Origin of the sequence: Humidesulfovibrio sp. (assembly GCF_035560995.1) — a bacterium.
In the GTDB taxonomy this organism is placed as follows: domain Bacteria; phylum Desulfobacterota; class Desulfovibrionia; order Desulfovibrionales; family Desulfovibrionaceae; genus Humidesulfovibrio.
In genome coordinates this window covers 1-57,671 of sequence record NZ_DATMYK010000186.1, presented here as the reverse complement: position 1 = coordinate 57,671, position 57,671 = coordinate 1, and the positions used below count along the sequence as shown (strand labels likewise).

42 protein-coding genes (1 of these 42 running past the window's edge) are annotated in these 57,671 nt (G+C 64.6%); 17 read left to right on the top strand and 25 right to left on the bottom strand.

Going from position 1 to position 57,671, the window contains the following annotated elements; translation table 11 throughout:
* Both VN419_RS07390 and VN419_RS07385 read right to left on the bottom strand, forming a co-directional pair.
* Positions 1 to 1,343, bottom strand: partial view of a glutamate synthase-related protein gene (locus VN419_RS07390; protein WP_325646031.1) — the 5' portion only. The gene continues 298 nt to the left of window position 1, outside the view; the window shows 1,343 of its 1,641 coding nt (coding positions 1-1,343); its start codon is at positions 1,341 to 1,343; the stop codon falls past the left edge of the window.
* An 83-nt stretch (positions 1,344 to 1,426) separates the two neighbouring features.
* Complete coding sequence (locus VN419_RS07385) at positions 1,427 to 1,621, bottom strand: hypothetical protein (RefSeq protein ID WP_325646029.1); 195 nt, start codon at positions 1,619 to 1,621, stop codon at positions 1,427 to 1,429.
* 365 nt (positions 1,622 to 1,986) lie between these two features.
* On the opposite strand from VN419_RS07385, the gene VN419_RS07380 reads away from it, so the two are divergent.
* The 8 genes from VN419_RS07380 to VN419_RS07345 all read left to right on the top strand — a co-directional run bounded on the left by VN419_RS07380 (position 1,987) and on the right by VN419_RS07345 (position 14,078).
* Positions 1,987 to 3,195, top strand: a complete 1,209-nt coding sequence (locus VN419_RS07380; protein ID WP_325646027.1) for an efflux RND transporter periplasmic adaptor subunit — start codon at positions 1,987 to 1,989, stop codon at positions 3,193 to 3,195.
* A gap of 103 nt (positions 3,196 to 3,298) precedes the next feature.
* Entirely contained in the window at positions 3,299 to 6,469 is a 3,171-nt protein-coding gene (locus VN419_RS07375) for a multidrug efflux RND transporter permease subunit (protein ID WP_325646024.1), read from the top strand.
* A gap of 37 nt (positions 6,470 to 6,506) precedes the next feature.
* Positions 6,507 to 7,910 carry an HD-GYP domain-containing protein gene (locus VN419_RS07370; protein WP_325646022.1) on the top strand — a complete coding sequence of 468 codons (1,404 nt, stop codon included), beginning with the start codon at positions 6,507 to 6,509 and terminating at the stop codon, positions 7,908 to 7,910.
* 199 nt (positions 7,911 to 8,109) lie between these two features.
* A complete protein-coding gene (locus tag VN419_RS07365) occupies positions 8,110 to 8,802 on the top strand; it encodes a CerR family C-terminal domain-containing protein (RefSeq protein WP_325646020.1) in 693 nt (230 codons plus the stop codon).
* Positions 8,799 to 9,905: a secretion protein HlyD gene (hlyD, locus tag VN419_RS07360; RefSeq protein WP_325646018.1), complete on the top strand. Its 1,107-nt coding sequence runs from the start codon at positions 8,799 to 8,801 to the stop codon at positions 9,903 to 9,905. Before VN419_RS07365 ends, hlyD begins: the two co-directional genes overlap by 4 nt.
* Positions 9,902 to 11,845, top strand: coding sequence for an ATP-binding cassette domain-containing protein (locus VN419_RS07355; protein ID WP_325646016.1), 1,944 nt, complete (start codon positions 9,902 to 9,904; stop codon positions 11,843 to 11,845). Before hlyD ends, VN419_RS07355 begins: the two co-directional genes overlap by 4 nt.
* On the top strand, positions 11,842 to 12,969 hold the full coding sequence (locus VN419_RS07350; protein WP_325646014.1) for an ABC transporter permease: 1,128 nt from the start codon (positions 11,842 to 11,844) through the stop codon (positions 12,967 to 12,969). The genes VN419_RS07355 and VN419_RS07350 overlap by 4 nt, the downstream gene beginning before the upstream one ends.
* Positions 12,966 to 14,078, top strand: a complete 1,113-nt coding sequence (locus VN419_RS07345; protein WP_325646012.1) for an ABC transporter permease — start codon at positions 12,966 to 12,968, stop codon at positions 14,076 to 14,078. The genes VN419_RS07350 and VN419_RS07345 overlap by 4 nt, the downstream gene beginning before the upstream one ends.
* Here VN419_RS07345 and VN419_RS07340 read toward each other — a convergent pair.
* The 4 genes from VN419_RS07340 to VN419_RS07325 are packed head-to-tail and all read right to left on the bottom strand — an operon-like array spanning position 14,075 to position 20,112.
* Complete coding sequence (locus VN419_RS07340; protein WP_325646010.1) at positions 14,075 to 15,253, bottom strand: HD domain-containing phosphohydrolase; 1,179 nt, start codon at positions 15,251 to 15,253, stop codon at positions 14,075 to 14,077. The two genes, VN419_RS07345 and VN419_RS07340, sit on opposite strands and share 4 nt — an antisense overlap.
* On the bottom strand, positions 15,250 to 16,464 hold the full coding sequence (locus tag VN419_RS07335; protein WP_325646008.1) for a response regulator: 1,215 nt from the start codon (positions 16,462 to 16,464) through the stop codon (positions 15,250 to 15,252). The genes VN419_RS07340 and VN419_RS07335 overlap by 4 nt, the downstream gene beginning before the upstream one ends.
* Before the next feature lie 18 nt (positions 16,465 to 16,482).
* The gene (locus VN419_RS07330; protein WP_325646006.1) at positions 16,483 to 19,179 is read right to left on the bottom strand and encodes a PAS domain-containing protein; all 2,697 of its coding nucleotides are present in this window, start codon (positions 19,177 to 19,179) and stop codon (positions 16,483 to 16,485) included.
* A 36-nt stretch (positions 19,180 to 19,215) separates the two neighbouring features.
* The gene (locus tag VN419_RS07325) at positions 19,216 to 20,112 is read right to left on the bottom strand and encodes an ABC transporter substrate-binding protein (protein ID WP_325646004.1); all 897 of its coding nucleotides are present in this window, start codon (positions 20,110 to 20,112) and stop codon (positions 19,216 to 19,218) included.
* A gap of 353 nt (positions 20,113 to 20,465) precedes the next feature.
* On the opposite strand from VN419_RS07325, the gene VN419_RS07320 reads away from it, so the two are divergent.
* The 6 genes from VN419_RS07320 (at position 20,466) to VN419_RS07295 (ending at position 29,545) form a co-directional block, all read left to right on the top strand.
* Positions 20,466 to 21,587, top strand: a complete 1,122-nt coding sequence (locus tag VN419_RS07320; RefSeq protein WP_325646002.1) for a BMP family ABC transporter substrate-binding protein — start codon at positions 20,466 to 20,468, stop codon at positions 21,585 to 21,587.
* A gap of 71 nt (positions 21,588 to 21,658) precedes the next feature.
* Complete coding sequence (locus tag VN419_RS07315; RefSeq protein WP_325646000.1) at positions 21,659 to 23,245, top strand: ABC transporter ATP-binding protein; 1,587 nt, start codon at positions 21,659 to 21,661, stop codon at positions 23,243 to 23,245.
* Positions 23,242 to 24,402 (top strand): ABC transporter permease, encoded by a 1,161-nt coding sequence (locus tag VN419_RS07310; protein WP_325645998.1) that lies wholly within the window; start codon positions 23,242 to 23,244, stop codon positions 24,400 to 24,402. The genes VN419_RS07315 and VN419_RS07310 overlap by 4 nt, the downstream gene beginning before the upstream one ends.
* A complete protein-coding gene (locus tag VN419_RS07305; protein ID WP_325645996.1) occupies positions 24,392 to 25,336 on the top strand; it encodes an ABC transporter permease subunit in 945 nt (314 codons plus the stop codon). The genes VN419_RS07310 and VN419_RS07305 overlap by 11 nt, the downstream gene beginning before the upstream one ends.
* Positions 25,337 to 25,404: 68 nt before the next feature.
* Positions 25,405 to 27,576: a Tex family protein gene (locus VN419_RS07300; RefSeq protein ID WP_414652922.1), complete on the top strand. Its 2,172-nt coding sequence runs from the start codon at positions 25,405 to 25,407 to the stop codon at positions 27,574 to 27,576.
* Between the two features lie 151 nt (positions 27,577 to 27,727).
* A complete protein-coding gene (locus VN419_RS07295; protein ID WP_325645994.1) occupies positions 27,728 to 29,545 on the top strand; it encodes an ABC transporter ATP-binding protein/permease in 1,818 nt (605 codons plus the stop codon).
* An 81-nt stretch (positions 29,546 to 29,626) separates the two neighbouring features.
* Here the strand turns inward: VN419_RS07295 and VN419_RS07290 are convergent, their stop codons facing one another.
* Positions 29,627 to 30,760 (bottom strand): glycoside hydrolase family 5 protein, encoded by a 1,134-nt coding sequence (locus VN419_RS07290; protein ID WP_325645992.1) that lies wholly within the window; start codon positions 30,758 to 30,760, stop codon positions 29,627 to 29,629.
* A gap of 232 nt (positions 30,761 to 30,992) precedes the next feature.
* Between VN419_RS07290 and VN419_RS07285 the strand changes: the two genes are divergently transcribed.
* Complete coding sequence (locus VN419_RS07285; protein ID WP_325645990.1) at positions 30,993 to 32,078, top strand: ADP-ribosylglycohydrolase family protein; 1,086 nt, start codon at positions 30,993 to 30,995, stop codon at positions 32,076 to 32,078.
* Positions 32,079 to 32,540: 462 nt separating this feature from the next.
* Positions 32,541 to 35,804 (top strand): PAS domain S-box protein, encoded by a 3,264-nt coding sequence (locus VN419_RS07280; protein ID WP_325645988.1) that lies wholly within the window; start codon positions 32,541 to 32,543, stop codon positions 35,802 to 35,804.
* A gap of 62 nt (positions 35,805 to 35,866) precedes the next feature.
* Here the strand turns inward: VN419_RS07280 and VN419_RS07275 are convergent, their stop codons facing one another.
* The 18 genes from VN419_RS07275 to VN419_RS07190 form a co-directional block, all read right to left on the bottom strand.
* Positions 35,867 to 37,636, bottom strand: a complete 1,770-nt coding sequence (locus VN419_RS07275) for a methyl-accepting chemotaxis protein (protein WP_325645986.1) — start codon at positions 37,634 to 37,636, stop codon at positions 35,867 to 35,869.
* 69 nt (positions 37,637 to 37,705) lie between these two features.
* Positions 37,706 to 38,212 carry a chemotaxis protein CheW gene (locus tag VN419_RS07270; RefSeq protein ID WP_325645984.1) on the bottom strand — a complete coding sequence of 169 codons (507 nt, stop codon included), beginning with the start codon at positions 38,210 to 38,212 and terminating at the stop codon, positions 37,706 to 37,708.
* A 232-nt stretch (positions 38,213 to 38,444) separates the two neighbouring features.
* Positions 38,445 to 39,488, bottom strand: a complete 1,044-nt coding sequence (locus VN419_RS07265) for an HD domain-containing phosphohydrolase (RefSeq protein WP_325645982.1) — start codon at positions 39,486 to 39,488, stop codon at positions 38,445 to 38,447.
* A 241-nt stretch (positions 39,489 to 39,729) separates the two neighbouring features.
* On the bottom strand, positions 39,730 to 41,118 hold the full coding sequence (locus VN419_RS07260) for a sigma-54 dependent transcriptional regulator (RefSeq protein ID WP_325645980.1): 1,389 nt from the start codon (positions 41,116 to 41,118) through the stop codon (positions 39,730 to 39,732).
* Complete coding sequence (locus VN419_RS07255; protein WP_325645979.1) at positions 41,115 to 41,489, bottom strand: response regulator; 375 nt, start codon at positions 41,487 to 41,489, stop codon at positions 41,115 to 41,117. Before VN419_RS07255 ends, VN419_RS07260 begins: the two co-directional genes overlap by 4 nt.
* Positions 41,490 to 42,576: 1,087 nt before the next feature.
* Positions 42,577 to 45,711, bottom strand: coding sequence for a type I restriction endonuclease subunit R (locus VN419_RS07250; protein WP_325645977.1), 3,135 nt, complete (start codon positions 45,709 to 45,711; stop codon positions 42,577 to 42,579).
* A gap of 29 nt (positions 45,712 to 45,740) precedes the next feature.
* Positions 45,741 to 46,229, bottom strand: a complete 489-nt coding sequence (locus VN419_RS07245; protein WP_325645975.1) for a HEPN family nuclease — start codon at positions 46,227 to 46,229, stop codon at positions 45,741 to 45,743.
* A 39-nt stretch (positions 46,230 to 46,268) separates the two neighbouring features.
* Positions 46,269 to 47,174, bottom strand: coding sequence for a DUF5655 domain-containing protein (locus tag VN419_RS07240; protein ID WP_325645973.1), 906 nt, complete (start codon positions 47,172 to 47,174; stop codon positions 46,269 to 46,271).
* A complete protein-coding gene (locus VN419_RS07235; protein ID WP_325645971.1) occupies positions 47,171 to 48,493 on the bottom strand; it encodes a hypothetical protein in 1,323 nt (440 codons plus the stop codon). The genes VN419_RS07240 and VN419_RS07235 overlap by 4 nt, the downstream gene beginning before the upstream one ends.
* The gene (locus VN419_RS07230; protein ID WP_325645969.1) at positions 48,490 to 50,325 is read right to left on the bottom strand and encodes a class I SAM-dependent DNA methyltransferase; all 1,836 of its coding nucleotides are present in this window, start codon (positions 50,323 to 50,325) and stop codon (positions 48,490 to 48,492) included. Before VN419_RS07230 ends, VN419_RS07235 begins: the two co-directional genes overlap by 4 nt.
* A 760-nt stretch (positions 50,326 to 51,085) precedes the next feature.
* Positions 51,086 to 51,292, bottom strand: a complete 207-nt coding sequence (locus VN419_RS07225; RefSeq protein ID WP_325645967.1) for a helix-turn-helix transcriptional regulator — start codon at positions 51,290 to 51,292, stop codon at positions 51,086 to 51,088.
* A gap of 216 nt (positions 51,293 to 51,508) precedes the next feature.
* The gene (locus tag VN419_RS07220) at positions 51,509 to 52,642 is read right to left on the bottom strand and encodes a site-specific integrase (RefSeq protein ID WP_325645965.1); all 1,134 of its coding nucleotides are present in this window, start codon (positions 52,640 to 52,642) and stop codon (positions 51,509 to 51,511) included.
* Positions 52,643 to 52,833: 191 nt separating this feature from the next.
* Positions 52,834 to 53,088 (bottom strand): hypothetical protein, encoded by a 255-nt coding sequence (locus VN419_RS07215; RefSeq protein ID WP_325645963.1) that lies wholly within the window; start codon positions 53,086 to 53,088, stop codon positions 52,834 to 52,836.
* 76 nt (positions 53,089 to 53,164) lie between these two features.
* Positions 53,165 to 53,365 (bottom strand): hypothetical protein, encoded by a 201-nt coding sequence (locus VN419_RS07210; protein ID WP_325645961.1) that lies wholly within the window; start codon positions 53,363 to 53,365, stop codon positions 53,165 to 53,167.
* Between the two features lie 197 nt (positions 53,366 to 53,562).
* Positions 53,563 to 54,558, bottom strand: a complete 996-nt coding sequence (locus VN419_RS07205; protein ID WP_325645959.1) for an AAA family ATPase — start codon at positions 54,556 to 54,558, stop codon at positions 53,563 to 53,565.
* The gene (locus VN419_RS07200; RefSeq protein ID WP_325645957.1) at positions 54,545 to 54,847 is read right to left on the bottom strand and encodes a hypothetical protein; all 303 of its coding nucleotides are present in this window, start codon (positions 54,845 to 54,847) and stop codon (positions 54,545 to 54,547) included. Before VN419_RS07200 ends, VN419_RS07205 begins: the two co-directional genes overlap by 14 nt.
* Positions 54,840 to 55,052, bottom strand: a complete 213-nt coding sequence (locus VN419_RS07195; protein ID WP_325645955.1) for a hypothetical protein — start codon at positions 55,050 to 55,052, stop codon at positions 54,840 to 54,842. The genes VN419_RS07200 and VN419_RS07195 overlap by 8 nt, the downstream gene beginning before the upstream one ends.
* Positions 55,053 to 55,971: 919 nt before the next feature.
* Positions 55,972 to 56,532 carry a recombinase family protein gene (locus VN419_RS07190; RefSeq protein ID WP_325645953.1) on the bottom strand — a complete coding sequence of 187 codons (561 nt, stop codon included), beginning with the start codon at positions 56,530 to 56,532 and terminating at the stop codon, positions 55,972 to 55,974.
* Positions 56,533 to 57,137: 605 nt separating this feature from the next.
* Here VN419_RS07190 and VN419_RS07185 point away from each other — a divergent pair.
* Positions 57,138 to 57,671: hypothetical protein (locus VN419_RS07185; RefSeq protein WP_325645950.1), on the top strand; the 534-nt coding region annotated here is incomplete at its 3' end.

Sequence of the window (57,671 nt, the reverse complement as noted above, 5' to 3'; positions counted from 1 at the left end):
GTCTTGGGCAGCTTGTCCCAGTTGCCGAAGACCTTTGCGCGGCGCTCCGGGTGCAGGGCCCCTTCGATGTTCGCGCCCAGGAAGCCGGGGATCATGATGGCGCGGCCCATGCAGATGAGCTTCACGAAGGGCGCGCCCAGGGCCATGGCCTTGAACACGTGGTCCTCCCGGGCGAAGCCGCCGGCGAAGGACATGTCCACCACCTTGGTGCCGCGCGCGGCCAGCAGCGCCGCGTACTCGCGCGCCTTGGCGTGCAGCAGGATGCTCGGCACGCCCCAGGTCTCCATCATGTTCCAGGGGCTCATGCCCGTGCCGCCGCCGGAGCCGTCGATGGTCAGGAGGTCGAGCCCGGCGTCGCTGGCGTACTTGATGCTCATGGCCAGCGCCTCCATGCCGTAGGAGCCGGTCTTGAGGGAGATGCGCTTGAAGCCCAGCTTGCGCAGGTAGGCCACGGAGTCCATGAAGCTCTCGCGCACCTGGGCCTCGGTGGAGAGGTCGGTATAGCCCAGGCGGCTGTGCCGGGCGAAGCCGTGGATGGCTCCGCTCTTGAAGGCCTCCTGGACCTTCTTGTCCTCCGGGTCCGGGTCCACCAGGTAGCCGCGCTTTTTCAGAAACAGCGCGTAATCCAGGCTGGTGACCTCGATTTCGCCGCCGATGTTCTTGGCGCCCTGGCCCCACTTGAGCTCCAGGCAGACCTTGTCGCCGTACTTGTCGATGACGTACTCGGCCACGCCGTTGCGCGTGTCCTCCACGTTCATCTGCACGATGATGGCGCCGTAGCCGTCGTTGTAGCGCAGGTAGGTCTCCACGCGGCGGTCCAGCTCCGGGGCCTTGGTGATTTTTTTGGCCGTGAGCTTGCTCTCGCGGTCCACGCCGACGACGTTTTCGCCCACCACAACGGGAATGCCCACGAGCGACCCGCCGATGGCGAAGGAGTCCCAGTACTTGGCGGCGATGAAGGTGGAGCCGAGCGCCCCGGTCATCAGCGGCAGGCGGCACTTCACGGGGTCGGCGTTGCCGAAGCTCGTCTCCAGGTCCACCTTGGTGAACAGGCAGTTGTCCGGCGAGGAGGACACGCCTTTGGCCAGGCCCTCGGCCCCGTAGTTGTAGCCCTGGATGCGCAGGGAATTGTAGCTGACGCCCACGTGGCAGGTGTTGGCGCTGCCGGCGGTGACGGCGCCGAAATCGCGCGGGTAGAGCAGGCTTCTGCCCTTGAGGCTGGAGGACCAGGTTTCGCACTTGCCGGAGCAGTCGGCCCGGCACAGGGTGCACAGGCCGGATTCGCACGGGTTGCCCCGGTTCATGGTGTTCAGGACGTCATTGCTTTTGGACCACTGAGACATGTTCCCTCCCGATCAAATGTTAGCCGAAATATCTTCCGCCCGCCCTTGGGCGCGGCCTGCCGCGGCCTCGCCCGGCCTGACGCCTAGGAGAAGCCGCGCGGGTTCTCCACCACGACCTTGCGCCGGGAAATCTCATGGGTAAGGCGGGCGACCTTGTCCTCAAGGGCCTTTACCTTCCTGCGCAACGCGCCGACTTCCTGCCGCAGCTGTTCCTTCTCCGCCTGCTCGTCCGCCTGGGCTCGAAACTGCCGCCGCGCGTATTCCGAGTTGCTTGGCATACCCCCTCCACAGTTCAGAAATTCGCCCCGGGGCGCTGCCTTGCACGGCCTGTGGCCGCCGGGAAAGACTCCTGTCCGCGAGTTTGATATCCTCCTGGGGTGGCAGGGGAAATAGGTGAATGCTCTATTTGCCGAAGGTGAAAAGCGGAGTTGTGGCAGGATTTTTTCCCATTGTCGGGACAGAGTCCCGCTTGGCCGGCCTTTGGCGGGCGGGGGCGCCGAACAATTTTCGGGGCAAGCCGGTCCAGGCGGCTCTATATCCCTTGCCCGCACACGCCCGCCGTGGCATATGCAAAATGCGCAAACACATCAGGCCGCTGGCTCGGCCCTGCCCGGGGGCTTGCGGCACATTCTGGAGGAATAGCATGACGAAGCGCCTCAGCTCCGCCTTCTTGTTTTCCCCGGTATTGACGCCTGCGCTCCAACTTCTGCTGGCCGTTTCGTTGGCCGCCGGATTCGCCATTGGGCTTGTCGGCTGCGGCAAAGGCGACGACAAGGCCGGGCAGGATTCCAAACCAGTGGCGGTCTCCACCGTGGTGCTCCAGGCCAAAACCGTGCCGCTTTCCGGAGAGTTCACCGGCCGCACGGATTCCGAGTCCACCGTGGAACTACGCGCGCGCATCAACGGCTTCCTCAAGAAAATCAACTTCAGGGAAGGCTCCCTGGTCAAGGCCGGGGATCTGCTCTTTGTCATCGACCCGGTGGAGCAGGAAAACACCCTGGCGCGCACCAGCGCCGACGTGGCCCAGGGCAAGGCCCAGCTGGAGTACGCCAAGAAGGAGCGCATGCGCTTCGAGGCCCTGGTGAAGCAGGGCGCGGTGAGCCAGCAGGAATACGACGCCAAGGTGACCAACGAGCGCCAGCTGGCCGCCAGCGTGGCCTCGGCCTCGGCCACGGCCAGCGAGGCCCGCACCAATCTGGGCTACACCAAGGTGCTGGCCCCCCAGGCCGGGCGCATCGGCAAAAGCAACTTCAAGGTGGGCGACCTGGTGGGCCCCGGCCAGAACAGCCTGCTGGCCACCATCTCCGCCACGGACACCTTCACCGTGACCTTCAACATCAGCGAGCGCGACTACCTGGCCGTGGCCAGGGAATATGTGGAGGCCAAGGCCAGGGGCGAGAGCCTGAAGCCCCTCATCTGCAACGTCATCCTGGCCGACGAGACCGTGTATCCCCAGCCGGGCCGCATCGACATGGCCGACCGCGCCGTGGACCCCTCCACCGGCACCCTGCCCGTGCGCGCGGTGTTCCCCAACCCTGACGGCGTCATCAAGCCCGGCCTGTTCGCCAAGGTGCGCGTGGAGTTCGGCGCCGTGGACAACGCCACCGTGGTGCCGGAGCAGGCCGTGAGCGACGTGCAGGGCGCGAAGTTCGTGTTCGTGGTGGACAAGGACGGCAAGGCCGAGAGCCGCCCGGTGACCCTGGGCGCGCGCACGGCCGGCGGCTACATCGTGCAGAAGGGCCTGAGCGCGGGCGATGCGGTCATCGTGGACGGCTGGCAGAAGGTGCGCACGGGAACGCCCGTGGCGCCCGCGCCTGCACCCGCGCCCGCCGCAGCGCCAGCCAAGCCCTAGAGCGCCAGAGCATTCCGGCCGGGGGAGGGCAGCGCCCCAAGCCCCCGGTCGTCGTTCCTCCCGCATTCACCGCGCGCACGCGCCGACGCAAGGGAGCCCAGGCATGGTCAATTTCTTCATCCAGCGTCCCATCTTCTCCGCCGTCATCTCCATCATCATCACCATCGTGGGCGCGCTGTGCATAGCGGTGCTGCCGGTTTCGCAGTTCCCCAGCCGCATCTCCCCCTCCACCGTGCAGGTGGTGGCCAGCTACAACGGCGCCAGCGCCCAGGTGGTGGAGGAGACCGTGGCCGCGCCCATCGAGCAGCAGGTGAACGGCGCCCAGGACATGCTGTACATGAACTCCGTCAGCAGCAACGACGGCCGCATGGTGCTGAACATCTCGTTCGCGGCCGACCGCGACCTGGAGCTGGCCACGGTGGACGTGCAGAACCGCGTGCAGCTGGCCGAGGCCACCCTGCCCGCCGACGTCACCCGCGCGGGCGTGTCGGTGATGAAGCAGTCGCCCGACATGGTGCTGGTGGTGAACCTGACCTCGCCCAAGGGCATGTACGACTCGCTGTTTTTGGAGAACTACGCGCGCATCAACATCGTCGACGCCATCAGCCGCATTCCCGGCGTGGGCAACGTGACGCTGGCCGCCAACCTGACCTACGGCATGCGCGTGTGGCTTGATCCGAACAAGCTTTCCCAGACCGGGCTTACGGCCGTGGACGTGGCCAACGCCCTGACCGAGCAGAACGTGCAGGCCCCCGGCGGCCAACTGGGCCAGCAGCCCGCGCCGGACAACGTGCCCTTCCAGATCACCGTGCAGGTGAAGGGACGCCTGGCCGACCCCGCGGAGTTCGGGAACATCATCCTGCGCGCGGGCCAGGGCGGCAACATCGTGCGCCTGCGGGACGTGGGCCGCGTGGAGCTGGGCAGCGAGAGCTACCGGGGCTACACGAGGCTGAACGCCCAGCCCACCTCCACCATCTGCATCTACCAGCTGCCCGGGGCCAACGCCATCGACCTGGCCAACAAGGTGCGCGCCGTCATGGCCGACCGCTCCAAGGCCTTTCCCGAGGGCATGGAGTACAAGATTCCCTTCGACACCACGCGCTTCGTGCGCGCCTCCATCGAAAGCGTGCTGCACACGCTGTTCGAGGCCGTCATCCTGGTGCTCATCGTGGTGTTCATCTTTTTGCAGGACTGGCGCGCCACGCTCATCCCCATGATCACCGTGCCCGTGGCGCTCATCGGCACCTTCGCGGCCTTTCCCCTGCTCGGCTTCTCCATCAACACCATCACGCTCTTCGCCATGGTGCTGGCCATCGGCATCGTGGTGGACGACGCCATCGTGGTGGTGGAGGCCGTGCAGCACAAGATCGACCACGACAAGCTGCCGCCGCTTGAGGCCACCAAGCGCGCCATGGCCGAGGTGGCCGGGCCCATCGTGGCCATTTCCCTCGTGCTCATGAGCGTGTTTCTGCCCTCGGCCTTCATGAGCGGCACCACGGGCCGCCTGTACCAGCAGTTCGCCGTCACCGTGGCGGTTTCGGTGGGCATTTCCGCCTTGAACGCCCTGACCCTGAGCCCGGCCCTGTGCTCCATTCTGCTGCGGCCCGCCACGGAAAAGACCGGCCTGCTGGCGCGCTTCTTTGCGGCCTTCAACCGCGGCTTCGAGGCCTTCACGCGCGGTTACGGGGCGCTGGTCAAGAAGGGCATCCGCATGTCGGCCATTGTGCTCCTGGGACTGGTCGGCCTGGTCATCGGCACCGGCGGCGTGCTCAAGGTGCTGCCCACGGGCTTCGTGCCCAGTGAGGACATGGGCTATTACATCGTTTCCGTGAACCTGCCCGAGGCGTCTTCCCTCACCCGCAACAACGCCCTGGTGAAGAAGATGGAGGACGTGCTGCTGAAGGACCCGGCCGTGTCCGACACCATCGTGCTGGGCGGCCTGAATATCCTCACCGGCGGGTACAGCTCGTACACCTCCTGCGTGTTCGTGGTGCTGAAGCCCTGGGACGAGCGCCAGACCAGGGAGCTTTCCTTGGCCGCGGCCATCCGCCGGGCCCAGGCCGCCTTCGCCCAGATGCCCGAGGGCCGCATCATCTGCATTCCGCCGCCCACGGTGCCCGGCATGGGCAGCACCGGCGGCTATCAGTTCGAAATGCAGGACCGCTCCAGCAAGTCCATAGCCGAGCTGGGCAAGAACATGGGCCTCTTGTGGAAGGCCACGGGCGAGAACAAGGCCGTGGCCGGCCTGTTCACGGATTTCAGCGTGGGCGTGCCGCAGTACTTCTTCGATGTGGACCGCGAAAAGGTGAAGAGCCAGGGCGTTGTGCTGAACGACGTGTTCAGCACCCTGCAGATCATGCTCGGCGGAAAGTATGTGAACGACTTCAACAAGTATGGCCGCACCTACAAGGTCATGCTCCAGGCCGATCCGCAATACCGCGCCACGGAGGAGGACATCGCGCGCTACTTCGTGCGCAACTCCGCCGGGGCCATGGTGCCCCTGAACACCCTGGGCACGGGCACGCACATCAAGGGACCGGAGTACATCCGCCGCTACAATCTGTACCGCTCGGTGGAGTTCACCTCCGGCGCGGCGCCGGGACACAGCACGGGCGAGCTCATGGCGGCGGTGGAGCAGAGCGTGCGGAAGACCCTGCCCCAGGGCTACGGCATGGAGTGGACGGGCATCGCCTTCCAGGAAAAGCAGGCGGGCTCCCAGGCCATGGTGGCCTTCGGCATGGGCCTCTTGATGGTCTTCCTGGTGCTGGCCGCGCAGTACGAGTCCTGGACCATCCCCTTCGCCGTCATCCTGTCCATTCCCACCAGCGTGTTCGGGGCCATGGCGGCCCAGATGCTGCGGGGCTTCGACAACAACGTGTATGCCCAGATCGGCCTGGTGGTGCTCATCGGCCTGGCGGCCAAGAACGCCATCCTCATCGTGGAGTTCGCCAAGATGCGCCGGGAGGCCGGGCTGCCCACGGCCGAGGCCGCGGTGGAAGGTGCCCTGGCGCGCTTCCGGCCCATCCTCATGACCAGCTTCGCCTTCATCCTGGGCGTTGTGCCCCTGGCCCTGGCCAGCGGGGCGGGCGCGGCCGCGCGCAACACCATGGGCACGGCGGTGTTCGGCGGCATGCTCTGCGCCGCGGCCATCGGCGTGCTGCTCATCCCGGTGCTGTACAGCTCCATCCAGGGCTTCACGGAGCGCCTCGGCAAGAAGGGGGCCGCTCCGGCGAATGCCGACGGCACGGGCGAAGAAGGGCCCCACGTTCAATAAGGGCGCAGCCGCCCCGGGGAAGAAGGAGATTCGCGGCATGACCGTTGTTCAACCCTCGCGCAAGAGGCTTGTGGCCTCGCTGCACCGCCTGCTCGTCTGGAGGCTTCTGGGCATGACGGCGTTGATCTGCGCGCTGTTCGCCGGGGCGACGTATGTTCAGCTCTACGCGAACTACGACGAGGCCATCCTTGAAAGCTCCATGAGCGGGGCGGAGGACTTCCGCGAGCTCATCCTGCCGCAGCTGGACGCGCCGGGAAGGCTGGACGCCAAGGCGGTGCAGGCCGCGCTGGACTCGCTCAGCGGCGGCTTGCGCCGGCCGTCGCTCGGCTTCACCGCGTCTGCGCGCATTCTGGACGCGGACTCCAAGGTGGTGGCCCAGCGCTCCGCCACCAGTTACGCCCTGGCCGCCCAGGTGGCCCAGTACCTGAGCGCGCACGGCTATGTCTTCCGTCCGGGGCAGGCCGTGCAAAGCCGGTCCCTGGTGCTCATCGGCGGCAAGCCCCACGTGCACCTGGCCGTTTCCCTGGTCAACAGCCGGGGCCAGGTGGCCGCCTACGGCGAGAGCGTGTACGCCGTGTCCCAGCTGGTGCAGGACAACATCCGCAAGAGCATGCTCGGCACCGTGGGCCTGGTGGTTCTGGTGGTGCTGGCCACCTCGCTTCTGCTCTATCCCGTCATCATCCGGCTTCTGCGGCGCGTCACGCGGCTTTCCGTGCATTTGCAGGAGGCCAACCTGGAGACCCTGCGCGTGCTGGGCAGCGCCATCGCCAAGCGCGACAGCGACACCGACCGCCACAACTACCGCGTCACCATCTACACCGTGCGGCTGGCCGAGGCCCTGGAACTGCCTGGCGCGGCCATCCGTTCCCTGGTCAAGGGCGGCATGCTGCACGACGTGGGCAAGATCGGCATCCGCGACGCGGTGCTGCTGAAGCCCGGCGGACTCACCGACGGCGAATACCGCGTGATGCAGACCCACGTGCAGCACGGCCGCGACATCGTGGCCCAGGCCAGTTGGCTGTCCGACGCGCTTCCGGTCATCAGCGGCCACCACGAGCGCTACGACGGCAACGGCTATGATCACGGCCTCGCCGGGACGGACATCCCCCTTGGGGCGCGCGTGTTCGCCTTGGCCGACGTGTTCGACGCCCTGACCTCGCGCAGGCCCTACAAGGAGCCCTACGCCTTTGAGGAGGCCATGCGCCTGCTGGAGCTGGAGCGCGGCACCCACTTCGATCCGGCGGTGTTCGACGTCTTCCGGCGCATCGCGCGCGGGCTGTACGACTCCGTGGCGGGCTGCGGGGACGACGAACTGCACGAGACCCTGCGCCAGATCTTTCAGACCTACTTCATCGGCGACATCGAGACCATGATGGAAGGCATGGAGGAACTGGTCTCCGGCCGCAAGGCAGGGGCGGAGACTCCGGCCAAGCCTTCCTGAGCATTCTGTCCGGTTCTTCCGGCCTGCTCGAAGCAGCTTGGGCCGCAGCGGCCACCCCTGGTTTCGGTGCACATTTTTCTGCCCGCGCGTACGGCAACGAATCTCCTTGCCGGGGCTTGACGTTCCTGTGTCTGCGTATTAATTCATTCGAACGAATGAATTGCAGTCTGGGGACGGCGCGCGCGCCAATGGAGGACTAATGAAGCGTCAACCACCCAAGAACGCGGACAAAGAAACGCGCAAGAAGCTCATCGAGGCCGGGACGAAGCTCTTCGGCCTGCATGGTTTCGACGCCACCAGCACCCGCGCCCTGGCCCAGGAGGCCGGGGTGAACCTGTCCGGCATCCTGTACCACTTCGGCGGCAAGGAAGGCCTGTACAGGGCCGTCATGGAGCAGGGCATAGAAGCCAAGCTCACGGAGATCGGGCCGGGCATGCTCTGCGTCGTGGCCACCTGCGGCAATCCCTCCTCCACGCGGGAGGAACTGCTGGAGTCCATGCGCTTCCTGGTGCGCACCCTGGTCTCGGTGATGCTCGGCAGCCCGGAATCGCGTTCCTTCAGCCAGATCATGATGCAGGAGCAGATAGCGCCCACGGCGGCCTTCACCCTGTTTCACGACGGCTTTTTCGCCAAGGTGCACGGGGTGTGGACCACCCTTCTGGGCAGGCTGCTGAACCGCCAGGATTCTTTGGAACTGCGGCTGCGCGCCCTGTCGGTAATGGGCCAGCTGGTGATTTTCCGGGTGGGCATGAGCGGAATTTTGCGGGTAGTGGGCGGCGACAGACTGACCGATGAGCATTTGGAGTGCATCACCAGGCTGTGCATAGAGCAGGTTGAGGCCATCGTGGCGGGCTGCGCGCCTGAAACGGGCCAGGCGGAGGGCGGCAGATGAACAGAAAGCGAATTGTGATCGGGCTGGCGGTGCTGGCGGCCGTCGGCATCGTCTTGGGCGTGCTGCGCCTGCGCGGCGGCGGGGACCGGGAGCTGAAGCTTTACGGCAACGTGGACATCCGCGAGGTGGAGCTTTCGTTCCGGGTGCCGGGGCGCCTGGCCGAGGTGCGCGTGGACGAGGGCGACGCGGTGAAGGCGGGCGACGTGCTGGCCGTGCTGGACGCCCAGCGCTACCGCGACGCCCTGGCCAAGGCCGCGGGCGACCGCGACGTGGCCGCCGCCAACATGGCCAAGTTCCACGCGGGCTACCGCTCGGAGGAAGTGGCCCAGGCCCGGGCCATGGTGGCGCAGATGGAGGCCCAGGTGGAGAACGCCGCGCGCGTGGCCCGCAGACGCGAGGAGCTGTTGAAGAGCGGAGCCATCTCCGCCCAGGAGCGCGACGACGCCGTGGCCAGCCGCGATTCCCTGCTGGCCCAGTTGCAGAGCGCCCGCAAGGGCCTGCAACTCCAGGCCTCCGGCTTCCGCAGCGAGGAAGTGGCCGGGGCCGAGGCAACCCTGCGCGCCGCAGAGGCCAGCATGGCCGCGGCCATGACCGATCTGGCGGACACGGAGATCATCGCCCCCAGCGACGGCCGCGTGCTGTCCCGCGTGCGTGAGCCCGGCGCCATGGCCTCGGCCGGGGCCGTGGTGCTCGTGGTCTCGCTCAACAAGCCCGTGTGGGTGCGAGCCTACGTGCCGGAGCCCGCGCTGGGCAAGATTCATCTCGGCATGCCGGTCAGGATCTACACCGACAGCCGCCCGGACAAGCCCTATTCCGGCACCATCGGCTTCATTTCCCCGGTGGCGGAGTTCACGCCCAAGAACGTGGAGACCGAGGCCCTGCGCACGGACTTGGTGTACCGCCTGCGCATCGTGGTGGACGACCCGGACGAGTGCATCCGCCAGGGTATGCCCGTGACGGTGAAGGCCGCGCCAGCCGGTGCGGCCAAGGCCCCGGCCCCTGCGGCGGCAAGCGCTCCCGACACTACTGTAAGCAATGCGGCGGGCAATGCCACAGCCAACGCAGCGGCCAATGCGGCAGCGGCAAAGGGCAGCGCCCAATGAACGCCGCTTCCGGCAGCGCCGGGCAGGCCGCTTCGGCGGGCCTGACTGCTTGGGCGGAAGTCCGGGCCCTCATCAAGGCCCAGGACCTCGTCATGCGCTACGCCGGGGCAAGCAAGGACGCCCCGCCAGCCCTGGACGGCGTCAGCGCCAGCGTGCGGCCGGGCTGCATCACCGGTCTTGTGGGGCCGGACGGCGCGGGCAAGACCACCTTCATCCGTCTCATGGCCGGGCTGCTCGACGCCACGCAGGGCGCACTCTCGGTGCTGGGCCTCGACCCGGCCGCGCAGGCGCGGGAGCTGCACGAGCGCATCGGCTACATGCCCCAGAAGTTCGGCCTGTACGAGGACCTCTCCGTGGCCGAGAACCTGCGCCTGTACGCCGAGGTGCGCGGCCTGCCCGGGGCGGAGCGCGCGGCGACCTTTGACCGCCTGCTGGGCTTCACCGGCCTGGCCCCCTTCACCAAGCGGCTGGCCGGGCGGCTTTCCGGCGGCATGAAACAGAAACTGGGCCTGGCCTGCGCTATGATCAAGCGGCCGGAGCTGCTGCTCCTCGACGAGCCCAGCGTGGGCGTGGACCCCATTTCCCGGCGCGAGCTGTGGCGCATGGTGCGCGAACTGGCCGACGACGGCATCGGCGTGGTCTGGAGCACCTCGTACCTGGACGAGGCCGAGGGCTGCGACGAGGTGCTGCTGCTGTCCGGCGGGCGGCTGCTGTTCTCCGGCAAGCCTGCGGAGCTGACGGGCCGCGTGGCCGGGCGCGTGGTGCAGGTGCGCGGGCTGAGCTTTGATGGGGCTTCGGGCACGGCGGACGGCGCGGCGCCGGGGGCAGTGAACGCGGCAGCCGGTGCGGGCGCCGAGCACGAGGGCCGGGGGCGGCGCGGCGTGCTGCGCCGGGCCCTGGGCCTGCCGGGAATCATCGACGGCGTGATCCAGGGCCGCTACGTGCGCCTGGTGCTGGGCCCGGGCGCGGCCCAGCCGGACCTTGCCGCCATGCGCGCCGGGGAGCAGGCCGAACTCGTCACCGTGCCGCCGCGCTTCGAAGACGCCTTTCTGGACATCCTGGGCGGCGGGCCGGGAGGCGTGTCCCCCCTGGCAGCGCGCATGCGGAACAAGCCGGCCAACGCGGGCAGCGTGGTGGAGGCGCGGGGCCTGACCAAGCGCTTCGGCGACTTCACCGCCGCGCAGGACATCACCTTCGCCATCCGCCAGGGCGAGATCTTCGGCCTGCTGGGCCCGAACGGCGCGGGCAAGTCCACCACCTTCAAGATGATGTGCGGGCTGCTGAAGCCCACGGCCGGGCAGGCCCTGGTGGACGGGCTGGTGCTGGGCAAGAGCCGTGGCGCCGCGCGCGAGCGCATCGGCTACATGGCGCAGAAGTTCTCCCTCTACGGCACCCTTTCCGTGCGGCAGAACCTGGATTTCTTCTCCGGCGTGTACGGGCTGGAAGGGGCCGTGCGCAAGAACGCCGTGGAGGGCATGATCGAGACCTTCGGGCTTTCGCCGCACCTGTCCGCCTCGGCCGACGAGCTGCCGCTGGGCTTCAAGCAGCGGCTGGCCCTGGCCTGCGCGGTGATGCACGAGCCCGCCGTGCTCTTCCTCGACGAGCCCACCAGCGGCGTGGACCCCATCACCCGGCGCGAGTTCTGGACGCACATCAACGGCATGGTGGAGCGCGGCGTGACGGTGATGGTGACCACGCACTTCATGGACGAGGCCGAGTACTGCGACCGCATCGCCCTTGTGTACCGGGGGCGCGTCATCGCCCTCGGCTCGCCCGACGACCTGAAGGACGGGGTGCGCACGGACGCGCTTGCCGATCCGACCCTGGAGGACGCCTTCGTGACCCTGGTGGAGAAGGACGACGAGGCCACTGCAGCGGCCAATGCGGCGATTTCGGGCGCGGCGATTTCGGGCGCGGCGGAAAAGGGGAGGGCGGCATGAGTTCCCCGGCGGCGCGGCGGCTTGTGGCCATCATGGTCAAGGAGGGCCTGCAGATCGTGCGCGATCCGTCCTCCATCCTCATCGGCTTCATCTTGCCGATTTTCCTGACGCTTCTTTCGGGCTACTCCACCAACCTGGACATCGACCACGTGCGCATCGGCCTGGTGCTGGAGGACGGCTCCCCGGAGGCCCAGGACCTGGCGGCCTCGTTCATGGCCACCAAGTATTTCGAGGTCCGCGTGGGCCACGACCGGCGCGAGTTCGCCGACGCCATGACCTCGGGCCGCGTGCGCGGCATCGTGGTCATTCCGCAGACCTTCAGCCGCGACCTGGCCCGCGCCAGCGAGAGCGTGCCCTTCCAGGTCATTGCCGACGGCTCCGAGCCCAACACCGCGCAGTTCCTGCAAAACTACGCGCAGGGCGTGTGGCTTTCCTGGATGGCCGTGCGCGCCGAAGGCAAGGGCGCGGAGTTCCAGCAGCCCGTAACGCTCATCCCCCGCACCTGGTTCAATCAGGAGCTGGTGAGCCTGAACAGCCTGCTGCCCGGCGGCATGGCCATCAACCTCACGCTCATCGGCGCGCTTTTGACCGCGCTGGTGGTGGCCCGCGAATGGGAGCGCGGCACCATGGAGGCCATGCTGGCCACGCCCGTCAGCCCCTTTGAGATGCTGCTCGGCAAGCTGGTGCCGTATTTTCTGCTGGGTATGGCGGCCATGTTCATCTGCCTGGGCATCACCCTCCTGCTCTTCGGCGTGCCCTTCCGGGGCAGCATCCTGGCCTTGGTGGCCGTGTCCGCTGTGTTCCTGCTCTCGGCCCTGGGCCTCGGACTGTTCATCTCGTCCATAGCCCGCAACCAGTTCGTGGCCTCCCAGGCCTCCATCCTGGCGGCCTTTTTGCCCGCGTATTTCCTGTCCGGCTACGTGTTCGAGCCCTCGGGCATGCCCTGGCCCATCCAGATTCTGTCCCGCGCCATCGCCGCGCGCTATTACGTGTCCTGCCTCAAGACTTTGTTCCTGGCGGGCGACGCCTGGGCGCTGCTTCTGCCGAACATGGCGGGCATGGCGGTCATCGCGGCCGTGCTGCTGGGCCTTACCCTCAAGAACGCGGCGAGGAAGGTGGCATGAACGGCGCACGGGTGAAGGCCCTTGTCATCAAGGAACTGCTGGCCGTGCTGCGCGACCGCAAGAGCCGCACGGTGCTCATCCTGCCGCCGCTGTTGCAGCTGACCATCTTTGCCTTCGCGGCCACGCTGGAGGTCAAGAACATCGAGCTGGCCCTGCTGGACAAGGACGGCGGCAAGGCGGCGGTGGAGCTGGCCCAGCGCTTCCGGGGCTCGCCCTCGTTCACCCGGGTGTTTCCCCTGCGTGGGCAGGAGGACGTGGCCCCGGTGCTGGAGGACGAGAAGGCCATGGCCGTGCTGGTCATCGACGAGAGCTTCTCCCGCAATGTGGCCGCGGGCCGCCCGGCCAGCGCGCAGCTGTTGCTCGACGGCCGCCGCAGCAACGCCGCGCAGATCGTGCAGGGCTATGCCCAGCGGATAGTTGAGCAGTACAACCGCGACCTGGTGGCGCACTACGGCATGGACCCGCCCCCGGCCACCCTGGTGGCGCGCAACTGGTTCAACCCGAACCTGGACTATCTGTGGTTCACGGTGCCGAATCTCATCGGCATGCTGACCATGGTGGTGGCGCTCATCGTCACCGCGCTTTCCGTGGCGCGGGAGCGGGAGCTGGGCACCTTCGACCAGCTGCTGGTCTCGCCCCTTTCGCCGGGGGAGATATTGGCGGGCAAGACGCTTCCGGCCATGATCCTTGGCGTGGTGGAGAGCGTGCTCATCGTCACCGTGGCCATCCTGGCCTTCGGCATTCCCTGCGTGGGCTCGCTGTGGGTGCTGGCCCTGACCATGGTGCTCTATCTGTTCTCCGTGGTGGGCTTCGGCCTGTTCATCTCGTCCCTGTGCAACACGCAGCAGCAGGCCATTCTGGGCACCTTCACCTTCATGATGCCCGCCACGCTCCTGTCCGGCTTCGCCACGCCCATCGAGACCATGCCGAAGCTGTTGCAGATCCTGTCCCTGGCCAATCCCCTGCGGCACTTTCTGGTGGCCGTGCGCGGCATCATGCTCAAGGGCATGCCGCTTTTGACGGTGCTCGACACCATCTGGCCGCTTCTGGCCATCGCCGTCGTGACCCTGGCCCTGGCGGGCTGGTTCTTCCGCAAGGGCCTGGGCTAGGGGGCCGTTTTCGCCGCAGGGGCCGCGCCCGCCGCGCCCGCCGCATTTGGCGCGTTGGGCAGGGGCACGCGTACGGTCACCGGCTCCACCACATGGAAGGACAGGGCCGACTGGCGCATGCGCTGGATGGCCGGGGCGGTGATCTCCGTGCCCTTGGCCAAAAGCAGCAGCCCCTGCTCGGACACGATGCCTTCCTCCAGCACCATGCCCTCGGCCAGTTCGTCGAGCATCACCCGGCGCAGGGCGTAGTCCGACTCCTGGCCCACCGACTGCGCCAGGGCCTGGAACAGCACCGGATCGTAGCAGCTGGCGTCGGCGGCCATGCTGTTCAGAATGTCCGCCGGAGCCATGCCCCGGCTCTCCAAAAGGTCGTAGTCCGTGGCCAGCTTGAGCATGCGCGCCGCGCGGTGCTTGCCCGGGCAGGCGCAGTCGTCGTGGCGCTCGTGCTGGCGGCCGATGATTTCGGCCACGCGCTCCAGGCGGGGAATGTGCTCCAGAAGCCCCGCGCCCACCGTGGGATGGCTGTCGTACAGGGCGCGTTCCTCCGGCGTCAGGTCCTGGCCGCTGGCGATCTTCTCCAGCACGGTGCGCGGCAGGGCCATGCAGCCGATGTGCGAGAGCATGGCCGCAAGGTCCAGCTCCCAGGTGACGGGAATATCCGCCGCCTTGGCCAGCCTGCGGGTGAGGAGCTTGATGCGGTTGGCCCGGCCGTATGCTTCCGGGTTGGCCAGGCTGAGGGCCTCGGTGAGGACCTGGATGCTGCCGCGCAGGGTGCCGCGCAGCAGTTCACGCTCGGCCAGAACCAAGCGGTGCTGCTCCAGCCCGGCCTCCAGGGCCTTGCTCATGGTCTCCTGGCTGCAGGGCTTGGTGAGGAAGCGGAACACCTGGCCCTCGTTTACCGCGCTCATGGCCACCTCCACGTCGGCGAAGCCGGTGAGCATGATGCGCACCGTGTCCGGCGAGAGTTCGCGCACGCGGCCCAGGAAGGTGATGCCGTCCATGCTGGGCATCTTGAGGTCGGAGACCACCACGGCGTAGCTGTCCGTGCTCTGGATGGCCTTGAGGCCCTGCACAGGGCCCAGGGCCGTGTACACGTCGAAATGTCTGCGCAGCATCACGCGGAAGCTGTCCAAAAGCGCGGCCTCGTCATCCACAAACAGAATCTTCTTGGTCATCGGCCCTCCTTGTCGCGGGCGATTTCACAGTGGCTGCGCCACTCGCGCAGCCGGGAGGCGTATTCCTCCCTGGTCAGGTTCGTCTGCATTTCGCCGCAGCCGTCGCGGCACAGCTCCGTCTGGGGCAGGCCATGGTCGAAGTGGTTGGCCACGGCCACGGCCGAGCGGACCGAAACACTGTCGCAGGCCAGGCTCTCCGGCTCGTGGTGCAGGCACACGGCCTCGGTGATGGAATCCTTGAAGCCCCAGAGGCTGAGCAGGTAGGCTCCGGCTTCCGCGTGGGTGGCGCCGAAGGCCTCGCGCTCCGCGAGGTGGACCGGGCGGTCCTGGCGCTGCGCCTCGGCCAGCACGGCCGCGTACTCCTGCCCCAGAACGCTGCCCAGCACCAGTTTGCCCAGGTCGTGCAGCAGCCCGGCGATGAAGCAGTCGTCGCGGGTGGCCGCGTCGGCGCGCTCTGCCTCGGCCATGGCCCGGCAGAAGCAGGCCGTGCGCAGGCTGTGGGCGCCCAGGCTCTCGCGCAGGGGCTGCGGCAGTGGAAGGCTGGCCGGGCTGGAAAAGAGCTCGATGGAGAGCACCAGCACGCGGATGGTCTCCATGCCGAGGAGCTTCACCGCGTGGTGCACGCTGGAGACGTGGGCGGCCAGGCCGAAGAAGGAGGAGTTGACCAGGCGCAGGAGGCTTGAGCTCATGCCTGTGTCCTGGCTGACGATGTCGCCCACGCGTTTGAGGGAGCCGTTGTCGCTGTTCAGCTCGCCCATGAGCTGCCGGTACAGGGGCGGCATGCTCGGCAGGGCATCGAGGCGGCAGATGAGCCGCTTGAGGCTGGCGCTGCCGATGAGCCCCCGCAGACTGAGGGCCTTGGCGATGGCGTCTTTGAGTTCCTCCTGCGGGCAGGGCTTGCTCAGGTACTGGTGCGCCAGGCGCACGGTGCGCATCACGCTGGCCTGCTCGGAATAGCCGGAAAGCACCATGCGCACGGCTTCCGGCCAGTCCTCCGCAACTTTGGCCAGCAGCTGGGCCCCGTCCACGCCGGGCATGCGCATGTCCGTCACCACCACGTCGAAGCCCCGCTTTTCCAGCAGGGTCAGGGCTGCCTGCCCGCCAAGCACGAAGGTCATGTCCCATTGCGCACGCTGCGGGCGCAGCAGCAGGCGCAGGCTGTCCAGCACGTGCTGTTCGTCGTCCACGAAAAGTATCTGCGGCTTGGTCATTTTGCGCCTTGTTCCGGGCTACCAGCCCAGGGGAAGGTGGATGTGGAAGGTGGTGCCGCGCCCGTGCTCGGTATCGAAGCTGATGCTGCCGCCGTGTTTGTTGACCACGATGTCGTAGGCCAGGGTGAGGCCCTGGCCGGTGCCCTTGCCCACCTCCTTGGTGGTGAAGAACGGATCGAAGATCTTGCCGCGCACGGCCTCCGGGATGCCCGCGCCCGTATCGGAGATGGAGATGCGCACGCCGCCTTCCTCCTGGGCCGTGGCGATGCGGATGACGCCTTTTCTTGCCGTGCCGCGCACGGCTTCCTCCACCGCGTGGGCCGCGTTGACCACGATGTTCAGAAACACCTGGTTCATCTCCGCGGGCAGGCAGATGACCTGGGGCAGCTGCGGATCCAGGTCGGTCTCCATGTCGGCCACGTATTTCCACTCGTTGCGCGAGACCGTGATGGTGTTCATGAGGGCCTCGTTCAGGTCCACGCCTTTTTTCTCGCCCTGGCCGGGGTGGGAGAAGCTGCGCATGGCCCGCACGATGCCGCTGACGCGTTGGATGCCGTCCTTGGCGCGGCTGAAGGAGAGCGGCATTTCCTCGCGCAGGAAGGGATACTCGATGTCCTCCAGCTTGTCGGCCAGGTCTTGCAGGGCTTCTGCCCCGCAGCCCGCATCGGGCGTGGCGGCAAGTTCCGCCACCCGGTCCATGACGGCCAGAATGTCCGCGTTGGCGTCGCGCAGGAAGCTGATGGTATCGCCCACGTACTGCGTGGGGGTGTTGATCTCGTGGGCGATGCCCGCCGCCAGCTGGCCGATGGACTCCAGCTTCTGGGCCTGGCTCAGCTGGGCCTCCAGCACCTTGAAGTCGGTGATGTCCGTGCCGAGGACGAGCACGCCCTTCAGCCCGCCGCCCTCGTCCAGGATGGGGCTCAGGCCCACGAAGAGGAAGCCTTCCTTGCCGTCGGCCCGTTCGTACCAGAGGTTGTTGATCTTCACGGTCTGGCGCTCCAGGCTGCACTGGGCCAGTCCTTCCAGCACGCGGTCCCATTCCCAGGGCAGGGGCAGGCTGGCGAACTCGCGCCCCAGGCTGTCCTCCTCGGCAAGCTGGAAGATCTCGCTGGCGGCCTGGTTCCACTTGCTCACGCGGCCCTGCATGTCGACCCCGACCAGCAGGGCGGACACGGCGGAGAGCACGAGGTTCGCCTCCCTGTGGGCCTGTTTACGTTCGGCTATCTCGGTCTGGAGCAGGGTGTTGGCGTAGGCCAGCTGCTCGGTGCGCTGCTCCACGCGCCGTTCCATCTCGGCGTAGGCGGCTTGCAGCTCGCGCTCCACGCGTTTCTTTTCGGTGATGTCGTAGCCCAGGCCGATGAGCCCTATGACCGCGCCCTCGGCGTTGTGCACGGCCACCTTGCGGGTCAGCACGTCCCGGAGGCCCTGGAGGCTCGGCACCTGATCCTCGGTCTCCAGCCGCTCCAGCCCGCCCTCGAGAATGCGCGCGTCGTCGGCCACGTATTTGTCCGCCAGCCCGGCGGGAAAAAGCTCATGGTCGGTCTTGCCGGAGAGTTCCTCGCGGGTCAGCCCCACCAGGGCGCACAGGCTGGCGTTGCCTGTTATGTAGCGGCCCTTGGCGTCCTTGAAAAAGGCGTCGCCGGGCAGGCTGTCCAGCAGCTGTTCCAGTTCGCTGGCCTTCTGGCGGATGGTGCGCTCGGCCTGGGTCTTTTCCTCCAGCCGGGCGCCGAGCACCAGCTGGGCGGAATTGGCCCGCCAGGCCAGCCACAAGGCGGCCAGAGTGAAGGCGCACAATAGTGCGGAAACGCCGGTGATGAGCCAGGGCGAGACCGCGCCCAGCAGCTCCCGCACGTTCACCAGGCTGAGCACCCGCAGCGGCGTTTGCGGCACGCTGGCCCAGATGGCCAGATGCTCGGCCTTCTCTCCATCGTCCATGGCGCGCACCCGCTGGCTGGAAACGGGCCTGCCCGGCCCGGGTTCGACCAGCCGCCCGGGCAGGGCGGGATCGAAGACGCCGTGAAGCGTTGCGGCCAGGCGGGGGCCCTCGGTGACGCAATACAGGTGCACGCCGGCCTCCGGCGAGCGCACCAGGAGCGGCAGCACCCGCTCAAGGGGAATGCGGGCGAGGATGTGTCCCACCACTTGTCCGCCCAGGTTCACGGGCTGGCGGAGCACGATGCCCGGTTGCTGCGCCTCGTAGTCGACGGCGAACAGCGGCTTATGCGGTTCGCTTTCGGGCAGGAATTTCCGCCAGGGGCTCTCTTTTGCGGTATGCGGCCCGGCGCGGCTTTCGCCGATGACGGCTCCCTCGCGGTCCACCAGGGCCAGGGCGGAATAGATGGGCTCGCCGCCGACGCGCCGGTCCTGGACCAGCTTGGCCAAGTGCTCCTCGATGGACAGGCGGCTGGCCAGCAGGCCGTACTCCTCGGACATGCCCAGGGCCTTGTTCTCGAAATAGGTCAGCAGCTGGCGGTTGTCGGAGGCGATGCGCATGTCGTTGTCGCGCTCGTAGAAAAAATAACCCAGGGTGGCGGCCGCGCCGCGCACGTCCTCCTCCATGCGCAGGGTCACCTCGCGCTCCCGCGCCACGGACGAGGCGTGGGCGGACCAGAGCATGGCCAGGATGAGGCAGGAGAGCAGCAGCCCCGCCGCCGGCAGCAGAAGCCGCGGCCGCAGGAACGTGGCGGCGCGTTGCTCGAATCCCGTGGCGTTCAAATGCGCTTCCCCCCGGCTCCGGCGTCTGGCGCCGTGCTACTTGCTGAAGTACTTCGGGAAATACGTGGTCACAAAGGGGTAGTAGCGTTTGATCATGCGGTCGTATTCGCCGCTTTGCTGCAGCGCGGCGAAGAAGCGGTCGAATTCCTCGCGCAGGCGGGGCGACTGCTTGGCGAAGGCCACGGCCATGTCCTGGGTGTCGCTCATGGGGCCGATGATCTTGATTTTGCCAGGGTACTTCTGCAGGGCCACCAGGGCGTCGGGCACGTCCAGCAGGGTGGCGTCGGTCTCGCCCTTGAGTATCAGCGCCGGAGCCAGGTCGTTCAGGCTGCCGGGGAAGAGCCGGGGTTTCGCGCCCGTGGGTTCCAGGTTGAACAGGGCCGGGTCGAGGCAGGTGCCGCTTTTGCACAGCAGCGAAAGCCCGCGCAGCTTGCCCCGCGTCAGGTCGATGTCCTTCTTTATGTCGCCGCTGGGGGCGATGGGCGTTACTTTGGATTCGGCCTTGACCACCAGCCACACCTGGGTGGGGAAGGTGGGCCGGGAGAAGTCCACCAGCTTCTGCCGCCAGGGCAGCACGGTAAGCCCGCTGGCGATGACGTCGCCCTTGACCGGGGCCTCGCCCAGCAGCTCCACGTCCGCGCCCTTGGTGCGGTGCTTCCGGCCCGTGAGGTCCGGGAACAGGGTGTCCCAGTCCGTGGGCACATACACATAATGCACGCCCAGGTGCCGGGCGAACAGCCGCATGAGGTCCACATCCAGGCCGTCGCCCTGGCCGGTGATGAAGTTTGCGTAGGCGATGCCCAGATGGCGCAGCACCCCGCTGGACTTCACTTCGGCCAGGTCGCGCGGGGAGGCGAAGGCCGCGCTGCCGCACAGGGCCAAGGCCAGGCACAGGACCAAGGCGGTCCGGGCACGTTTGACAGTCGCGGGCATCGCACACTCCTTCGGGCCGGCGTCGTGCCGCGCTGTCCGGCAGGACGGGCCCACGGGCACCCTTTGTATGGCACTGTAGCGCAACGAAGGAACACGGCGCAAGACCCTGCCTGCGGCATATGCATAAAAACTCTACGTAGCACTGCTTTGGCTCCGCGGCTTCACGCCAGCCCCTTGGAACCGGGGCGGGGAGGGGGCCGAAGAAGGGCTTGTCTCCGCCGAGCCAGGTGCGTTATGACAATTCGCCGTGGAAAGCGGCGGCCGCAGGCGGCGCGCCCGCTGTCAGGCCGATGCCAAGAACCATGCCCAATGTGCCGCTCGAGCGTGATGCTCGAATACGATGGAGGAGCCCCATGCGCTTGAATAAATCGTTCGCCTTCCTGTTGCCGCTGGCCGCCCTGGCCTGTCTCCTGCTCGCCGCCGGTGTGGCTCAGGCCGCCCCGGCCGGGGGCAAGAAGCTGCGCGTGGCCTTCGTCCTGCTCGAGACCATCAACGACCAGGGCTGGACCACCTCCCACCACGAGGGCATCGAGCACCTGAAGAAACAGCTGGGCGACCAGGTGGAGGTCTCCTACACCGAGAACGCCCTGTCCCCGGCCGATGCCGAGCGCATCATCCGCAACTACGCGCGCCAGGGCTACGACCTGATCTTCGGCACCACCTTCACCCACATGGAGCCCATGTACAAGGTGGCCGGAGAGTTCCCCAACGTGAAGTTCATGCACTGCGCGGGCTTCAAGACCCGGCCCAACATGGGCACCTACATGGTGCGCATTGAGCAGGGCGAGTATCTGGCGGGCTACGCGGCCGGGCTTATGGGCTATAAGAACGTGGGCACCGTGGCCACCCAGCCCATTCCGGAGGTGGTGCGCGGCATCAACGCCTTCACCCTGGGACTGAAGCGCGGGCTGGACGAGAGCAAGGCCAAGTACGACGCGGACAAGCTGAACACCATCGTCTGGCTCAAGGCCTGGCGCGACGCCGTGAACGAGACCACCCTGGCCGAGGTGCTGGCCGCCAAGAAGCACGACCTGATCCGCCAGATGGCCGACACCTCCGATTCCTCCAAGGCCGCCTGCGCCAAGGGCGTGCCCGCCGTGGGCTACGGCGTCAGCGCCGCAAAATACGGCGCGGCCTGCGTGCTCACCTCCACCACCTTCGAGTGGGGCGCGGTGTACGTGGACGTGGTGAAGAAGGTGCTGGCCGGAACCTGGAGGAACGACCAGATGTTCACCGGCTTCGAGGCCGGGAGCGTGGGCCTGGCGCCCTTCGGCAAGGCCGTGCCCAAGGCCGTGGCCGACAAGGTCCTGGCCCTCAAGGCCCGCATGGCCAAGGGCGAGGACATGAGCTTCGCCGGGCCCATCGTGGACCAGGCCGGGGCCGAGCGCGTCAGAAAGGGCGAGAAGGCCACGGACAAGGAACTTCTGTCCATGCGCTGGTTCGTCAAGGGCGTTTCCGGCAAGCTGCCGGAGTAGCCCCGCTGTTCCGAACAACCGTAAAGGGGGACCGGGGCGACCTGGTCCCCCGCTGTTTTGAGGATGCCAACGTGACCGCCGCACCTGAGCGCGAGACCTCCGCACCGCCCCTGCTTTCCTGCCGGGAGCTCAGCAAACGCTTTGCCGCGCCTTCGGGCGACGGGGGCTTCGTGCTGGCCAACGACGGCGTTGACCTGGACCTTTTCGCCGGGCGCGTGCACGCCCTGCTGGGCGAGAACGGCGCGGGCAAGAGCACCCTCATGTCCCTGCTCTCCGGCTGGCTGCGGCCTGATGCGGGCAGCCTCGCGCTCTCCGGCCGGCCGCTTGAGCTTGGCAGCCCGGCCGCGGCCATGCGCGCGGGCATCGGCATGGTGCACCAGCGTTTTTCCCTGGTGGAGGCCCTGACCGGGGCGGAGAATCTGGCCTTGGCGGATGGCGGCTCCGTGTCCGCGCGGCGCGCGGAGGAGCTGGCCGAGCGCCACGGCCTGGCCCTGGATTCGCGCAGGCGCGTGGCCGACATGAGCATGGGCGAACGCCAGCGGTTGGAAATTCTGAAGCTCCTCGCCCGCGACGCGCGCATCCTGATTTTGGACGAGCCCACCAGCGTGCTGGCCCCGGCGGAGATCGGCGCGCTGTACGCCAGCCTGCGCGCCCTGGCCGACCAGGGCCGGGCCGTTGTGCTCATCACCCACAAGCTTTCGGAGATCGCGGGCGCGGCGGACGAGGTGTCCGTTTTGCGCCGGGGCCGCATGATCGCCCGCAACATCCCCCGCGACCCCGCCCGGACCGACGGCTGGGACATGGCCGAACTTTCGCGGCTCATGGTGGGACGCGTGGTGCCCGCCCCGTCGCAAGGCGGGGCCGGGCGCGCTCTGCGCCAGAGAGGAGAACCCGTGCTCGTGGTGCGCGGGCTCACCGGCGCGGGCCAGCAGCCAGCCTTCACGGACGTGAGCTTCGAGGTGGCGCGGGGCGAGATCCTGGCCATCGTGGGCGTGGCGGGCAACGGGCAGGAGGCCTTGGCCGCGGTGCTGGGCGGGGTGGAGCGCCCGGCGGGCGGCGAACTCACCGTGCTTGGCCGCGCCATCGGGCCGCGCCAGGGACGGGAACTTGTGGCCTACGTGCCGGAGGACCGCCACGGCATGGCCACCGTGCCGGGCCTGACCCTGGCCGAGAACATGCTGCTTTCCACCACGGGCAGCCGGGGCGCGGTGTTCGCGCGCGGCGCGGGCCGGGCCTCCGCGCTGCGGGCCATGCAGGCCATGAACGTCGCAGCCTCCGGCGTCACCGCCCTGGCGCGGGAGCTTTCCGGCGGCAACCTGCAGAAGTTCATCCTGGCGCGGGAGCTTTCCAAGGCCGCGCCCCTGCTCATTGTGGAACAGCCCACGCAGGGCCTGGACGTTCTGGCCGTGGCCGACGTGCACGCGGCCATCCTGAGGGCCGCAGCGGGGGAAACGCCCGCCGCCGTGCTGCTCATCACCGGCGACCCGGCCGAGGCCCTGGCCCTGGCGGACCGCGTGGCCGTGCTGTACCGGGGCCGTGTGGCGGGCTTTGTGGACCCGGCTGAACCCGACGCCTTCGGGCGCATCGGGAGGCTCATGGCCGGGCTCGGAACTGAGTCGGACGGCGTGGCTGCCGCCGATGCCGGAGGCCGGGCATGACGGGCCTGCGTGTGATTTTCGAACCCCGGCACGCCTCCGGGGCCGGGCGCGCGGCCTTTTCCGTGCTGTGCGCCTTTGCGGCGGCGGGCATCTTCGGCTCCCTGGCCTTTGCCCTGGCCGGGGTGGCGCCTGCCGAGGCCTGGATGGCCATGGCTCAGGGCGCTCTGGGCAGCCCGTACAGCGTCAGCGAGATTCTGCTCAAGGCCGCGCCCCTGACCCTGACCGGGCTGGCCGTGGCCCTGTGCTGCCGCCTGAACCTGTGGAACATCGGAGCCGAAGGGCAGTTCGTAAGCGGGGCCGTTTGCGCCTGCTGGGCCGCGTTGTTCGCGCCCGCGTGGTGGCCCGTGCAGTTCGCCCTGCCGCTGGCCCTGGCCGCCGGAATGGCCGGAGGAGCGGCCTGGGCCCTGGCTCCGGCCCTGCTCAAGGCGCGCCTGGGCGTGAGCGAGATCCTGTCCACGCTGCTGCTCAACTATGTGGCCGTGCTGTTCATGGAGCACCTGTATTTCGGCCCCTGGCGCGACCCGGAGGGCATGGGCTTCCCCGGCACGGCGGAGCTGCCCGAGGCCGTCTGGCTGCCCGCGCTGCCGCACCTGCCGGAGCAATGGGGCACGCGCGTGCACTGGGGCCTGCCCTTGGCCCTGGTGCTGGCCGTGGGCCTGTGGTGGCTGCTTGGCCGCACGCGCTGGGGCTTCCGCGCGCGCGTCCTGGGCGAGAGCCCCAAAGCCGCGGCCTATGCGGGCTTCCGCGCCGGGCGCATCACGGTCGCGGCCATGTGCCTTTCCGGCGCGCTGGCCGGGCTGGCCGGAGCGGGCGAGCTCCTTGGCGTGCAGCATCGCCTGCAGGACGGGCTGTCCACGGGCCTGGGCTTCGCGGGCATCATCGTGGCCTTTCTGGCCCGGCTGAACGTGCTGGCGGTTCCCCTGGCGGCGCTGCTTTTGGGCGGGCTGCTTGTGGGCGCGGACCAGTTGCAGACCGAGCTGCGCCTTCCCGGCAGCACCATTCTGGCCCTGGAGGCCGCACTGCTCTTCGGCGCGCTGCTGGGCGAGTTCCTGGCGGGCAGGCGCTTGCGCCTGAAGCGCGCGCCGGTGGACCCCACAGGGCCGGAGCACGACGTGACAGCTCGCGAAAAGCCAGGGGAGGGCGGCCATGCTGCCTAGCCTGGACCTGGAGAACCTGGCCCTGCTGGGGCAGATCGCGGTGAAGTCCTCCACCGCGGTGCTCTTGGCCAGCCTGGGCGAGATCGTGGCCGAGCGTTCCGGGGTGCTGAACCTGGGCCTGGAGGGCATGCTGCTTCTGGGCGCGCTGGCTGGCTTCGCCGCCGGGGCGGCCACGGGCGACCCTGCGACGGCCCTGGGGGCGGCCGCCCTGGCCGGAGCCGCCGCCGCGCTGCTCCACGGCTTTTTCGCCATCAGCCTGGGGGCCAGCCAGGTGCTTTCCGGGCTGGCGCTTTCGCTTTTGGGCGCTGGCCTCGCCGGCGTGCTGGGGCGCGACCTGCTGGGCGCGCCGGGCCTGGTGCTGGGCTCCCAGCCCATTCCCGGCCTGGCGGAGCTGCCCGTGCTGGGCCCGGCCCTGTTCAATCAGCCGCTGCTCACCTATCTGGCGCTCCTGCTGGCGCCGCTGCTGTGGTGGGGGCTTGGGCGCACGCGCGCGGGCCTGCTGGTCCGCGCCTGCGGCGAGAACGCCTCCGCCGCCTATGCCTGCGGCGTGCCCGTGGCCCTGGTGCGCTACTGCTGCACCTGCTTCGGCGGGGCGCTCTGCGGTCTGGGCGGGGCCTTTCTGTCCCTTTCCTACACCCCGGGCTGGAAGGAGGGCATGAGCGCGGGCCAGGGCTGGATCGCCATCGCCATGGTCATCTTCGCCCTGTGGCGGCCCCTGCGCGCTTTGTGCGGCGGGCTCCTGTTCGGGGCGCTCATGGCCGCGCAGTTCAGCATGCAGACCGGCGGTTCGGACTGGGCCCCGGTGTGGTTGCTGCGCGCCCTGCCGTATCTGCTCACCCTGCTGGTGCTCAGCCTTGGGCAGAGTTTCTCGCGTCTGCGCAAAAACGCCAACCCGCCCGCGAACCTCGGCCAGTTCTTCCGCCCGCAGGGCTAGGGCTCGTCCCGGACTTCCAACCCTTTCACAGCAAAGGAAACGCCCACGTGACCAACGCGCCCACGTCCATCTCGCCTGCTCCGGCTCTTTCATCCGCTGGCTATCACGCGCGCATTGCCGGGGAGCTGTCCCTTTCCGCGCCCCAGGTGGCGGCCGTGGCCCGGCTGGTGGGGGAGGGGGCCACGGTGCCCTTCATGGCCCGCTACCGCAAGGAGGCCACAGGCTCCCTGGACGAGGTGGCCATCGCGGCCATCCGCGACCGCCTGGAGGAACTGGCCGAGCTGGACAAGCGGCGCGAGGCCATCCTGGCGTCGCTTGCCGAGCGGGACCTGCTGACGCCGGAATTGAAGGCCGCTGTCGAAGGCGCGCAGGACAAGGCCCGGCTGGAGGACATCTACCTGCCGCACCGGCCCAAGCGCCGCACCCGGGCCATGATGGCCCGCGAAAAAGGCCTGGAGCCCCTGGCCAAGGCCTTGATGCTCCAGCAGGGGCGCGACCCCAAGGCCCTGGCCAAGCCCTTTGTGGACGAGGCCAAGGGCGTGCCGGACATCGCCGCCGCCTTGGCCGGCGCGCGCGACATCCTGGCCGAAGCCATGGCCGAGGAGCCGCGCCTGCGGGCCGGCGCCCGCGATCTCTTCGCCCGCCGGGGCCGCTTTCAGTCCAAGGTGCAGAAGGGCAAGGAACAGGCCGGGGCCACCTACCGCGACTGGTTCGCCTGGGACGAGCCCCTGCGCTCCATTGCCGGGCACCGCGCCCTGGCCATGTTCCGGGGCGAGGCCGAGGGCTTCCTGTCCCTTTCCCTGCGCCCGGCGGAGGAAGAACTCTTCGAGCTGACGCGCCGGGCCTACGTGCGGGGCACGGGCGCTGATTCGCAGGAAGTGGCGGCCGCTCTGGCCGACGGCTGCAAGCGCCTGCTGGCGCCCTCGCTTGAGACCGAGCTGCGCGCGGAGGTCAAGGCCCGGGCCGACGCCGAGGCCATCCGCGTCTTTGCCGCCAACCTGCGCGGGCTTCTGCTCGCCCCGCCCCTGGGGCAGAAGCGTGTGCTGGCCCTGGACCCCGGTTTTCGCACCGGGGCCAAGCTGGTGGTGCTCGATGCCCAGGGCAATCTGTTGCAGCATACAACCATCTTCCCTACCACCTCCGCCGGGCAGCGCGAGGCCGCGGCCGCGACGCTCAAAGAACTGTGCGCCAAACACGCGGTCGAGGCCATCGGCATCGGCAACGGCACGGCCGGGCGGGAGACGGAAAGCTTCGTGCGCTCCCTTGAGCTGGGCATCCCCGTGGTGCTGGTGAACGAAGCCGGGGCGTCCATCTATTCGGCGTCCGAGGTGGCCCGGCGCGAGTTCCCGGACCTGGACCTCACCGTGCGCGGGGCCGTGAGCATCGGCCGCAGGCTCATGGACCCCCTGGCCGAGCTGGTGAAGCTGGACCCCAAGAGCATCGGCGTGGGCCAGTACCAGCACGACGTGGACCAGGCGGGCCTGCGCAAGGCCCTCGACGACGTGGTGGCCAGCTGCGTCAACGCCGTGGGCGTGGACCTGAACACCGCCAGCCAGGAGCTGCTCGCCCATGTTTCCGGCCTGGGGCCGGGCCTGGCCAAGAACATCGTGGAGCACCGGGCGGAAAATGGGCCTTTCGCCAGCCGCGAGGCCCTCAAAAAGGTCAAGCGCCTGGGCCCCAAAGCCTTTGAGCAGGCCGCGGGCTTTTTGCGCGTGCGCGGCAAGGAACCGCTGGACGCCAGCGCGGTGCACCCGGAGCGTTACGCCCTGGTGAAACGCATGGCGGCGGACGTGAAGTGCGCCGTGGCCGAGCTTTTGGCCGACGCCGAGGCCCGCGCCCGCGTACGCCTGGCGGACTATGTGGACGGAGACATCGGTTTGCCGACGCTCACCGACATCATGGCCGAGCTGGAGAAGCCGGGGCGCGACCCGCGCGCGGCCTTCAGCGCCTTCGCCTTCGCCGAGGGCGTCAACAGCCCGGACGACCTGGAGCCCGGCATGGAGCTGCCCGGCATCGTCACCAACGTGACCAAGTTCGGGGCCTTTGTGGACATCGGCGTGCACCGCGACGGCATGGTGCACATCAGCCAGCTTTCGGAGCGCTACGTGTCCGACCCGGCCCAGGTGGTGCGCGTGGGCCAGGAGGTGCTGGTGCGCGTGGTCGAGGTGGACCGCCAGCGCGCTCGCATAGGGCTTTCCATGAAGGGCTTGGCCATGAAGGGCCTGGACGCGAAGGGCTAGAGCCTCCCCGCGCGGGCGGGCGGGCCCATAGACCGCCCTTGTGGAGGGAAAGCTTTTTCTGCTATGTTGGCGCGCAAGTTGCGAACGCTTGCGTGGCAGAAGCCCATGCCAGCGTGGCAGTGAACCTCATCACAGGTTGAATCCGCACGTCATGACCGATATCCCCGGCTCCTCCTCACCGGCCCCCAAGCGCGAGAGCTTCTTGCGCCAGGTGAAGCGCCTGGCCGGCCCCTACTGGCACTGCGAGCGCAAGGCCAAGGTGCGCGGGGCCATCCTGCTGCTGCTGCTTTTGACCATGTGCCAGGTGGGGCTTTCCGTGTGGGGCAACTACTGGCAGCGCGGCCTGTACGACGCCCTGGAACTGCACTCCGTGCGCAAGGTGCTGGTGCAGGTGGGCGTGTTCGGGATCATCCTCTCCCTTTCCCTGACCGTCACCGCCGCGCACCTCATGGTCAAGCGCTGGCTGCAGATAGACTGGCGCGCCTGGCTCACCGAGCGGCTGACAAGCCGCTGGCTGGACGAGGCCCGGCACTACCGCCTGGGCTTCACCCCCGGCGAGCACGACAACCCGGACCAGCGCATCGCCGAGGACATCCGTATCGCCACGGAAAGCGCCATCGGCCTGGCGCATTCTCTGACCTTCAGCCTGCTGACGCTCGGCATGTTCGTGAACATCCTCTGGGACGTTTCCGGCGGCATAGACGTGCCCGGCACCAGCGTGCACGTGCCCGGCTACATGGTGCCCCTGGCCTTTCTGTACGCCGCCCTGGGCAGTTCCTTCGGCTGGGTGGTGGGCCGCCCGCTGGTGCGCACCACCAACGCCCTGCAAACGGCGGAGGCCACCTTCCGCTTCGGCCTTTCCCGCGTGCGCGAGCACAGCGAGGCCATCGCCCTCATGCGCGGCGAACCCCTTGAGCGGGCGGGCTCCGGCACACGCTTCCGGCAGGTCATGCGCGACTGGAACCGGCAGTCTCTGGCCTACCTGGGGCTCGTGTCCTTCGGCACGGCCTACGGCTCGCTGCTGCCCATCCTGCCCATCCTGGTGGCCGCGCCCCAGTACATCAGCGGGGCCATGACCCTGGGCGCGCTGATGCAGGCCGCGCAGGCCTTCCAGCAGCTCACGTCCTCTCTTTCCTGGCCGGTGGACAACATCGGCGAGATAGCGCGCTGCCGGGCCTCGGCCGAGCGCGTGCTCTCGCTGCACGAGGACATGCAGGAGATGGACGGCTACGCCCAGGCCCAGTCCGGACCGCACATCGCCCTGGAGCGCGTGCCGGGCGACGGCCTGGCAGCGGAGGACCTGTGCATCGCCGAGCCCTCGGGCCGGGTGCTCATCGAGGGCTTGAGCCTGCGCATCGAACGGGGCGAACGGGTGCTCATCAATGGTGACCCCGGCGTGACGGGCAGCCTGTTCAAGGTGCTTGGGGGCCTGTGGCCCTGGGGCAGCGGCTGCGTGCGCCTGCCGGGAGTGGAGGAGATGTTCTTCGTGGCCCAGCGGCCCTTCCTGCCGGAGGGCACCCTGCGCGAGGTCATCTGCTACCCGCGCATGCAGGGCGCCTGCGGCGACGACATCATCATCCGCGCCATGGAGAGCGTGGGCCTTTCGCGGCTCACCGCGCGGCTGGACGAGTACGACAACTGGGAGCAGGTGCTGCCGCAGCGCGTGCAGCAGCAACTGGGCTTCGTGCGCGTGCTGCTGCACCAGCCGCCGTGGATCTTCCTGGAAGAAGCCACGGACGCCTTTGATCCCGAAGGCGAGCGGCAGATTCTGGACACGCTCTTCCAGCAGCTGCCCGGCTCCACGGTGCTGAACATCAGCTTCCACCCGGACCTGAGCGTGCTGCACGGCCGCACCGTGACGCTCAACCGTTCCACCGAGACCAAGGTGCTCTTCGGCATGCGCCGCGGCCAGAATGGCAACGGCCAGAACGGAAACGGCCAGAACGGAAACGGCCAGAACGGCGGCTAGGCCTAGCCGCGCGTTCCGGCCCTTTGCCCGGCGCCTGCGCTTGAAAGAGCCCGGCTCCCCGCCCGGCCCAAATACTCCGTCCTAGAACTTGGCCGGCAGCCAGCCGCGCTCCACGCACTGGCGGAAGCACCACTCCGGCGTGGTTTCCGTGCGGTAGCTCCAGAAGAACCAGCCCCGGCACTGCTCAAAGGCCAAGAGCTGCGCGGCCGCGTAGGCCCGGTAGGACAGGTCGCGCTGGAAGTCGCCCATGCCGGTCAGCGCATAGTCATACGGCCCCTCGGCCCACAGCGACACCACCTCAAGGTTCAGCCCCAGGCTCCACTCGCCCACGATCGTCGGCAGCGTGAGCTCCTCGCGGATGTCGCGCAGCTCCTGGCCCCATTCGACCCCGGCCTTGCGCAGGTGGCCGTGGATGTCCATGTCCAGGTCCTCGCGGCTGAAGCACTGGTAGCGATGGATGTCGTAGATGACGTTCTCGTGCTGCGGAGCTTGCAGGAAGCCCAGGTATTCCCGGTGGGTGCGGAAGCCGTCGTGGAACACCACAGCCACCCGGTCCGCGGGGCAGTGGGCGCGCACGGCCGCCTCGGCGCGCAGGTAGAAGCCCTTCAGCAGGTCCGTGGGCACGTCCCAGCGGGGTTCGTTCAGAAGTTCGATGCCGTAGAGGGCGGGTTCGGCGCGGTAGCGCTCGGCCAGCCTGCCCAGCACGTCCACGGAGTGCGCCAGGTATTCCTCCTTGGTGTGCCACTCCACAACGCCCATGATGCCGCCGTTGTCGAAGCCGTTCTGGCAGCCGGGCGCGGCGTGCAGATCCACGATGACGCGCAGGCCGAACTCCGCAGCCCACTTGAAGGCGCGGTCCAGCACGTCGATGCCGCCCGTGACGAAGGGGTGCGGGTGCGCGCCGTATTTTTCGTGGTGCGGGTACGGCGGGCCGAAGATCCAGTGCCCCACGGGGATGCGCACGGCGTTGACGTCCACCCCGGCCAGCCAGGCGAAGTCCTCCCGCGTGATGAAGCTGTTCCAGTGCGCGCGCAGGCGCTCCGGGGCCTTGTCCCCCAGCTCCGCGCACCAGGTGGTCTCGTCCGTGGCCTCCAGGCCCTCGAAGAGGCTGGGGGTCATCCATTTTTCAAGCACCAGCCAGCCGCCGAGGTTGACGCCGCGCAGGTGGTCCGGGTGCTTCGGCTGGCCCTGGGGGGAGGAAAGGGGAGCGGTCATTGCGTCTTCTCGCAGTTCCATCGGCGCGTTTCAGGAGTGGGCCGGCCTTGCCGATGGATGAAGGCCCGCCCATTCATCCCAGTATACGAGCCGGTTGGGATTGGCAATCGCCATCCTTGGCGGGGCCTGCCCGCACAACGGTCCTGGCGCTTTTCGTGCCAGCCGTGCTATGCGGAGGTTGACGGCCGGTTCCCGGCGTCGTGCATCGAACGGAAAGGCACAGGAGGCGCACATGGCCAAGACGGATGTTCAGGACCGCGCGGCAGGGGCGATCATGGGGGCCTTCGTGGGCGACGCCCTGGGCGTTGGCCCGCACTGGTACTACAGCCTGCGGGAGCTGCGCCGCGACTACGGCGAGTGGATCGACGGCTACACCGACCCCAAGCCGGGCCGCTACCACGACGGGCTCAAGGCCGGGCAGCTGTCCCAGGCCGGGCACATCCTGCGGCTGACGCTCGAATCGCTGGTGGAGCGCGGCGGGTATGACGAGGCGGACTTCTGCAGGCGCATGGACACGGAGCTGTTTCCGCAGCTGGACGGCACCCCGGTGAGCGGGCCGGGGCTGTACACCAGCCAGTCCATCCGCGAGGCCTGGCGCCGCCGTGTGCAGCAGGGCCTGCCCTGGGGGCGGACCGGCGGCAACGCGGACACCACCGAGGCCATCGAACGCACCCTGGCCATTGCCGTGCGCTATGCGCGCCAGCCCAGCCGGCTGGCAGCCGCAGTGGCGTCCAACACCGTCCTGACCCAGGCGGACGACCTGGTGGTCTCCCTCACCGTGGCCTATGGCGCGGTGCTCGGCATGCTTGTGCGGGGCTTTGCGCTGGACCGCAACCTCTCGGCCAAGCTCATGAACCAGGTGCACACGGGCGAGCTGCCCTTCCACGCCGTGACGCGCGACAACCTGCAGCCGCCGCAGCCCGGCGACCCGGACCCGCCGCGCGCCGGGCGCTTCTCCTCGCCGGACGCCCTGCTTTCGCCGTCCTACATGGCCCAGGCCGCGGCCGACCCGGACATCCGCATCGAGCCCGCCTGGAAGGTTTCGCTGGTGTACGGCATGCCCTGCGCCATCTACCACCAGCTGCCCGCGGCCTATTACCTGGCCGCCAGGTTCAGGGACGATTTCGAGTCCGCCGTGCTCCACGCCATCAACGGAGGCGGGCAGAACATGGCGCGGGCCATGCTGGCCGGGGCTCTGGTGGGCGCGCAGACCGGCCTGTCCGGCATTCCGCAGCGGTTCATCGAGGGTCTTGAGGACGCGGAGGCCCTGCTGGCGCTGGCCCGCGGCCTTGGGACCCGGGCGCAGGAAGAAGGCTGATTACGGATTCTGGACCAGGGCTTCGGCCTGCTGGCCAGGAAGGCCGCGTAGCCGCGCTCCAGGTGCCGCGTTGTGCAGAGGAACACGTCTCGCTTGGCGTGGTGGTGAAGGTGATGTCGCGGCACTGCGGAGCCTCGTCATGAATTGCAAAACGGGCATGTTCTGGTGCCGGATGCTGCTGGCGCAATCCTTGCGCATCGCTGTGCGCAGCTACGGGACAAGAGTGCTGCTGCTGTGCCCGCCCTGCTTTCACTGTGCGTTTGTTGTTTGAGTTGTCAGGACGTGTTGTGCTACGGTGCGGCAAGCCCACCCGGCGGGACAGGGGCGCACGCGTTGAGCGGGCGGCCGCGCCAATTGCGTGGGCTGGGGCGATGGGCAGCTCGCTGTTGTGGCGGCTTTTGAACGTCATGCCAACGCGCGGGCGGTTCTCAACACGGATGTATTGCAGGGAAGGGTAGCCCAATGGCCTCGCATCCCCTGAGCGACACCTTCTGGGACATGGCGTCCTTGGGCACTGGCTGGCTTTCCGGGCCAGCCTTTTTGCTTGGCCTCACCCTTGTGAGCAGTTGCATCGCCGTGGCCGCGCTCGTCACCCTGCTTGTGCAGAGAAAGCGTCATCAGCGGCAGCTGGCGGCGAAAGCGGAAGAACTGGAACACTGCCTAGGGCTGCAGCGGACCCTGCTCAAGCGCGATGCCGGGCTGCGCACCATTCTGGGACACACCAACACCATCTTTTTCATCCTCGACCGTGACAAAACGGTGCTGCTTTCCGAAGGGCAGGGCCTGAATCTGGTCAAGCGCCCGCCGGGCGGCAGCGTGGGCATGAAGTTCACCGACGCGTATCCCGACCGCACGGATCTGCGGGAGTACTTCGACCAGAGCATGCGCGGCCAGACAGTCCAGGCCTACGTCCCCTTTTCTGGCGGCACGTTCCAGCTGCTCGTCAGCCCCCTGCCGGAAACCGAAGGCGGCGAAGGCGGACTGGCGGGGATCCTGCTCGACGTCACCGAGCTTGAACAGGCGCGCGTCCGCATCATGGAAAGCGAGGCCATGTTTCGGTCGATTTTCGACAACGCCCCGTACTCCATGGTTGTCCAACGCGTTTCCGATGGCGTGTGCCTGGAGGCCAACAGCGCCTTCCTCAGCGGCATGGGCATCACCCGCGAGGAATTGGGCCGGTTTGACGCCAGCACCCTTACGGTGCTTTCCAATGAGGAAGCCCGCGCCCTGCGGCTGCGCATTGTTGCCCAAGGCGGCCTGCACGGGCAGGAGGCGGTTGCCCGGCGATCCGACGGCAGCACCAGACAGCTGCTCTATTCCTCGGTTCCCATCACCTACGCCGGCGAGTCAAGCCTGCTCAGCATGACCGTGGACATCACCGCGCAGAAGGAAGCCTCGCACGCCTTGATGGAAAGCGAGGAACGGCTCAGCGCGATCTTCAACAACGCCCCGCTCGGCATCTTTCTTTCCACGTTCGGCGGACACATTGAGGAGGTCAACCCGGAGCTGCTGCGCATGCTCGGCTACGACAGCCGCGACGAGCTCCTCGGCGCAGATCCGCACTCTCTGTATGCGGAAGAGGGCATGCGCGGCAAGGTGCTGGCCGAGCTGCTGGCCTCTCCCAACGGGGTGCGCAGGGAATTGCTGCTCCGCCGCAAGGACGGCAGCACGCTGCCCGCCGTTCTCAGCTCCTCGCTGGCGTTCGACGCCGAGGGGCGGCCCGCCAGCGTGCACGGCATGCTGGAGGATCTGAGCAGGCGCGAGGAGCACGAACGGGAGCTCCGCTTCTGGACGCAGCGCTTCGAGATCGTGAACGCGGCGGCGCAGCACATCTTCTACGACTACGACCTTCGGGCCGGCAGCATGGAGTGGATAGGGGCCGTGCGCGATGTGCTCGGCTTCGAACGGCACGAGTTGGACGGCCCGATACAGATTTGGGAAGGGCTGCTGCACCCGGACGACGCGTCGGAGGTTTTGCCTTGGCTGGCCGTGGTTTGCGAAAGCGGCGAGAAATTCGACATGGAATATCGCCTGCGGCACAAAGACGGCCACTATGTCTACGTGCATGACAGCGGCATCTTCGAATCCGGCGACGACGGCCGGCCGGTGCAGATGCTGGGCATCATCCAGAACATCAGCGCCCGCAAGCAGGCGGAGCTGGCCCTGGCCGCCAGGGAGAAGATGTACCGCACGCTCTTCGAATCCGCCCAGGACACCATCCTGGTGATGGACGGACCGACCATCGTGGACTGCAACCCAAGCGCGCCCGCACTCCTCGGCTGCACGCGGGAAGAGCTGATCGGCCGGACTCCCGCGGATTTCTCCCCGTCCGTGCAGGCCAACGGAGAAGACACCACGGCGATGATGCTGCGCATGCTTGCCCAGGCCGAGGCCGGGGAGTCGCCCCGTTTCGAATGGCTGTGCCGTAAGGGCGACGGCGGCATTACACAGGTTGAGACCGCGCTTGCGCCGATGCGCCTGGACGATGTCCTGTATCTTCTGGCTTTTACGCGCGATATTTCCGAGCGCAAGGCGGCCGAGGACAATCTGCGTCTTTCCGAAGAGAAATTCTCCAGAATCTTCAACTTGGCGCCCTACAGCATCTCCATAGCCCGCCTGAGCGACAGCACCATTCTGGACGTGAACGACGCCTTTGAACCGCTCACCGGATACTCGCGGGCCGAGGTGGTCGGATGTAACGGCGACAGTCTGGGCCTGTGGGACGACCTCGAAAGCCGGGCGGACTTTTTAAGACAGTTGCGCCTGTATGGATCGGTGACGGACTACGAGTTCATGATGCGCCGCAAGGACGGCAGTCTGCGCAACGCCCTGAATTCATGCCAAGGCATAGAGATCAATGGTGAGCACTGTTCCCTGAACATGGTGCGCGACATCACGGAGACAAAGCTGGTGCAGCAGGCCATGGTGCAGACGGAGAAGATGATGTCCCTTGGCGGATTGGCTGCCGGCATGGCGCACGAGATCAACAACCCGCTGGGGATCATATCCCAGTCGGTGCAGGGGGTGCAGCGCCGTTTTGACCCCGCGCTGCCAGCCAACCAGAAAGAGGCCCAGGCGCTTGGTCTGGAGCTGGAAACGGTCCAGGAATTCATGCACCGGCGCAATATCGCCCGCTACCTGGAGGGCATCGCCGAGGCCGGCCAACGCGCAGCGGCCATCGTGCGGCACATGCTGAACTTCAGCCGCCGCAGCGACTCAGGCATCATGGATCAGGACGTGTCCGCATTGGTGCGCCAAGCCTTGTCCCTGGCGGAGAAGGACTACGACCTCAAGAAGAAGTACGACTTCCGGCAGATTGACGTGCGTCTTGAGCTCTCGGATGAGCTGCCCCTTATTCCCTGTGTTCCGTCCGAAATCGAGCAGGTGCTTCTGAACCTTCTGCGCAACGCGGCCCAGGCCATGGCCGGCGCAGGCGTCTTGCATCCGGTCATCACCGTGCGCACGGCCAAGGCAGGGCGCGAGGCGCTGCTTGAAGTGGGGGACAACGGCCCCGGCATCCCGGCGGACCAGCTCAACCGCGTCTTCGAACCATTCTACACCACGAAGGCGGTTGGCGAGGGCACGGGGCTGGGGCTGTCCGTGTCCTACTTCATCGTCACCAGCACCCACCGGGGCCGCATGAGCGTAACGAGCGCCCCGGGGCAGGGCACGTGCTTCAGCATCCGCCTGCCCCTGGAACGCCCTGCCGCCAGCACGCGGGCCTGAAACGCAAAACCCCCGCCAGACCAAGATCCGGCGGGGGCTGAAGCCGCATCTCCGCGCCAGTCCTAGGCGCCGCTCTTCATCTTTTCGATGAGCGCGCGCAAGGTTTGCGCCTGGCTGGCAAGCTCACCCACGGCCTGCGCCGACTGGTTCATGGCGCTGGCGGTTTCGCCGGAGATGCGATTGATGTCCTCGATGCTGCGGTTGATCTCCTCGCTGGCGGCGGACTGCTGCTCGCTGGCGGCGGCGATGGAGCGCACCTGGTCGGTGGACACCTCCACCAGCGTCACGATCTCCTCCAGTGCCGCGCCGGACTGGTTGGCCAGACTGGTGGCCTGCTCGATGGTGCCCACGGAGTGCTCCACGTTTTCCAGGTTCTTGCGCGCGCCCTGCTGGATGCCGCCGATGGCCTCGCCCACTTCCTTGGTTGCGGCCATGGTCTTTTCCGCCAGCTTGCGCACCTCGTCGGCCACCACGGCAAAGCCCCGGCCGGCGTCGCCCGCGCGGGCGGCCTCGATGGCCGCGTTCAGCGCCAGCAGGTTGGTCTGGTCGGCAATGTCGGAAATGACGTTCATGATCTGGCCGATGCCCTCGGCCTGCTTGCCCAGCACGGCCATGTCCTCCTTGAGGATCACGGACTTCTGCTGCACGGCGGTGATGCTCTCCACGGCCTTCTCCACCACCTTGGCGCCCTCGGCGGCCTTGCTCCTGGCGTTGCCGGAGGACTCGGCGGCCTGGGAGGCGTTCTTGGCCACCTCGATGACCGTGGCGTTCATTTCTTCCATGGCGGTGGCTGTTTCGGCCACGCGCTGTGACTGGATCTCGGTGCCGCGGCTGGATTGTTCGATCTGCGCGGAGAGTTCCTCGCTGGCGGAGCTGACGATTTCGACGATCTTCTCCAGCTGCTGGGCGGCGGCGATCATGCCTTCGGCCTTGGCGCGCTCGGCCTTGGCCTTGGCCTCGTTGGCCTCGTCCGTGGCGATCTGCGCCAGCCTGGCCTGTTCGGCGGCCTCGGCGGTCTTCTGTTCGGCTTCGGCGATCTTGCCCTTCATGGTCTTCACCATGTCCTGCATGACGGCGTAGACGCCGCCCTGCCGCTTCTGGGCGCGGAAGGCCACGTCCAGGTCGCCGCCGGCGATTTTGCCCGCCACCTCGCCCAGGTAGCCGGGATCCTCGCCGAGCTGGGCGGAAACGTTGGCGGTGAGCAGAAGGCCCAGGCCGATGGAGGCGATGAAGGACAGGGCCATGACGACGAGCATCATGGTCGTGGCCGCGTTGGCGGTGGCGGTGTTGCCGTCCGAGGTGCGCTTGGCCTGGGCGACGTTCTCGTTCATGAGTTTGTCGATGCCGTCCTGATAGTCGCGCGCGGCAAGCCGGGCTTCCTTGGAGAGCAGTTCCGCCGCCTCCTCTTTTTTGCCTTCCTCGGCCAGACGCAAGACCTTGTCGAGAGATTCGGCGTACTTCTTCCTGGCTTCCAGGGTTTGGGCGAAGATTGCCTTCTCTGTTTCAAGCGTCATGAACTTCTCGAACTTGTCCAAGTTGACGTTGATGGCCGCCCGGAATTTCTTGATGCGTTCCAGGCACGCCTCGTAAGCCGCCTTGTCTTTCGTGTGCACGGCTTCCATGGCGTTGGCGCGCACGCGCTGGAAATTGGTGCCGACTTCGCCGATCAGGCCTATGGGCACGGTGTTCTGTTCGTAGAGCATGGTGTCGTTGTCGTCGATCTGGTGCAGTTTGATGCTGCCGTATGTCCCCACCGCAAGGGTGAGCAGGGCGACGGTGAGAAAGCTGGCGAGCAGCTTGGTGCGGAGTTTCAGGTTGCGCAGGGCGTTCATGTGGGCCTCCTCTGGCTGGGATTATGCGGTGTGGGAGCGCCGACGATGCCCGGCGCGGCTGGTTTTGCGCTATTGGACGCTTGCCGCCTGCCCGTGCAGGTTTTCCAGTTCTTCCATGGTGAGCACCTGGTCGGAGTCGAGCAGGATGAGCAGGCGGCCGTCGCGCTCGCCTCCCAGGCGGCCCACTCCACGGATGTACTTGGAGTCCATGCCGGAAACCACGGCGGGCGCGGCGTCCACCATGGAAGAAGGCAGGCGCAGCACCTCGGATACGGAATCCACCAGGCAGCCGATGACGCCGCTTTCCAGGGCGAAGACCACGATGCGCGTGTGGGAGTCGGGCTCCTTGGAAGCGAGGCCGAAACGCTTGCGCATGTCGATGATGGGAATGACCTTGCCGCGCAGGTTCAGGATGCCCTCCACAAAGGCCGGTGCGCTGGGCACCTTGGTTATGCCCGTGTGGCGGATGATCTCTTGCACGGAGAGGATGTCCACTCCGAATTCCTCCTCGGCCACCTTGAAGGTGACGAGTTGGAGCAGGGAGTCCGTGGTGCCAACTGTGACCGCTTCGTTCATGCCGCCTCCTCCCGGGCCAGCAGGCCCTGGTCGACTATCAGTTGCAGGGCTGGGATGCTGGCGTCGAGATATGTGCGGAAGCCAACGCCCGCCCCGCTGCCGTTCTCCCTGGCCACCGCGCGGGGCACATCCCCGCTGGGGGCATTCCCCGGTGCTTTGTCCGCTTTCGGCTGGCAGCGTTGGCCAGAGCGGAGCGGACTGCCCGCCTTGGCGCACTTCATGTTTTCTTCCCTCATGCTTTTGACCTCGAAATGACCAGCTTGAAGGCGTCCACGCACTGCGGGCAAAAGTGCTTGCCCGCGTTTTTGAAAATGTAGTCGGCGGCATCGTTCTGGCCGAGCCCGGCCCGGTACGGGCGGTCCGAGCACAGGGCCTCGTAGACGTCCGCCACGGCCAGGATCCGCGCCTCCAGAAGGATGGACTCGCCGGCAAGGCCATCGGGATAGCCGGTGCCGTCGTAACGTTCATGGTGCTGGAGCACCGCCTCGGCGACCGGGCCTTCGAAGGGAATCTCGCCCAGAATGCGGTAGCCGCCGGTGACATGGCTGCGGATCTGCACGATCTCGTCAGGATTCAGGAAACTGCGCTTGTTCAGGATGTTCTGGGGAACGCCGATTTTGCCGATGTCGTGCAGGCGGCCGGCCAGCATGAGCGTGTCCTGCGCCTTGTCTCCAAGGCCCATGGCGTTCCCTATGTCCACGGCGATGCTGGCGACGCGTTCGTTGTGCCCGGCCGTGTAGGGGTCCTTTTCGCGCAGGGCGAGGTTGAGGGAGCTGATGCTCGTCTTGAGCGCCGCTTCCAGGCGCAGCACGGTGTCCTGGTGGCCGTTGATCCAGTCGTGCAGCTCGCGCTCCAACGTGTAGGTCCTGCTCTCCAGAGACAGCAGGTACTGGTTTGCATCCCTGCGCTCGCTCGCCTTGGTGAGCATCCTCTGCACGGTCTGCCCCAGCAGGTCCATGTCGTGCAGAGGCTTTGTGAGATAATCCCAGGCGCCCAGGCGCAGGGTCTTTACGGCTTCGTCCAGGCTGCCCGTGCCGGAGATTATGACGACCGGCGTCTCGGGGGCTTCTTCGGCCATATGGGCCACAACAAGGAAGCCGTCGCCGCCGGGCATCCGCAGATCGGAGAAGACGATGTCCGGCCGCTGGCGGCGGAACAGGGCAATTCCTTCGGCCCCGCTGGCGGCCTCGAACACCTCGTGCCCCATGTCCATCAGGTAGTCCCTGGTGGACATGCGTATGATGGGCTCGTCGTCGATGCACAGAATTCTTGCCATCCGGGAACCTCCTCTGCAGGGGTAATGTCCGGGACTACTCAAGAGTCGTGCCAGTACGAAATTTTTGTTTGAAACTTAGTTGTTCCGGCGTGTTATGCGCGAATGCGCATTCTGCGTAGTTTGAAGGCGCTCAGGAAATCTTGAGCTGATGCGCTGCGTGTGGTGGGATTGCCCTGTGGGGGCGGGCGGTTATGCTGGTATCAGGGAATCCTGAAGGGATCAGGAAAACTTGATTGTGGTCTTAGCGCCGTTTCAAGCGTTCGTTCAAGGCCTGGGGGCTGATGCCCAGGAGGGCAGCGGCTGCCTTTTGCACGCCTCCGGCGCGGTGCATGGCCTCCGCGACCAGGGCGGAGGCCGCGGCGCGAAGGCTGGGCAAGACCGGCAGGTCGGTGAAGGGATTCTGCGGCACGGGGCCAACCGCCTCCGTCTCAGAAATTTCCGCCAGTGCGCGGAAGGCCTCCGGTCCCAGTTGGCCGGCAGGGCAGCGACCAAGGGTGTCGTGGGCCATGGCCTTCAGCTCGCGCACGTTGCCCGGAAAGGAATAGGCCTTGAGCCGGGCAAGCAGGGCAGGCGGACAGTCCGGCACGGGCCGTCCCAGAGGGGTGCAGGCCTCGATCAGAAAATGCTGCATGAGTAAGGGGATGTCCTCGGGGCGTTCCCGCAGGGGGGGCAGGGTCACTGCATGGGTGGCCAGCCGGTAGAAAAAATCGCTGCGGAAGCCATGGTCACCGCGCAGTTCATCAATACGTCTGTTGGTGGCGGCGAGGATTCTCGCCCGCAGAGGTCTCAGGACGTCGCTGCCAAGGGGGTGGTATTCGCGTTCCTGCAGCACGCGCAGCAGGCGCACCTGAGCTTGCTGCCCCAGGTCGCCCACCTCGTCCAGAAAGAGCGTGCCCCCGGCCGCCTGTTCCATGAGACCTTCGCGGGCGCGGTCCGCCCCGGTGAAGGCGCCGCGCACATGACCGAAAAGCGTGTCCGAAAAGGCCTGGTCATCCAGCCCGGCGACGTTCACCGCCACGAAAGGGCCGGTGCGTCGGCTGGAAGTGTGCAGGGCCCGGGCCAGCAGTTCCTTGCCCACACCCGTCTCGCCGGTGATGAGCACGGGCTCTGGGCTTTGGGCCACGGCCTCGCAATAGCGGAAGATGTCACGCATGCGCGTGCTGGTGGTGATGAGTTGCGCGAAATCCTCGGGCCGCTGCGGGCCATCGGCCAGGAAGGAGCGGGAAAGGCTTGCGTTGCCGAGCCTGAGCGCGCGGCGTTCCAGAGCGCGGTCAACGGCGTGGTCCAGGATGGCCATGTCATAAATGGGCTTCTGAAGGTAGTCGAACGCTCCGGCACGCAGGGCCAGGATGACGTCATCCATCTGCCCTTGTCCGGAGACGATGATGACTGGGACGTCGCGGTCTTCCTGGCGGATTGCCGCCAGGACCGCATGTCCGTCCATGGGGGCCATGCGCAAGTCCAGGGTGACAAGGCAGGGGGAGTGCGTGCGGAAGAGGGCGAGACCTGCCTCGCCGTCGGCGGCCTCGAACACCTCGAAGCCCCTGTCGCGCAGGTGGTCTCCCAGGGTGAGCCTCAGCATTGGCTCATCCTCGATGACAAGGACGCTGGCCGGGTTCAGGACGTTCATCTCGCCCGCCCCATGCGTTCCAGAATGTCCGAAAAATCTTGCAGCCGATTCAAGGGCTTGATGAGCACGGCCTCGATCCGGTCGTCCTCGCCGTGTCTCAGGCCGCCGTTTGCGAAGTCGAGGGAACCTGTATGGATGATGTACCGCAGTTCAGGCCTGATGTGGCTGGCCCGCTCGATGAAGGCGTACCCGCCCGTGTCGGGCAGACGGATGTCGACGATGGCTGTGGTGAAGTTGTGCGCGCCCAAAGCATCCATGGCGGCTGTTACATCCTGGTAGGCAAAGACAATGTGCCCACAGTCGACAAGGTAGTCCACCAGGGTTTCACAGATTCTCGCCTCGTCATCGAGGATAAGGATGGTGTGCTGCATGAAGCCAACTCCGTACGCTGGGAGTGTGATATTGCTTCTTGTAGAGATGTCAATATTAAACTGAGCTGCTGTCGCAACTCTCGTCGTTGTCGCCCAGTATGACGGTCGGAACACATGGCCCGGGCGTTTGGCGCCGCCATGATGAGGCTGTTATACCTTCTGGTATTGCTGCCAGGGCGCTGAGTATGGTCCGGCGTGCATCGAGCTCCCGCTTGCAATGCGTAGCGGAATATTTCCCCGCTCTTCAGCAAGTCGAGATGCGCGATTTTCACCGTACCTTGGCTCTCAATGCGGCGGCTGGCGCAAGGGGGGGCGGGGTGAGCTGAATCGGCGCGGTGGAGTAAGGAGGATGGCTTTTCAAGCGGTTGATGAAGACGGGGGTCTGTCTCGGTGTGGCGAGCCTGCTGACGCCCCCCTTCTAGGGTAAGCCAGAGCTACCTCCGGTGTCGCGCTCCAAGGTCTTCAGGATCAGCTTTGGGCAGACGCGCCAACCTCATTTACCGTGCAGCTGGAGCCCGACACGTTCACCCCGAGGCGGTCCGGAGTGAAGCCTTCAGGAGTCCCTCAAGGGCGGTGAGCGTTTTGGTGCCTCAGGTGCGGTGGATTCGGTGCCTGAATTGGGATCACAGCGGAAACGAGTCTTCGCTAGCGGGTGTACTGCTCCGCTCGGCGAGGCGCGTTGTAACGGCGGGGGCGACAGTTATATCGGTGCTGTCATTGGGCTTGAAACGGCACCCCGCTCACTGCTGCCTAATGCCATTCAACGAACATGATGTTGTCAATGGACGCAAGAAATCAGCCCTGGACGCTATTCTGGGCTTGTTGTAGCAATTTTATTTACCTTTTTTACTTATTTGGATTCGGCTGGATTACCAAGTGGCGGAGAGGGTGTCAGTCGAATAGCGCGAGATATCGCAAGAGCTGCAAAGATTAACGCCGATATGGAAAATGATGTGATACCAAAAGTGATACCAACAATTTCCTGGCTGTCGCTGGACGAAGGTGGACGACCAGGAAGCACATTCCCGTTTGTGGATCGCCACGGAAAGATGAAATAGCCTTCGTCCTGGAGTACGTCGCACTCAGGTCAGGTGCTTGCCTCTCCGCTCTTTCCTCGCAAGGACTCATACAGCTGGCCAGGCCCAAGAAGCACGTCCTTTAGCCCCGCTCTCACTCGTTCCGAATTAATCGCCTGGGTGCTCATGTTTGTGTGCGCCGCCAGCGCGTCCATGATGGCATTCATAATTTCCTTGGCCAAGTCGGGGGAGTTCGCGAACTGCTCCTTGGTGTTGCTCTTGGCCTGCTGTTCGAGCATCTCGGATTCTAGGAGTTTGCCCTTGAGCACGTTGTTCACATAAATAAGCTGGTCATCGTCCGTGAGTTCGCCTTCAAAGAGGTCGTTGACCTTGGCGATGATCTCCGCGAGCAGCGCCTTCTCTTTTTCTTGAACGGAACCGTCACCCGATTCGGTCATAGGCTTGATTTTGGGAGCCTCCCCATCGTTCAGCGGAAGAGCGACTTTCCCATGAGACTTGAGGTTGTGGTGGGTCAGCACCACCTTGCTCAGGTCGATGCCATCTCGCTCGCGTCCAAATTCCAGCAAGGGCAGTAGCCGTTTATAAAAGATGGCCTTCTTCTCCACGTCCGTGTCGCCGTAATCGAAAATTTGCGAGAGAAACGCATACATGCGCAGGTAGCTCATGAGGTCGCGCTTGAAGAGGGTGAGCGCATTCATGGTGTCGCGGGCTTCGCCTGCGGCAGTGTCATCTTTTACGGCCTGGGCCGCCGTCAGGGCCTCCTTTGCGGCCTTGAAGCGCTTCAGCAAACGGTCGGCCACGGGGGTGATTGCGGCTGTCAGATCGCCCTGCTTGGCCTTCGGGTTGAGTTCAACGGTGACCACTCTCTCCACTTCCGGGGTGTCATAATGGCCGGAAGCATCGAGCTTGGCCCGAAGGTTGAGGACCAAGTTCGGGTCGGTGACATCCTCAAGCTCCGCTGTGGTGTGGTAGGTTTTGAAAGCGGCCAGCACCTCGGCGGGTTCATTGCGGAAGTCCAGCACGTAGACATTGTCCTTGCCGGGATAGGCGCGGTTGAGGCGGGAAAGCGTCTGAACGGCCTGGATGTTGGCAAGGCGCTTGTCCACGTACATGCCGCACAGCAGGGGTTGGTCAAAGCCGGTTTGGAATTTATTGGCCGCGACCATGATGGAAAATTCGTCCGTGGCGAAGGCTTTGCGGATGTCTCTGCCCTTCAGCATTGGATTGAGCGTTTTGCTGTGTTCGGAGAACGGCTCCGGCCCGGAGTCCTTGTCATTCACTTCACCAGAGAAGGCTACAAGCGTGCCGAGCTTGTAGCCCTGGCTCTTGATGTAGGAGTCCATGGCGATCTTCCAGCGCACGGCTTCCAGGCGGCTGCTGACCACGGCCATAGCTTTGCCACGGCCCCCCAGAAGAGGCTGTACGGTTTTCAGGAAGTGCTCCACCACCATCTGGACCTTCTGGCTTATGTTGTAGGGGTGCAGCTGCACCCAGCGCAGAATGCCTTTGAGGGCCTCGCTGCGCTCGACCTGCGTCTCGTCATACTCCTCACCCTTGTAGGCCAGCCGGAAGGCGGTCTTGAACGGCGTGTAGTTTCTGAGCACGTCGAGGATGAAGCCTTCTTCGATGGCCTGGCGCATGGAGTAGACATGGAACGGCTCAGGTAGATTGCCCGGCCCAACCGGTTGATCGGGGTGCGGGCGCTGGCCGAAAAGTTCCAGTGTCTTGTGCTTGGGCGTTGCCGTGAAGGCCACGTAGGTGATGCCTTTTTTGGCTGCCCGCGCGGCCATCTCAGCGGCCAAGACATCTTCGGTGGAGACCTCGCCGCCGTCCTCAAGCTCCGCCAGTTCGTCCGCGTTGAGCACGGCCTTAAGCTTTGCTGCGGCATCACCGGTTTGGGAGGAATGGGCCTCGTCGGCGATGACGGCGAAACGCTTGCCTTGGGTCGCGGCCAGCTTCTGCACGGTTTCCAGGGCAAAGGGGAATGTCTGGATGGTGCAGATGACTATCTTTTTATTGCCGGAGAGCGCATCCGCCAGGGCTTTGCTCTTGCTGCTGGTTTCGTTGGTGATGGCGGCCACCACGCCCGTAGTGCGCTCGAAGCTGAAGATGGCTTCCTGCAACTGCTCATCGAGCACGGTTCGGTCAGACACGACGAGCACGGTGTCGAAGAGCTTTTTGTCTGAGGCGTCGTGCAGATCGGCCAGGAAATGGGCCGTCCAGGCGATGGAGTAGGTTTTTCCAGAGCCTGCCGAATGCTGGATGAGGTACTTGCCGCTGACGTCTTGCCCCAGTGACTCCTTCAAGATCGCTGCCTGGAGCTTCCGCGTGGCGTCAAGCTGGTGGTAGCGGGGGAATATGAGCGCCTTGATCTGCTTCTTGCTGTCACGCTCGGTCACGAGGTAGCGGCCAAGAATCTCCAGCCAGCTTTCACGTTCCCAGACCTCTTCCCAGAGGTAGGCCGTGGTGTGTCCTTTGGGGTTGGGCGGGTTGCCCGCGCCACCGTCCCGTCCCTTGTTGAAGGGCAGGAAGCGGGTCTTGACCCCTTTGAGCCTCGTTGTCATGCGCACTTCGCTGTTGCTCACTGCGAAATGCACGAGCGCACCGCTGGGGAAGGCGAGCAACGGCTCGGCAGGCTTGCCCTTGGGCTGTGGGTCGCGGTCAAAGCGGTACTGGTCCACCGCGTCCTGCACGGACTGCGTGAAGTCACTCTTGAGTTCCGCCGTAGCCACGGGGATGCCGTTCAGAAAGAGCACAAGGTCGAAGGCGTTTTCATTTTGCAGAGAGTAACGCACCTGCCGCACCACGCGCAGGCGGTTCGCAGCGTAGCGGGCCAGTGCATCTGGGTTCATGGCCAGGGCAGGCCGGAACTGCGCCAGGGGGAGGGTCTGCTTAAGCCCGACCATGTCCACTCCGTGGCGTAGCACCTCCAGGGTGCCCCTCTGGTCCAACACCTGCCGGATACGCTGTGAAAGGGCCGCCCCGGCGCTTGCGCCATGATTCTTGACCAGCGCCTCCCAGGCCTTGGGCTGTGTCTCCTGCACCCAGGAGATCACATCCGTTGGAAACAGGGCGAGCCCTCGGTCGTAGGCCTTGGCGTCGTCCTCGGCGTACAGCCAGCCGTGCACTGCTAAGTGGTCGCAGATTTCCGCTTCGAGGTGGATTTCTTTGTGGAGGGTGCTCATTATTATCCTTGCGCCAGCAAACGAGTGGACTATCGCTTAAACGTTGTGTTTTCGCAGAAATTTACCCACATGTCGCATAGTGCAAACACAAACATGAATAGATCGTCGACAGTGAGTTCCAGCAGCCATTCAGTAGGATTCCGTGGTAGCCGACATGAACCGCCGAATTCGACAGACGCAATCTCCCCGTCCCTCCCAGGTCGAAAGGCGAAATCTCCATGGGCTATCGAGTGCCTCATGCAATAGAGAAAGACGCCCAAGCTGGGGAAAGGAGGAGAAAGGTTGATGATTGCTTCCGGCCAACGATCTCTTGAAAGTCTTTCAAGGGCTGTATTAAGTGGGGGATCAAGTTTAAGGGCTTCAGGAAGCACGATCAAGCTTAATAATGAATTGAACACCTCAGTGACCTCGAATACATCATGCCTGAAGCGTTCTTTCCCCGTTTTTATGTGGAGAATATTCTTCCGAGTTCTGGCTGCAAACTCTTGCATGATCCGATCTGGATTGACGTTTGCCATGCTTCATCCCCCCAAATTCCGCCAGATAATCAGCTAGTCCTAATTCTCCTGGTAGCTCAACTCAAAGAACCGCTGCGCCCGCGACAGGTCGTCTCGGTTGCGGATAGTGATCTCGAAGTCTCCCGTGCCAAAGTGACCGATATTGCTCAGGTCACGGGTGAATCCTTCAATAAGATTCTCCGGCGTCGCCGGGCATTTTACGTAGACGAGCAGACGCTGCTCTTTCACGCGGACTTCCACACAGGCGAAGTTCTTGATGCGTTTGAACGCGATGTAGCACTTGACGACCTTCTTCTCGACATCGTCGCCCAGGCCTTGGAGGGTATCCTCTAAGGCATGATAGAGTTCCTTCAGCGCCTCAGGGGCCTGGGCAAGGTGCTCTGAAACGCTCTTGTAGTGCTTCGCGGTGATTTCTTTCGGTCCCACTGGGATGGTCTCGGCGCTTACCGAATTTACCCGCTCCAGAATGAGGAAGCCATCCGGGAAATGGCGGTAGCGGATCAGCTCGATGTTGCGGTTCATCTGCCGCACGGCGTGCTCATCATAGCGGGTGAAGTCCCCGGCGATGCACAACAGGCGCGGGCCAGACCATTCAATGCCGTCCGCTTCTTTCTTGCCCAACTTGTCGAGCACGAGCAGCTTGAATTCGGCCTGATGGTCCATGAGCCAGTCCAGGTAGAACAGGCCCTGGCTGATGACATTCTCGTTTGTGGTGCGCTTGTATTCGATGATGACCGGGCAGCGGTTCTCGTCGATGCCGAGGGTGTCGATGCGCCCCTTGTGCTTGGCTCCGGTGGAGTACTCCGAGGCCAGGAACCGCACGCCGAGCAGTGTCTCCAGGTTCTTTTCCATGAGCGCCTGAAGCGACCGTTCCAGGGCCAGGGACTGACCTTTGAGTTCTGCCACGCCTTGCGGCCCAGTGCGGAACAGTTTGATGTCGCTCATGTGGCCTCCTTGTCTGCAAGTCCTCTCACGTCAATCTTGCCCGTCACTGCGGCGGAGATGAGCGCAGCGCGGCGTTCCTTGAGCAGTTCGACGGCGCGATTGGCCTCTTGAGTGAGGGTGTCGAGGTGGGCGGTTTGCTTGTCCAGGAACATGACTAGGTCACGTTGTTCTTGTTTGGAAGGGGGTGCTGCAAGAAATGTCGAGTTCACTTGCTCAAGGCCCAACCCTTGCTTTAGGCCGTAGCTGGCACACGCCAACTGCCGCTGTGCTCCTGTTGAGAAAAGCCCGTAAGCCAGAAAACGTCCAAGCACATCCTCTTGCGGCCGGAGAAGGCATACATGCTGGTTAATGTATGCCTCCTCAAGCTGTTCTGGAATATGGGCTACTGCGCCGGTTCTTCCGCCCGTTATGCAGAGTACAACATCATCGGCTTGCAGTCTCGCTCGTTCAGAATCTGTGTCGGTTGGCGGAATAAGCCGCTTGGGATCAATAAGGGCGACATCCATCGCAGAGCCGATGTGCTGGCTTTGGAAAAATGCTGCGCCTTCGTCACCAGTGAGATCAGACCAGCCTCGTGGCCCAGAAGTGATGTGAGTGGTGAGCCATTTTACGGGCACCACCTCCCAATGCTCCGGCACCTCGCCCAGCCACTCGATGCCCGAGTCCTTCATGGGCGCGTTGGGGTTCAAACCCTTGGTGACGGCGTGGGAGATGATGGCCTGGCGCTTTTCCGCCAGCAGAGTGATGAGCCGCTGCTGCTCGGCCACAAGGGCGTCGATCTTGGCGGTTTCGCGGTCGAGGAACGCCGCGATGGTTTGCTGCTCTGGGAGTGAGGGCAAGACTATCGGCATTCGGGAGTGGTACTGTGGGTCAATGTCCCACTGGTTCACTCGTATGCCCTTAGACAGCGACAGGTAGCCAGAAATATAGCGCAAGGAGCGCATTAGGTAGTGCAGGAAGCGCCCATTCGCTGAATGGGTGGCCGCATACACAAAATACGCGGGACTCACTATTCCCCGGTACTCTGAGATGGCTACAGACCCTTGCCACGCCTTCATCTTGTTGAGAACAAGATCCCCTGGCTCGACAAGCTGGTATGTGCCGAGATCATCAGAGGGGTTGTTAAAATTGTCGTCACGACTTGATTTTGGGATAACACCATAATCGCGATATACGGAGAGTAATTCCTCTTCAGAAAATCCAACCCGCTTGATGCGACGAAAATGCGTCCAGAGTGGCTGAAGCCCCCAATGCTCCGGCACCTCGCCCAGCCACTCCACCCCGGAGTCCTTGTACTTCTCGTAGCGCGGGAAGCTCATGCCTGAAGCCCCTCGATCATGGCCAGAATGCGGTCCGTGACCACCAGCAAGTCCGCGTCGATCTCGGCCAACGGACGCGGCGGCTCGAACACGTAGAAGTGCCGGTTGAAGGGAATCTCGTAGCCCGTTTTGGTCTTGTCATGGTCAATCCAGGCATCCGGCGCATGGGGTAGTACCTCGCGCTTGAAGTACGTGGCCACGTCCTCGGCCAGGGGCACGTTTTCGGTGTCGCGCAGGCTGCTGTCTGGCTGCGGCTTGCCCTTAAGCTTGCCCTTCTGGCCCAGCACGATCTTGCCCGCCTCGTCGCGTAGGGGGCGCTCCACTGTGATGGCGCGGTAGCCGAAATCCTGGGTCTTGAAGATGCGCGAGAGGGGCGCGAGTTTCACCTTGCCGCCTGCCGGGGCCTCGGGAGCGGCATCTCCGGGCAGGAGGATGTGCCGGGCCACTTCCTTGCCACCTTCGTCTAGCGCGGTGGCGAGCTTGGCCTCGGTGAAGTCGCGGAACAGCCGGGTAATGTCCGCGATATGCTGGTCGGAAAGCTCCTTGCGCTTGCTGCCCAGACTCTTGCGCATCTTCTGCCAGAAGCTGCTGGCGTCGATGAGCTGGACCTTGCCTTTGCGCTGGACGGGCTTGCGGTTGGAGAGAATCCAAACGTAGGTGGAGATGCCGGTGTTGTAGAACATGTCCGTGGGCAGGCCGATGATGGCTTCCACAAGATCATTTTCCAGAACATAGCGGCGTATTTCGCTCTCTCCGCTGCCCGCGCCGCCAGTGAACAGCGGCGAGCCATTGAGCACGATTCCAAAGCGGCAGCCGCCCTGATTCACGTGGCGCATCTTGCTACAGAGGTGCAGGAGAAAGAGAAGAGAGCCGTCAGAGACGCGCGGCAGGCCCGGCCCGAAGCGCCCGTCGTAGCCATGCTGTTCGTGCTCTTTGCGGACCTCGCGCTCGATCTTCTTCCACTCCACGCCAAAGGGCGGGTTGGAGAGCATATAGTCGAAGGTCTTGTGCGGGTGGCCGTCGTCGGAGAGGGTGTTGCCGGGCACGATGTTGGCAACGTCCTGGCCCTTGATGAGCATGTCCGCCTTGCAGATGGCGTAGGACTCGTCGTTGAGTTCCTGGCCGTGCATGGTGAGCCGGGCCTTGGGGTTGCGCTCGGCCAGGTACTCCCCGGCAACGGAGAGCATACCGCCCGTGCCCGCCGTGGGGTCGTAGATGGTGCGCACCGCGCTGGTGCCCGTCAATTCCTCTTCGTCCTCCACAAACAGCAGCGAGACCATGAGGCGGATGACCTCGCGCGGGGTGAAGTGCTCCCCAGCGGTCTCATTGGATGCTTCCGCAAATTTGCGGATGAGTTCTTCGAACACCAAGCCCATTTGAGCGTTGCTCACTTCAGTCGGGTGCAAGTCTATCTGCGCGAAGCGCTCGGCCACAAGGTAGAGGAGGTGACATTTTGCAAGCCGGTCAATCTGGCTGAAGAAGTCGAAGCGCTCGAAGATGTCCTCCACCTCGGGCGAGAAGGACTGCACGTACTTGGTCAGATTCTCGCGGATGTCGTCCGGCGCGCCCAGGAGCTTGACCATGTCCATTGGGGAGGTGTTGAAGAAATGCTGGCCGGATTTGCGGAGCAGGTAGGGGCCAGGGTTCACGCCAGCCGCCGTCTTGGCTTCGTACTCTGCAAGTACGGCGGGCTTGGTCTTCTCCAGGACGCAGTCCAGACGGCGGAGTACGGTGAAGGGCAGGATGACCCTGCCATACTCGGACTGCTTGTAGTCACCGCGCAGGAGGTCGGCAACGGACCAGATGAAGGCGGAAAGGGCGGGCTGATTCATGGGATGGGGGCTTCCTCGTGCTGAACGATTTACGACCCGCAGGGTGTCCGTGGCGCACATCTCTCCGGGTTGTCGATACGTTACAGAAAGGCGAGTGCTCTGGCTAGAGGGGAGTGTGTCTGCCGTCAGGGGGCTGCCTGGATTCGGGGCAGAGGGGTAAAGAGCGGATGGAGTAGCGGTGCGTTGGCTTCGCCTAGGGGGAGGGAGGAGAACAAAGGGAGACATAACTGCAACCCGACGTCTCCCCTCCCCCTTGCGTGAATGCCGATCCTGTGAAGCGTGCAAATTTGGCCTTCTGGAGGCTTCGGAGCAGCGAGGCAGAATGATCGCCCTCGGCTACTCCTCGGCTTTGTCCCGTGGAGCGAAGGTACCCCTTGAGCCGGGCTCTCTGCGCTGCGTATTTGCCTGAGACCTGCGCGCCTCCCGATACTCCCGTGTCACTTGGCGCTTTCCTGTCCTGTGCGTCCAGATCGCACACGCCGGGATATCCAAGAATGGCTTACGTGCCCGACAGGCACGGACCCCTTCAGATGTTCCGGCACAGTCGAGACAGCGAGCGCGGATGGCTCGGAGTGGAGTGGTGCCCACATTAGCAGGCACCAACGACATGCGAAATGGAAAGAGCGGACAGGACGGCACAGGGCACGTTTTCGGGCCTCCGCCGTTGCACTCGCGACAGTGGGTGCGGATAGCTTCACGGGGGGTGAGGCGCTTCCCTGTGAACGGGATTCGGTCAGTTGATTTGCTCATGTGCTCCCCTTTACTGGGGGCCAAAGCTGGCGATGAGGGACCGGACATCCTCTGCTCGCCAAGCCGACATGCGAGGCCCCAGCTTCACTGGCTTGGGGTAGCGGCCCGACTTGACCCCAGCCCACCAGGTCGAGCGAGCGACGGGAATGAGGTTAAGCACCGCCGGGAGGCGCAAAAAGCCTGTGGCCGGGAGCGTGTTTGTTGAAACGTCTTGCACGGATTATCTCCTATTGGTTTCGGTTGGTTGGAGCGCCTGAAAGGCAAGTGGCTGCCTCTGGCGGAACGCATCGATCGGATGGGGCGGCCGTGGTAAGAGCAAAAGAAAACGCCGCCTCCCTGTGCTGGGAAACGGCGTCTGGATGGCTCTGAGGTAGGGGGATGGTTTAAGTGGCCGGGGCGCTGGGCATGACTATTAACCTAGTCAGGAGGCCTGTTAAGCCCTTCTGACGGGCCTGACTCGGACTCGGCGCTTTGTGGGGCTGACAGTTTGGCCATCCTTCGCTTTTAGGCCTTGCGGCTTGATGGTGGGGGATTGATTTGATCCCTCAGGCTCAAGGGCATGCACAGCTTCAAGCAGGTTCCTTGGCGAGAGGTGGGCATAGCGCATGGTCGTTGTGATGTCCTTATGCCCCAGCCACTCCTGAACGACCTTCAGCGGTACTCCTCTCTGCACCAGCCTTGATGCGCAGGTATGACGCAAGGCGTGGGGCACGAATTGTTTATCCTCCCCTAGCCCCAGGATGTCGGCGGCACGATCCCAAACCTTTCGGAGCCATCCTTTGGGGTATGGGAAGAGCCGGTCCGTGGCGTTCGTCGTCAGAGCGATCCGTTTCTCGACCACCTCTCTGACGCGAGCAGTCATGGGCACTGAGCGTGGCAGATCGCCTTTGTTGACCCACACCGAAATCAGCCCCTGCTGTGTGTCGATGTCGCGCCGGGTGATGCTGGTGAACTCGCCATAGCGCATGCCGGTGTCGATCAGGACCACCACGGCGTCAGCTTCCTCGTCCCGGCTCCACCTGCGGAGCAAGCCAACGAGCGCAGCCTCCTCTCCTGCATCGAGGAACCGGACCCTCCCCTGATACTCTTTACGCTTTGGGACTTTGGGAATCACCGGGCAGCCGCCTCTGTCGTGAGCCACCTGCATCACTTTCCGCAGGCAGGACAGCTTGCGGTTGATGGTGGCATCCGAGTTGCCTTGCTCCATGCAGTGGGCGACGAATCGGTCTATCGCAACAGCATTGATCTTGGATAAGGGACAATTTGTCCCGAAGTAGTCCAGCAGAATCTGGCTATTCAACGCTGCCGTCAGTTCGCTCCGCATACCCGCCCAGTGCGACGAGCGGGTCACCTCAACGGCCTTGCCAAGGAGCCAGTATTTAGAGGCTATCACCTCCTTAACGGCCTTTGGTTTTCGATCGGTCCGACGCAGTTCTGCCCTGATCTCTTGCTGTCGAACCGTTGCTTCCTGAAGAGTATAGCATGTCGCCGTGACACGACGTCCTTTGTAACTCACATCCACCAAATAGCCCTGGTTGCGTCGCCTAATTCCTCTGGGGAGTTCCATCAAATCACCTCTCCGTTTGGGGTGCTGAAGGTCATCAATCAAGCAGGCAATGCGACCATCAAACTTACTCAAGATACGGCCCATTGGTCAACTATTTCAGGAGATTGTTCTACCATGTGAGAAGAATCCGACGGGAAAGGGCCGGAGGATCGCTCCCCCAGCCCCTTCCCAGTGCCAGTCGCGGCCCGGACCTACGGCCTGATGACCCCGCAGAATGAGGGACGGATATCCTCCGGGAGGCAGTCGCAGCCGATGCAGGGGATGTACGCTTCTGTCATCACCTGAAGGGCATCTTCCATCGCCCGGATGATCTTCATCTGCGCCTTGCAGCCATTCGTGTTGCAGGACACTTCCATGATCATGTCGAGCAGGTGCTTCACCTGATCCACAGCACTGCCACCGCCAAGGCTCATCAAGTCCACATGCTTCATGTTCTTCTTGCTCATAACTTCCTCTCGTCGTTACAGGTTCATCGCCCAGGATCGGGCGTACACAAGCCACAGCCATTCATGGAGCGGCTCCCTAGCGCTTCTTCTTGCCGCAGAACTGCTTCTTGATTGCGGCCTTGAGTCTCGCGGCCTTGGGCGTCCCCGTCAGATCGCAGAGCCTGAAGACCGCATCCATGGGGATCACCTCCAGAAGCTCCCCGTCCACCATCTCCCAGCGGACCTCGTAGCCCTCCCTTCTCAGCGTCTCCATCGCAGTGGCGTAGTCCAACATCATCTCGTTTCTCCTCACGGTTGCTGGTTCCTAAAAACACGAAGGCGGCCAGCTTTCGCCGACCGCCCTCGCGTGCCCCTGCCGAGCCTGCTTGCCGAATTGTGGATTGCAGGCACACTAGGATGCTACAATCTGCAATTTCAGCTTGGACCTAAAAGACAGGGGGAGACCAAAGGTCTACCACCTGGATCTGTGTGCAGCTAGAAGTCTCCCTCCTTTATGGTTTCAGTACGGGCATCCTTGGCTCGGCCAAAGGCGGTCCCCCACTGCTTCGTGTCGATCGCTCCAGTGGCGATGGCCTTTGCCTTGGTCCTTGTCACCTTGGATTCGTCCCACTTGAGGGCCTCGGCCAGCTCCTTCTGGTTCACGTACTTGCCGCTCCTGAGGGCCTCGAGCAGGAGGTCGACCTCCTCGCTGGCCGCAGCCTCGAACTCCCAACGATCCTCATCCATCCAGACCTCCCACGACTTGATCCGCTCATCGGGCTTGGCCCTGAGCTTGTCCCACTTGATCTGGAACGCAGTACCGTGGGCAGCCTTCAGTCCGGTGAGCTTCTCCAGGCCCAGGATCACCTCGAAGGTGGTCGCCAGCATGGATGACCCTCGGTAGGTCGAGGCTTTCTTGCCAGAGTGGTGGATGAGGATGCAGGCCTGCCCGAGCTGCTTCATGCGCATGAGGAAGCCCACGATGGGCTGGAAGGCCTTGGAGGCGTTCTCGTCCTCCACATTGGCGAGGGTCGACAGGTTGTCCAGGATCACGAGGTCATAGCCCACGGCCTGGCGCTCCAGTTCGGCCTGTCCTTCGGTGGTCGCGAGGTTGGGGAAGGTCACTGAGGCGTCTTGGAACTGCCGGGCAAAGACGTGCAGGTTCTGTCGGATCAGCTCCTGGTCGATGCCGGGCAAGGCTTTGAGTAGCAGCTCCGTGCGCTCCTTGATGGTGTCCATGGGCATCTCGCCGTCCACGAACAGCACCCGGTAAGGCTTGGGAGTCTCCCAATCCAGGTACTTACCACCACCGGCCACCGCCAGGGCCAGCGAGAGGGCGAACATGGACTTGCCCACGCCAGGAGCAGCGTAGATCAGAGCGCTTTCGCCCTCCTTGAGCCAGGGCGCCACGAGGTCTCCACGGGGAGGGAACTCGTGGTCGAGGATGTCGCCGATGCAGGGGATACGGAAGGCGGAATCAGCAAAGGTCATTCAGGAACTCCCGCTCCACGCCAGGGCACTCAGGAAGATTGCTGATATCGGCCCCTAGTTCTTTCGCCATGGCTTCGAGATAACGATTAAGGTCGTACTGAAAGCGCTGCATGTCCTCAAACCTTCCGATATACATCTGCTTCCACGATGAGAGGTAGTTTCCAAGCCCCTCCAGTATGATTCGCTTGCTGGGACTGGCGCAGGCCTCTTCCAAGGCCATAAGAGCCGAAAGGGCCTGTTCGTGTCTGGTGTGCTCGTCGTTGAACGCATTCGCAATCGCATTATCCATGATGAACCTCTGTGTTTTTCGGCCCGAAGCCGTGTTTGAATGCCCAATCCACCAACACCGCCAACATGAGCGACCGCGAGGGCATCTGGTTGATGCTTCCGTCGTGGAACCGCTCACGGATGGCGTCGAGTTGGCGCTGTTCCTCTGCCGACATGGTGACTGACTTGATTTCGCACGGCGTTTTGCCGTGCTTCCTGTGTTTCATGGAATCCTCGTTAGGGTTTGATTTGATACAGATACTCAGGGCCACAAATGAAAAGAGGCCCCTCAGCACGTCGCCAAGGGGCCTCCTGAAAGAGGGGAGAAGTGGGGAGAGGTTCAGCGGGGTACGCGTGATCCTGCCTGGGGAATTATGGGGACTTGTCAGCTTGCCTGGGCTTGCTCGTGGGATGCCGTAGACACCCGTCACCAGCTGCTCATGAGATGTGTCATCTTGTCCCTGTCTCTTCCTCTAGGTGGCCGGTAATTCGGTCCGATCTGGCCGCAACACTAGGGAGAGTAGGGTGATCTGCGGATATTTTGTTGTTGTTATATGTACATTGAATTCTCCCGCAGTGTTCGGTGAGTAGAATCCTGATAGTGGCACGTGAAGAGGCAGTATGATGCCTTGTTTTCTGTGCAGCCAATCCTGTTGTTCCTGTAGTGTCCGTTAATTCGTGTTCGCTGAAATGGTTGAGAAAATTTCGCATACCGTCATGTGGCAGAACGGCATATCCAAGATCTTACCCTTTCCTGATTGCACTAACCACTTTGAGCCGCCACATCGGGCAAAAACACGCCTGCCCTTTCCGTAGGTGTCCCCTAATTCTCAACCAGCAGAAAACAAAAATAAAAATGGAAAAACAGGCCGGGGCGGAATGCCTATGGCCTAAGTGCAACCGCGTTGCTCTCTTCGCACGTGAGCGACAACGGCAGTGAGGAGACGGCTCCTCAATTCGGCGTGGGTATTCCTGTAGTGTCGGTTAATTCAAGCTTGCCGCTCAACACGCTAAAATATATGATGTAATGACCCTCTCTCCTTCCTGCGGTTGGCGACGAGCCAAATGTTCTTCAGCCCAGCCCCTGTTTCCTAGTAAGTGTCCACTAATTCGACAAAATCTTGAATGATCCCCTGGGAGAGTAGGCTAACAACGCACTTCACGTCCAAGGATGCGATACAGGGTCTGCCTGCTGACTCCGAACTCCTGGGCCAGGGCCTTCTTCTCTTCGCCAGCCTCCGCCCGCGCTTTGAGGGTGCGCTCATCCTCCGGGGTGAGCTTCCGCTCCCGGCCCAGGTGCTTGCCTTGGCTCTTGGCCTTGGCGATGCCTTCCCGCTGGCGTTCCTTGATGAGCGCCCGCTCGAACTCGGCCACGGCCCCGATGATCTGAAGCTGAAGCCGTTGGAAGGGATCATCCTGCCCGGAGAAGGTCAGCCGCTCCTTGAGGAACTGGACCGTCACGCCCTTGCTCGTGAGCTGCCCCAGGAGGCGCAGGAGGTCTTGGAGGTTGCGTGCCAGCCTGTCGATGGAGTGGACGTGCAAGGTGTCGCCTTCGCGCACGTAGTCCAGGCAGAGCAGGAGCTGGGGCCTGGCAGCGTCCGCCGCGCTGGCTTTGTCCTCGAAGACCTTGTCCAGGGCCACGCCCTCAAGCTGCCTGTCCGTCTTCTGGTCCGTGGTGCTGACTCGCACGTACCCGATGTTCGCCATGTCCTGGCCCTCCTCGTGATGGTGTCGCCGGTGGTGTCACGAAAGATCTTAGACAATACGCGAAAGCGTGTCAATTTTGTCAGTGGCGAGGTTATGTTACACGGCGGACAGCGGCTTCCCTGGCTCAGGCTATGTGTAGCGAAAGGTTTACGTTGTGGGACTTGACCGGCCGCTGTATAGCTAGCAAAGATTGACAGGCAAGGGTATAAAGAAGATGAATGTCTACCCCCCCCTAGGGGGGAGAATTGAAAGTAAGTGATCGATATCTGGAGAGTCTGATTTTTGTCCTATATAATGGGAAGAAGTTGACTACCATCAAAAGATGTTAATGCGAATGGGAGAGGGGCGAGTATGGATGTGTTCTATTGGAGAGTGATTTCCGCTGTGACATTGTTGATTTTTGTGATGAGGTTGTTGAGGAACAACAACCAACGAAAAGTAATTGCAAGAAATAGTAGTGTTGCAATTGGTGGAAACAATAGCGGAAATATTAAAATAGTGACATCCGGAAATAGAGGTGAGTTTTCCGGTTTGTTCGATGTGTGGTCGATAGTTACTGGGCTAGCTTCGCTCATAAGCTTATATATCGGCATGCGTTGGTAGATATGGGAACCCTGTTCAAAAAGATCGTCGATAGAACTGAAGTAACTGCCACAGGCTGTAGTGTTGCGGTTGGCGGAGACAACGACGGTCCGATAAGTATCACCCAAGGTCCGAGTGAAGAGCAAATAAAAGCAATTGTCGGTGAGGCCGTAGCACAATACTGTGCTGCCAATATGCCTAGTGATGAAACAGCATGTCCAGCAAGTGAAGCACATTTAGACAAAGAGATCGATAGAATATGTGAGATTATAAAGCGTAGAAAAGCAAAATCAGCACTTGGCATGCTTGATGATCTTTACGAAAAAATTGCAGAAAGTGCACCAAAGAGAATCATTTTTAGAATAATTGCGAACCGTGGAATATGCAATTTGCTGTTAGGAAGAATCGAAGTTGCTGCTAAAATGCTTTTAGAGGCATATGGGTTCGCAAAGAATGAGCCGAAGGCTATTTCGAATTTTGCACTTGGGCTAATCTTGCAAAAAAAATACACAGAAGCATATGCTTTTTCTAAAAGTCAGCTAGGTGCAAATCAAGAT

What these genes read in the sequence shown, in the direction of transcription:
- VN419_RS07335 (WP_325646008.1), bottom strand. Translation starts at nt 16,464, where the DNA reads ATGACCAAGCCGCAGATACTTTTCGTGGACGACGAACAGCACGTGCTG.
- VN419_RS07355 (WP_325646016.1), top strand. Translation starts at nt 9,902, where the DNA reads ATGAACGCCGCTTCCGGCAGCGCCGGGCAGGCCGCTTCGGCGGGCCTG.
- VN419_RS07290 (WP_325645992.1), bottom strand. Translation starts at nt 30,760, where the DNA reads ATGACCGCTCCCCTTTCCTCCCCCCAGGGCCAGCCGAAGCACCCGGAC.
- VN419_RS07320 (WP_325646002.1), top strand. Translation starts at nt 20,466, where the DNA reads ATGCGCTTGAATAAATCGTTCGCCTTCCTGTTGCCGCTGGCCGCCCTG.
- VN419_RS07235 (WP_325645971.1), bottom strand. Translation starts at nt 48,493, where the DNA reads ATGAGCTTCCCGCGCTACGAGAAGTACAAGGACTCCGGGGTGGAGTGG.
- VN419_RS07310 (WP_325645998.1), top strand. Translation starts at nt 23,242, where the DNA reads ATGACGGGCCTGCGTGTGATTTTCGAACCCCGGCACGCCTCCGGGGCC.
- VN419_RS07385 (WP_325646029.1), bottom strand. Translation starts at nt 1,621, where the DNA reads ATGCCAAGCAACTCGGAATACGCGCGGCGGCAGTTTCGAGCCCAGGCG.
- VN419_RS07205 (WP_325645959.1), bottom strand. Translation starts at nt 54,558, where the DNA reads ATGACCTTTGCTGATTCCGCCTTCCGTATCCCCTGCATCGGCGACATC.
- VN419_RS07255 (WP_325645979.1), bottom strand. Translation starts at nt 41,489, where the DNA reads ATGCAGCACACCATCCTTATCCTCGATGACGAGGCGAGAATCTGTGAA.
- VN419_RS07365 (WP_325646020.1), top strand. Translation starts at nt 8,110, where the DNA reads ATGAAGCGTCAACCACCCAAGAACGCGGACAAAGAAACGCGCAAGAAG.
- VN419_RS07270 (WP_325645984.1), bottom strand. Translation starts at nt 38,212, where the DNA reads ATGAACGAAGCGGTCACAGTTGGCACCACGGACTCCCTGCTCCAACTC.
- VN419_RS07195 (WP_325645955.1), bottom strand. Translation starts at nt 55,052, where the DNA reads ATGAAACACAGGAAGCACGGCAAAACGCCGTGCGAAATCAAGTCAGTC.
- VN419_RS07250 (WP_325645977.1), bottom strand. Translation starts at nt 45,711, where the DNA reads ATGAGCACCCTCCACAAAGAAATCCACCTCGAAGCGGAAATCTGCGAC.
- VN419_RS07230 (WP_325645969.1), bottom strand. Translation starts at nt 50,325, where the DNA reads ATGAATCAGCCCGCCCTTTCCGCCTTCATCTGGTCCGTTGCCGACCTC.
- VN419_RS07325 (WP_325646004.1), bottom strand. Translation starts at nt 20,112, where the DNA reads ATGCCCGCGACTGTCAAACGTGCCCGGACCGCCTTGGTCCTGTGCCTG.
- VN419_RS07305 (WP_325645996.1), top strand. Translation starts at nt 24,392, where the DNA reads ATGCTGCCTAGCCTGGACCTGGAGAACCTGGCCCTGCTGGGGCAGATC.
- VN419_RS07260 (WP_325645980.1), bottom strand. Translation starts at nt 41,118, where the DNA reads ATGAACGTCCTGAACCCGGCCAGCGTCCTTGTCATCGAGGATGAGCCA.
- VN419_RS07220 (WP_325645965.1), bottom strand. Translation starts at nt 52,642, where the DNA reads ATGGAACTCCCCAGAGGAATTAGGCGACGCAACCAGGGCTATTTGGTG.
- VN419_RS07380 (WP_325646027.1), top strand. Translation starts at nt 1,987, where the DNA reads ATGACGAAGCGCCTCAGCTCCGCCTTCTTGTTTTCCCCGGTATTGACG.
- VN419_RS07280 (WP_325645988.1), top strand. Translation starts at nt 32,541, where the DNA reads ATGGCCTCGCATCCCCTGAGCGACACCTTCTGGGACATGGCGTCCTTG.
- VN419_RS07200 (WP_325645957.1), bottom strand. Translation starts at nt 54,847, where the DNA reads ATGGATAATGCGATTGCGAATGCGTTCAACGACGAGCACACCAGACAC.
- VN419_RS07295 (WP_325645994.1), top strand. Translation starts at nt 27,728, where the DNA reads ATGACCGATATCCCCGGCTCCTCCTCACCGGCCCCCAAGCGCGAGAGC.
- VN419_RS07370 (WP_325646022.1), top strand. Translation starts at nt 6,507, where the DNA reads ATGACCGTTGTTCAACCCTCGCGCAAGAGGCTTGTGGCCTCGCTGCAC.
- VN419_RS07265 (WP_325645982.1), bottom strand. Translation starts at nt 39,488, where the DNA reads ATGGCAAGAATTCTGTGCATCGACGACGAGCCCATCATACGCATGTCC.
- VN419_RS07240 (WP_325645973.1), bottom strand. Translation starts at nt 47,174, where the DNA reads ATGAGCGACATCAAACTGTTCCGCACTGGGCCGCAAGGCGTGGCAGAA.
- VN419_RS07210 (WP_325645961.1), bottom strand. Translation starts at nt 53,365, where the DNA reads ATGATGTTGGACTACGCCACTGCGATGGAGACGCTGAGAAGGGAGGGC.
- VN419_RS07340 (WP_325646010.1), bottom strand. Translation starts at nt 15,253, where the DNA reads ATGACCAAGAAGATTCTGTTTGTGGATGACGAGGCCGCGCTTTTGGAC.
- VN419_RS07375 (WP_325646024.1), top strand. Translation starts at nt 3,299, where the DNA reads ATGGTCAATTTCTTCATCCAGCGTCCCATCTTCTCCGCCGTCATCTCC.
- VN419_RS07275 (WP_325645986.1), bottom strand. Translation starts at nt 37,636, where the DNA reads ATGAACGCCCTGCGCAACCTGAAACTCCGCACCAAGCTGCTCGCCAGC.
- VN419_RS07285 (WP_325645990.1), top strand. Translation starts at nt 30,993, where the DNA reads ATGGCCAAGACGGATGTTCAGGACCGCGCGGCAGGGGCGATCATGGGG.
- VN419_RS07215 (WP_325645963.1), bottom strand. Translation starts at nt 53,088, where the DNA reads ATGAGCAAGAAGAACATGAAGCATGTGGACTTGATGAGCCTTGGCGGT.
- hlyD (WP_325646018.1), top strand. Translation starts at nt 8,799, where the DNA reads ATGAACAGAAAGCGAATTGTGATCGGGCTGGCGGTGCTGGCGGCCGTC.
- VN419_RS07345 (WP_325646012.1), top strand. Translation starts at nt 12,966, where the DNA reads ATGAACGGCGCACGGGTGAAGGCCCTTGTCATCAAGGAACTGCTGGCC.
- VN419_RS07245 (WP_325645975.1), bottom strand. Translation starts at nt 46,229, where the DNA reads ATGGCAAACGTCAATCCAGATCGGATCATGCAAGAGTTTGCAGCCAGA.
- VN419_RS07190 (WP_325645953.1), bottom strand. Translation starts at nt 56,532, where the DNA reads ATGGCGAACATCGGGTACGTGCGAGTCAGCACCACGGACCAGAAGACG.
- VN419_RS07350 (WP_325646014.1), top strand. Translation starts at nt 11,842, where the DNA reads ATGAGTTCCCCGGCGGCGCGGCGGCTTGTGGCCATCATGGTCAAGGAG.